The sequence below is a fragment of the Xanthomonas cucurbitae genome, from assembly GCF_002939885.1.
Lineage (GTDB): Bacteria > Pseudomonadota > Gammaproteobacteria > Xanthomonadales > Xanthomonadaceae > Xanthomonas > Xanthomonas cucurbitae.
Window position 1 is genome coordinate 1 of the sequence record NZ_MDED01000031.1, and the last position, 40,522, is coordinate 40,522.

33 protein-coding genes and 4 pseudogenes are annotated in these 40,522 nt (G+C 64.9%); 20 read left to right on the forward strand and 17 right to left on the reverse strand.

Annotated elements, in window-relative coordinates; all coding sequences use genetic code 11:
• Positions 1–717 precede the first annotated feature (717 nt).
• Positions 718–978 (forward strand): annotated as a pseudogene (locus XcuCFBP2542_RS14910) (transposase); the annotation flags it as partial.
• Between the two features lie 173 nt (positions 979–1,151).
• Here XcuCFBP2542_RS14910 and XcuCFBP2542_RS14915 read toward each other — a convergent pair.
• Positions 1,152–1,925, reverse strand: a complete 774-nt coding sequence (locus XcuCFBP2542_RS14915) for a hypothetical protein (protein WP_146090342.1) — start codon at positions 1,923–1,925, stop codon at positions 1,152–1,154.
• Positions 1,926–2,092: 167 nt separating this feature from the next.
• On the opposite strand from XcuCFBP2542_RS14915, the gene XcuCFBP2542_RS14920 reads away from it, so the two are divergent.
• The 4 genes and pseudogenes from XcuCFBP2542_RS14920 to XcuCFBP2542_RS14935 form a co-directional block, all read left to right on the forward strand.
• The gene (locus tag XcuCFBP2542_RS14920; protein ID WP_158251454.1) at positions 2,093–2,341 is read left to right on the forward strand and encodes a helix-turn-helix domain-containing protein; all 249 of its coding nucleotides are present in this window, start codon (positions 2,093–2,095) and stop codon (positions 2,339–2,341) included.
• The gene (locus XcuCFBP2542_RS14925; RefSeq protein WP_104604448.1) at positions 2,338–3,288 is read left to right on the forward strand and encodes a type II toxin-antitoxin system HipA family toxin; all 951 of its coding nucleotides are present in this window, start codon (positions 2,338–2,340) and stop codon (positions 3,286–3,288) included. The genes XcuCFBP2542_RS14920 and XcuCFBP2542_RS14925 overlap by 4 nt, the downstream gene beginning before the upstream one ends.
• 75 nt (positions 3,289–3,363) lie before the next feature.
• Positions 3,364–3,672 (forward strand): hypothetical protein, encoded by a 309-nt coding sequence (locus XcuCFBP2542_RS14930; protein ID WP_146090343.1) that lies wholly within the window; start codon positions 3,364–3,366, stop codon positions 3,670–3,672.
• Between the two features lie 29 nt (positions 3,673–3,701).
• Positions 3,702–3,881 (forward strand): annotated as a pseudogene (locus XcuCFBP2542_RS14935) (IS30 family transposase); the annotation flags it as partial.
• Between the two features lie 532 nt (positions 3,882–4,413).
• On the opposite strand, the gene XcuCFBP2542_RS14940 reads toward XcuCFBP2542_RS14935, so the two are convergent.
• On the reverse strand, positions 4,414–5,823 hold the full coding sequence (locus XcuCFBP2542_RS14940; protein ID WP_372372419.1) for a GGDEF domain-containing protein: 1,410 nt from the start codon (positions 5,821–5,823) through the stop codon (positions 4,414–4,416).
• 480 nt (positions 5,824–6,303) lie between these two features.
• Between XcuCFBP2542_RS14940 and paoA the strand changes: the two genes are divergently transcribed.
• From paoA to XcuCFBP2542_RS14960, 4 genes and pseudogenes are all read left to right on the forward strand, one after another.
• Entirely contained in the window at positions 6,304–6,954 is a 651-nt protein-coding gene (paoA, locus tag XcuCFBP2542_RS14945; RefSeq protein WP_276329817.1) for an aldehyde dehydrogenase iron-sulfur subunit PaoA, read from the forward strand.
• A complete protein-coding gene (locus XcuCFBP2542_RS14950; RefSeq protein ID WP_104604454.1) occupies positions 6,951–7,901 on the forward strand; it encodes an FAD binding domain-containing protein in 951 nt (316 codons plus the stop codon). Before paoA ends, XcuCFBP2542_RS14950 begins: the two co-directional genes overlap by 4 nt.
• Position 7,902: 1 nt before the next feature.
• Positions 7,903–10,115: pseudogene (gene paoC, locus XcuCFBP2542_RS14955) on the forward strand (aldehyde oxidoreductase molybdenum-binding subunit PaoC).
• On the forward strand, positions 10,112–11,113 hold the full coding sequence (locus tag XcuCFBP2542_RS14960; protein WP_104604456.1) for an XdhC family protein: 1,002 nt from the start codon (positions 10,112–10,114) through the stop codon (positions 11,111–11,113). Before paoC ends, XcuCFBP2542_RS14960 begins: the two are co-directional and overlap by 4 nt.
• Positions 11,114–11,367: 254 nt before the next feature.
• On the opposite strand, the gene XcuCFBP2542_RS14965 is transcribed toward XcuCFBP2542_RS14960, so the two are convergent.
• Positions 11,368–11,592: a hypothetical protein gene (locus XcuCFBP2542_RS14965; RefSeq protein ID WP_104604457.1), complete on the reverse strand. Its 225-nt coding sequence runs from the start codon at positions 11,590–11,592 to the stop codon at positions 11,368–11,370.
• Positions 11,593–11,649: 57 nt separating this feature from the next.
• Here XcuCFBP2542_RS14965 and XcuCFBP2542_RS14970 point away from each other — a divergent pair, with 57 nt between their 5' ends.
• From XcuCFBP2542_RS14970 to XcuCFBP2542_RS14980, 3 genes are all read left to right on the forward strand, one after another.
• Positions 11,650–12,258 (forward strand): nucleotidyltransferase family protein, encoded by a 609-nt coding sequence (locus XcuCFBP2542_RS14970; protein WP_104604459.1) that lies wholly within the window; start codon positions 11,650–11,652, stop codon positions 12,256–12,258.
• Positions 12,259–12,788: 530 nt separating this feature from the next.
• A complete protein-coding gene (locus tag XcuCFBP2542_RS14975; protein ID WP_104604461.1) occupies positions 12,789–13,004 on the forward strand; it encodes a hypothetical protein in 216 nt (71 codons plus the stop codon).
• 180 nt (positions 13,005–13,184) lie between these two features.
• The gene (locus XcuCFBP2542_RS14980) at positions 13,185–14,435 is read left to right on the forward strand and encodes a DUF819 family protein (RefSeq protein WP_104604463.1); all 1,251 of its coding nucleotides are present in this window, start codon (positions 13,185–13,187) and stop codon (positions 14,433–14,435) included.
• 194 nt (positions 14,436–14,629) lie between these two features.
• Here the strand turns inward: XcuCFBP2542_RS14980 and XcuCFBP2542_RS14985 are convergent, their stop codons facing one another.
• A complete protein-coding gene (locus tag XcuCFBP2542_RS14985; protein ID WP_104604465.1) occupies positions 14,630–15,823 on the reverse strand; it encodes a Tle-like phospholipase domain-containing protein in 1,194 nt (397 codons plus the stop codon).
• A 36-nt stretch (positions 15,824–15,859) separates the two neighbouring features.
• The gene (locus XcuCFBP2542_RS14990; protein WP_211293016.1) at positions 15,860–16,669 is read right to left on the reverse strand and encodes an ankyrin repeat domain-containing protein; all 810 of its coding nucleotides are present in this window, start codon (positions 16,667–16,669) and stop codon (positions 15,860–15,862) included.
• Between the two features lie 192 nt (positions 16,670–16,861).
• Here XcuCFBP2542_RS14990 and XcuCFBP2542_RS14995 point away from each other — a divergent pair, with 192 nt between their 5' ends.
• Positions 16,862–17,566 (forward strand): HAD-IA family hydrolase, encoded by a 705-nt coding sequence (locus tag XcuCFBP2542_RS14995; RefSeq protein WP_167527010.1) that lies wholly within the window; start codon positions 16,862–16,864, stop codon positions 17,564–17,566.
• 871 nt (positions 17,567–18,437) lie between these two features.
• Here XcuCFBP2542_RS14995 and XcuCFBP2542_RS15005 read toward each other — a convergent pair.
• Together XcuCFBP2542_RS15005 and XcuCFBP2542_RS15010 are read right to left on the reverse strand one after the other, a co-directional pair.
• Positions 18,438–18,662: a YbdD/YjiX family protein gene (locus XcuCFBP2542_RS15005; protein ID WP_104604468.1), complete on the reverse strand. Its 225-nt coding sequence runs from the start codon at positions 18,660–18,662 to the stop codon at positions 18,438–18,440.
• A complete protein-coding gene (locus XcuCFBP2542_RS15010) occupies positions 18,662–20,734 on the reverse strand; it encodes a carbon starvation CstA family protein (RefSeq protein WP_104604470.1) in 2,073 nt (690 codons plus the stop codon). The genes XcuCFBP2542_RS15005 and XcuCFBP2542_RS15010 overlap by 1 nt, the downstream gene beginning before the upstream one ends.
• 231 nt (positions 20,735–20,965) lie before the next feature.
• On the opposite strand from XcuCFBP2542_RS15010, the gene XcuCFBP2542_RS15015 reads away from it, so the two are divergent.
• On the forward strand, positions 20,966–21,820 hold the full coding sequence (locus XcuCFBP2542_RS15015) for a pirin family protein (protein WP_167526911.1): 855 nt from the start codon (positions 20,966–20,968) through the stop codon (positions 21,818–21,820).
• Between the two features lie 81 nt (positions 21,821–21,901).
• On the opposite strand, the gene XcuCFBP2542_RS15020 is transcribed toward XcuCFBP2542_RS15015, so the two are convergent.
• Together XcuCFBP2542_RS15020 and nfi are read right to left on the reverse strand one after the other, a co-directional pair.
• Positions 21,902–22,363 (reverse strand): hypothetical protein, encoded by a 462-nt coding sequence (locus XcuCFBP2542_RS15020; protein ID WP_104604472.1) that lies wholly within the window; start codon positions 22,361–22,363, stop codon positions 21,902–21,904.
• Between the two features lie 363 nt (positions 22,364–22,726).
• Positions 22,727–23,437 carry a deoxyribonuclease V gene (nfi, locus tag XcuCFBP2542_RS15025; RefSeq protein ID WP_104604502.1) on the reverse strand — a complete coding sequence of 237 codons (711 nt, stop codon included), beginning with the start codon at positions 23,435–23,437 and terminating at the stop codon, positions 22,727–22,729.
• A 103-nt stretch (positions 23,438–23,540) separates the two neighbouring features.
• On the opposite strand from nfi, the gene gpmA reads away from it, so the two are divergent.
• From gpmA to XcuCFBP2542_RS15040, 3 genes are all read left to right on the forward strand, one after another.
• Positions 23,541–24,290, forward strand: coding sequence for a 2,3-diphosphoglycerate-dependent phosphoglycerate mutase (gpmA, locus tag XcuCFBP2542_RS15030; RefSeq protein ID WP_104604474.1), 750 nt, complete (start codon positions 23,541–23,543; stop codon positions 24,288–24,290).
• Positions 24,291–24,413: 123 nt separating this feature from the next.
• Complete coding sequence (locus tag XcuCFBP2542_RS15035) at positions 24,414–26,516, forward strand: M13 family metallopeptidase (RefSeq protein WP_104604476.1); 2,103 nt, start codon at positions 24,414–24,416, stop codon at positions 26,514–26,516.
• A 192-nt stretch (positions 26,517–26,708) separates the two neighbouring features.
• Positions 26,709–28,271, forward strand: coding sequence for a phospholipase D family protein (locus XcuCFBP2542_RS15040; protein WP_104604504.1), 1,563 nt, complete (start codon positions 26,709–26,711; stop codon positions 28,269–28,271).
• 50 nt (positions 28,272–28,321) lie between these two features.
• Here the strand turns inward: XcuCFBP2542_RS15040 and XcuCFBP2542_RS15045 are convergent, their stop codons facing one another.
• The 8 genes from XcuCFBP2542_RS15045 to XcuCFBP2542_RS15080 all read right to left on the reverse strand — a co-directional run bounded on the left by XcuCFBP2542_RS15045 (position 28,322) and on the right by XcuCFBP2542_RS15080 (position 37,119).
• The gene (locus XcuCFBP2542_RS15045; protein ID WP_104604478.1) at positions 28,322–28,645 is read right to left on the reverse strand and encodes a hypothetical protein; all 324 of its coding nucleotides are present in this window, start codon (positions 28,643–28,645) and stop codon (positions 28,322–28,324) included.
• A 111-nt stretch (positions 28,646–28,756) separates the two neighbouring features.
• Positions 28,757–29,887 carry a protein-glutamate methylesterase/protein-glutamine glutaminase gene (locus tag XcuCFBP2542_RS15050; RefSeq protein ID WP_167526910.1) on the reverse strand — a complete coding sequence of 377 codons (1,131 nt, stop codon included), beginning with the start codon at positions 29,885–29,887 and terminating at the stop codon, positions 28,757–28,759.
• 15 nt (positions 29,888–29,902) lie between these two features.
• A complete protein-coding gene (locus XcuCFBP2542_RS15055) occupies positions 29,903–30,709 on the reverse strand; it encodes a CheR family methyltransferase (protein WP_104604480.1) in 807 nt (268 codons plus the stop codon).
• 3 nt (positions 30,710–30,712) lie between these two features.
• Complete coding sequence (locus tag XcuCFBP2542_RS15060; protein WP_104604482.1) at positions 30,713–31,999, reverse strand: EAL domain-containing response regulator; 1,287 nt, start codon at positions 31,997–31,999, stop codon at positions 30,713–30,715.
• 25 nt (positions 32,000–32,024) lie between these two features.
• Complete coding sequence (locus tag XcuCFBP2542_RS15065) at positions 32,025–32,537, reverse strand: chemotaxis protein CheW (protein ID WP_104604484.1); 513 nt, start codon at positions 32,535–32,537, stop codon at positions 32,025–32,027.
• A 12-nt stretch (positions 32,538–32,549) separates the two neighbouring features.
• On the reverse strand, positions 32,550–34,703 hold the full coding sequence (locus XcuCFBP2542_RS15070; protein ID WP_104604486.1) for a methyl-accepting chemotaxis protein: 2,154 nt from the start codon (positions 34,701–34,703) through the stop codon (positions 32,550–32,552).
• Between the two features lie 66 nt (positions 34,704–34,769).
• On the reverse strand, positions 34,770–36,770 hold the full coding sequence (locus XcuCFBP2542_RS15075; protein WP_104604488.1) for a chemotaxis protein CheA: 2,001 nt from the start codon (positions 36,768–36,770) through the stop codon (positions 34,770–34,772).
• 19 nt (positions 36,771–36,789) lie between these two features.
• Entirely contained in the window at positions 36,790–37,119 is a 330-nt protein-coding gene (locus XcuCFBP2542_RS15080) for an STAS domain-containing protein (protein WP_104604490.1), read from the reverse strand.
• Positions 37,120–37,667: 548 nt separating this feature from the next.
• Here XcuCFBP2542_RS15080 and XcuCFBP2542_RS15085 point away from each other — a divergent pair.
• From XcuCFBP2542_RS15085 to XcuCFBP2542_RS15105, 3 genes and pseudogenes are all read left to right on the forward strand, one after another.
• The gene (locus tag XcuCFBP2542_RS15085) at positions 37,668–38,267 is read left to right on the forward strand and encodes a hypothetical protein (protein WP_104604492.1); all 600 of its coding nucleotides are present in this window, start codon (positions 37,668–37,670) and stop codon (positions 38,265–38,267) included.
• Positions 38,268–39,451: 1,184 nt separating this feature from the next.
• Positions 39,452–40,099 carry a hypothetical protein gene (locus XcuCFBP2542_RS15100; protein ID WP_167527009.1) on the forward strand — a complete coding sequence of 216 codons (648 nt, stop codon included), beginning with the start codon at positions 39,452–39,454 and terminating at the stop codon, positions 40,097–40,099.
• 31 nt (positions 40,100–40,130) lie between these two features.
• A pseudogene (locus tag XcuCFBP2542_RS15105) lies at positions 40,131–40,433 on the forward strand (type IV secretion system protein); the annotation flags it as partial.
• Between the last annotated feature and the right edge of the window lie 89 nt (positions 40,434–40,522).

Consider the following 40,522-nt stretch of genomic DNA (forward strand, 5'->3'; position numbering starts at 1 on the left):
CTTTGAAGACATCGGGGAGATCCGTTGGGAAGAACGCGATATCCCAACGGGCTGCTGGCTGCTTGTATAGGTGAGGTTGGCGGACGCTTACGAACGTCCCGGCTTGCCGCCGTTGGGCTCGCGGGCTACGCCGCGCGCCACGTGCCGCGTCGCGGCCATCCGGCTTTGATCCCTTACGCCTACAGCCCTGTGGGCCTACGCGCTGCCGCTTGCACTCCAGGGGATAGCCCTAACGGGCTATCCCCGCCGCGCTGCGCTTGGCACCCCTGCAAGCCCGCCGCCCCGACCGCGCCGGCGCGGCAATACCGAAGCCGCAAAAGCCGCTTGTCCACCATCAAACATCAAATATTACGTTTCGGTACTGCCGCCGGCCGCCGATCTTGGCTGGGGTGACAGCCCGAACATGCACCAAGTGGCAAGCGGTCTCCGAAAATGTAAACAACTTCGGCTGGTAGTCAGGGTTGTTTACAAACTTTATTCGCTTTTAATGGCGGGACTTTTGCCTATCAGTGCGTTCCAATGCTTGTTTACATTATTGGTAAACACAACCATTTTAGATCACCAAGTAGTGCCCGTTGTGCGTTTACTAAGGTGGCAGGGAGCTTCGGTTTCCTGCCATTTTTTTCAGAGTTTGCCGGTAGATTTCTATCTAGGGACGCTCTGAACAAAGCAGCCTGGTCTGCGTCAATTGACCGACGACCCAAGCGGGCGATTTCGATGCAACTGAGCTTTGGCGACGCGGAGTACGACGGCAAGCGCAAGCGAACACGGCGGGGGGTGTTCCTGTCCGAGATGGATCAGGTGGTGCCGTGGAAGGCCTTGCTGGCGCTGATCGAACCGCACTATCCCAAGTCGGGCCAGCCTGGGCGACAGCCGTATCGACTGGAGACGATGCTGCGGATTCACTTTTTGCAGTAGTGGTACGCGTTGAGCGACCCTGGGGCAGAAGGGCCGTTGTATGACGCGGTGTCGACCAGAGTTCACTTGCGTAGAAGTAGATTTTGGGCAAGCCCGTGACGTTCGTGCTGATGGGGCAGCTTGGCATCGCCTTTGCGGCAGTTGTGGTGATCAACTTGGTTTTCTGCCCATGAGGGTGTTGCGCTGAGGATGAGTAGCTGTCGCCAAGGCCATGTGTTACCGCTTCAATCCTGTCAGGCTTCTAGCAACTCTTGCGGATCGGCAAATTCGTCCGCGTCGTTGAACAGGCCGAACAGCAGGTTGCACAGCTCGTAGAAATCGATCTGGTGCACCCACAGGCGGCGGTAGTTCAACGTCGGCTTGCTGCGTTCGGCTTGGTAGCTGCTCTTCACTGCGGCGAGCGCGACGCGCAGCTGGTCCTCGGAAGCGGTCGGGACATCGATGTCCAACGAGGACAGCAGGAACCAGCGCCGGTCGGGGCTGTACATCGACGGCAGGGGCCGGTCGCCCAGGTCGGGCGAGAGGCTGCGCACGTTGGCGAAAGACGCCTGCACGACGTACTTGTCCCAGTCGAAGGATTCCCCTTCCTCCGGCGGTGCCGGCGGGGCCTGCTCGTAGACTTCGGCGCGGACGAACAGGCGTCGCGGCTCCGGCGGTACAGCTCGCTGCGTCCCGGTCTTCCGGAAGCCATTGGCCTCCAGGACGGCGCGGACCATCGATCCGATGGCCCGGCGTGCGCGGTCGGCCGTCTTGCCCGCCTCCGGGTCGGTCTCGGCCAGTTCGTCGATCGGCGCCAGGATGGGGGCGAGTAGATGGGTGATGCTGGCCACCGCCGGCAACCCACGCAGGGAGAACGCCGCCATCTGGCGGTACACCGGTTCGGAGTTGATCAACTGCCACAATCTGCCCTGATTCCAGGTCACGAAGTCGCCGAAGTGCGGCGCGCTATTCTGGAAGGACTCAGCGTCGACGGGCCGGAACGAGTTCACGCGGAGGTGTGATTGCATGGATGTTATTCTTATGTGTGTATATAGCACGTAAGTTATTAGCACAAATGGTGCTTGGCAAGGCGCGATCCATAAGCCCGCGCTGGCCGCTTGCAAATTAGGCGTATATCCCTAATAGTCGGGCCGTTCGCCCAGTCGTTAGGTGTATACGGCTAATGCAAACGCTCATGGAACTAGGGTTGGCCGTCGCCCATCGCCGGCGCGCTCTACGCATGACCCAGGCCGATGTGGCCGCGCAAGCGGGGGTGTCGTCGGACACGCTGTCTCGGTTCGAGCTGGGCAGGGTGTCCGAGTTCGGATCCCGAAAGCTGCTTGCTGTCCTGTCCGCCCTGGGCATGGAGCTGGAGTTCAAGGAAGAGGGTGCAGCCGGCAACCTCGATGAGCTCCGGAAAGAGCACATGGCGCCGCGCCGATGAAACTGTCTGTCTATGTGCACGGGCATGAGGTCGCCTCGCTGGAGGATCTGAACAGTTTCACGAGCCGGCTCAGTTACCACGATGATGTGGAGCAAGACGACTTCGTGTCGCTCACCATGCCGGTGCGGCGGGAGCCGTGGGACTGGGACGACCAGCTGCACCCGATCTTCCAGATGAACCTGCCCGAGGGCTACTTGCTGCAGGTGCTGCAGGAGCAATTCGGCCCCCACATCGGCGGCAGCCCAATGAACCTGCTGTCGGTGGTCGGCAGGAACATGATCGGGCGCATCCAGATCGCGCCTCCTGGCGCCGTGCTCAATGAGCCGGCCAAGCCGGTTGACGTGGCCGCACTCCTGCAGGGCGACAACTCCGCCGAAGCCTTCGCAGAACTGGTGCGCGAGCATGCCACCAGCGGTGTTTCTGGCGTTGTCCCCAAGTTCCTGGACACGGAGAAGTTGACCGGTCTGGGCAACCACAAAGAGGAAACGCTTTTCACCCACCGGCACATCATCAAGGGCTCATCCCAGCACCTGCCATTCGTGTCCCTCAACGAGCACCTGTCGATGCAGGTGGCGGCGAAGGTGCTGCCCACGGCCAAGACAGAAATCTCGCGCGATGGCCAGGCGCTGGTCGTGGATCGCTTCGATGTGGACGACGACGGCCAGCCTCTATGGGGCATGGAGGACTTCTGCGCGCTGCTCGGCATGCGGCCGGCGAACAAGTACGAAACCACGTGGGAGCGGATCGCCAGGGCTGTTCGCGACCATGTTCCTGCCGATCGCAGGATGGAGGTGAACCAACATCTTGCCACGGTTGTTCTGTTGACCTATGCGCTCAGGAATGCCGACTGCCATGCGAAGAACGTGGCGCTTCGGTACACATCCCGCCGCGACGTTGAGGCCACGCCTGTCTACGACATGCTCACCAAGGCAGCCTATGGCCAGTAAGCCAAGAACCCGCCAGGCATCAGCTTGGGTGGTCGAAAGACTTGGGATCCGGGCCGGACCCTGCAGCAGTCGATCGTGTCGGTATTCGGGGTGCCCGCGCGCAAGCAAACCCAAATCGTGGAGCAGATTGGCCAGGCAATCTCCGAGGTCGCGCCGGCGGTGCGCGAAGCAGTCAACGAGCATCCGTGCTTCCGCGAGATCGGCAAGCGGATGCTCCTGGCGTGGCAGGAGGGCCTGAGCATGCTGTACAACAAGCGCACCTACAACCTTGGGGAGCTGGACCTTGGCGAGTCTTTCCGTAGACTGTCCGGCCCCGAGCCGGTGAACGCCCAGCGGGTTGTCATTGGCCGATCCGGCCTTGCCGATTCGGATCCGATGGGCTGACCAGTAACGAGGCCGGATTGCCATCGCCTCTGCTGCGCCAGTTCCTACCCAAGGGTGTGGATTTGTACAGCGTCAGTCAGGAGTATCTCAATCACATCGCCTTGCTGATGAACACCCGTCCACGAAAAACGCTGGGCTGGAAAACGCCCAGTGAAGCGATGGAAGAAGAACTCGCAACCTTTAAATCACGTGTTGCACTTGAATCTTGAGGTCGCCGGTTTGGCGACTGTCTTTATGGATGCTGGGTTATTGCTCGGGCTTCTACATTCCATTATGAATTTGGCTCATTTTATCGGTGGTATGGGTTTATGTGAATGTTATGTAATAGTTTATTATTGTTGTGATTGGTGGTGCGCAAATGGAGGTAAATCCCGGCATGTCCCTACTGAGGGCCGGATTTTTTATGCCGACATGAGATGAGTTCAAGAATCTTTGCCGTAGTTTGAGAACGGCATGTGCTTTGGCGGATTGTCTACTGTAGTTGCGCAGGTGAGTGGGGACTTGCACGCACGCTGCTTGGGAAATGTCGGTCCGTTGATGCGTCTTTGAGAGATGCCATCACGGTCGCGGTGTCGGCGCCGGATGCACGCCTGTGTGGCTCGGTGCCTGACTGCTGCCACAGCATCCCGTTCAACGGCGTCTTCTACGCGTAATGCACGCGCGGCAATGGGTCGGCTTCGCCGCGCAAGCGTGGAACCTGCGTGAGCAGTGCAAATGCCGTCGGACTGCGCTGCGCATCCGTCACGCGGATGTCCGGTTCCGGCCAGCCTGCTTGGCGCGGTACAGCGCCACGTCGGCGTCGTGCACGAGTGTCTGCGGTGTCGCCGGTTTCTGCGGCGTATCGCAGCTGGCAGCGCCTACGCTGACGGTGACATGGGGACTGGTAGGGCTGGCCAGATGCATCAGACCCAGGTCGGCGACGGCCGCGCGCAGGCTCTCTGCCACACGCAGGGCGCCCGCCGTATCGGTATGCGGCAGGATCACCGCAAACTCTTCGCCACCGTAGCGGGCAGCCACCTCCTCGCTGCGGCGGGTGCAGCCGGCGATGGCTGCGGCGATCAGGCGTAGGCACGCATCGCCGTTCACATGTCCATAGGTGTCGTTATAGAGCTTGAAGTGGTCGACGTCGATCATCAGCACCGAAACTGGCACCTGCAGATGCACTGAATCCTGCACCGCCTGCGACAGATGTTGATCGAACGCGCGGCGGTTGGCGATGCCGGTCAGCGCGTCCACCCAGGCGTCGGAACTCAGCTGGGTTTCGGCGCGATGCATGCGCCGCACCTGCAGGTCCAGCCAGAAGCCGACACCCAGCAACAGCGTGCAGCCGAGCGCTGCAATCACGATCCGTTGCCGCGCCGCCTGCTGCCAACTGTGCAGCGCATCGTCCACCGAAAAGCCGGTCAATACGGTCAGCGGGTAGGGGCGGGCGGGCGCGAAACTGGAGATGCGTTTCACCCCATCGATCGGTGAGCGGTAGATGGCGGTGCCGTGTCGGCGCGCACGGATGGTGGCGAAGATCGAAGTGCCGGCGACCGACGTGCCGATCACGCCGCGTCGGTCCGGTCGGCGTACCAGCACGACGCCGTTGTTGTCGATCATGCCGATGGTGCCATGCGGGCCCACGTCGAAGGCGCTGTAGTAATTCTGGAAGTAGCGTAGCTGCAGTGTCACCAGAACCACACCCGCGAATTCTCCGCTGGGAGTATTGAGTCGGCGGCTGAGCGTCATCACCCAACTGCCGTCGGAACGGCTTTGTAGCGGCGGGCCGATCAGCGACATGGCATCGCGATGGTCGCGGTGGTACCTGAAATAGGCGCGGTCGGCGTTGTTGTGCGTCCTGGGAGTGCTGTCCAGCGAGGAACTCACCCAGCTGCCGTCGGCGGCATAGATGAAGATGCCATGCAGGCGATCCGAACGGCGTGCCTCGTGGACCAGGAACCGGTGCATCGCCGCGCCGGCACTGGCAGACCCTTGGCCATGTTCGACACGCGATACCAGACCCGACAGCACTGCGTCGGCGATCGACAGACTGTCGCTGGCGTGCTGCGCCAACGAATTGGCCAGGTTCAACGACTGCGCTTCGGCGCTGTGCAGGGCGGTTGCGCGCTCCTCGCGAATGGACCAGTACTCGGAACCCAGCAGCAGCAGGCAGGCGATGCCCAGCACGAAGTGCAACGCGATGCGTTGTGCACGTTGCCTGTACCGTCGTGTGGGTGAGATCACGGTCGCCGTCCGTCTGGATATCGGTCTTGATGCAATCGACGTGCCATCGCGCGCGTGGTCGGGAGGCCGGCCGTGTCCGCTTGCCGGCCGGTGCGTCGTACACGGTGAATGCCGGCCGCGTCCGCTCGCGTAGACAGCGTTGCAGTGCACGGCGTCCTCCATTCGAGCGGGGCGCCGTCCGAACATGTCGCCTGGGTTCAGGTCCTGGCCGGCGGCAACAGCTCGTTGGTAGCGCAAGGCATCCGCGTCATGTGGCAAGGCGAACACAGGTCGGCGCGGCTGTGGAGGTCCAGCCGGAGAGCTGGCGACAGACTCGTGAATCGTTGGTATCACAAAGCGCTCACGCGTTGACGACCGTGCCCGTTGCACATTGTCCACGCCTTGAACAAGCCAGCATTGTTGGAGATGCCAGCCATGAGGAACATCAGGATTACCCGCCGCGAGGTGTTGATCGCCGGGACGGCATCGGCAGCCAGCGTGGCCGCAGCCCAATCGATGCCTGCCGCCGCCGTATCGCAACGGCAAGCCGTGGAACCAGCCAACACGTCCAGCCCGGTCGCCTTCGAGGTCAACGGCAAACCGGTGACGCTGACCCTGGACAACCGCACCACACTGCTGGATGCATTGCGCGAGCATCTACAGCTGACCGGGACCAAGAAGGGCTGCGATCACGGCCAATGCGGTGCATGTACGGTGATCGTGGATGGTCAACGCATGAACGCCTGCTTGTCGCTGGCGGTGATGCATGAAGGTGCCAAGGTGACCACCATTGAGGGATTGGGCGCGCCTGGAAACTTGCATCCGATGCAGGCTGCGTTCGTCAAGCACGATGGGTATCAATGCGGTTATTGCACGCCAGGCCAGATCTGTTCGGCGGTGGCGGTGCTCGATGAGGTCAAGCGTGGCATTCCCAGCCATGTGACCGAGGATCTCACCGCCAGGACGCGGCTCACCACGCTCGAACTGCAGGAGCGCATGAGCGGCAACATCTGTCGCTGCGGCGCTTACTCCAACATCGTCGAGGCGATCAACGAGGTTGCCGGAGCACGCACATGAAGGCTTTCAGCTATGAGCGCGCCAGCTCGCCAGTGGATGCGGCGGCCAAGGCCGCACGGCAGACCGGCGCCAGGTTCATCGCCGGCGGTACCAACCTGCTCGATCTGATGAAACTGCAGATCGAAACGCCGCAACACCTGATCGACGTCAACGGCCTGAACCTGGACACCATCGAGGCGACGGCGGAGGGTGGCCTGCGCGTTGGCGCGCTGGTGCGCAACACCACGTTGGCGGCCGATACGCGGGTACGCCGTGATTATGCGGTGCTCTCTCGCGCATTGCTGGCGGGCGCTTCCGGCCAGCTACGCAACCGTGCAACCACGGCGGGGAATCTGCTGCAGCGCACGCGCTGCCCGTATTTCTACGATACCCACCAGCCGTGCAACAAGCGCTTGCCCGGTAGTGGGTGCGCGGCCATTGGCGGATTCAATCGCCAGTTGGCGGTGATCGGCGCCAGCCAGGAATGCATCGCCACCCACCCCAGCGACATGGCGGTGGCCATGCGCGTGCTCGACGCGGTGGTCGAAACCGTGCGCCCGGATGGCCAGGCCCGCAGCGTGCCGCTGGCCGACTTCTACCGTGCGCCCGGAGCTACGCCGCATCTGGAAACAGTGCTAGAGCGTGGCGAACTCATCACTGCGGTGACGCTGCCGAAACCGCTTGGAGGCACGCATGTCTATCGCAAGGTGCGCGACCGTGCGTCCTATGCGTTCGCCCTGGTATCGGTTGCCGCGGTGGTGCAACGCGACGGCAGTGCACGCGTGGGCCTGGGCGGGGTGGCGCACAAGCCGTGGCGTAGCGAAGCGGCCGAGGCGCAGTCGCGGCAGGGCGCGCGTGCCATCGCCTCGGTGCTGCTGGACGGTGCCCGTCCCACCGAGCACAACGCGTTCAAGCTGCCGCTGGTGAAACGCACCCTGGGCGCGATCCTGACCGAGGCGAGGGGCTGATATGAAATTCGACACGCCTGCGGGCACCAATCCCATCGACCGGCGCAAGGTCGTGGGCAAGCCCGTCGATCGCATCGACGGCCCGCTCAAGACCACGGGCCAGGCCCGCTACGCCTATGAGCATCACGATCTGCCGTGCCGTGCCGTGCGGCCTACGGCCATGTCGTCGGTGCAGGTATCGCCAAGGGCAGCATCCGCAGCATGGATGTGAGCGCGGCGCGCAATGCGCCCGGCGTGCTGGGCGTGGTTACCGCACGCAGCGCCGGCAAGTTGCACAAGGGCAAGCTCAATACCGCCACGCTGCTGGGCGGGCCACAGATCGAGCATTACCACCAGGCCATCGCGGTGGTGGTCGCAGAAACCTTCGAACAGGCACGCGCGGCCGGGCAGTTAATCAAGGTGGATTACGATCGCCATGTCGGCGCGTATGACCTGGAAAAGGCGCGTGGCAGTGCAAAGGTCACCAAGGAGGGCGGGGCGCCTAATAGCGCAGTTGGCGATTTCGCCGCTGCATTTGCCACCGCGCCGGTGCGACTGGACGCCGAATACACCACGCCCGACCATTCGCACGCGATGATGGAGCCGCACGCATCGACCGCGATGTGGGAGGGCGACAGGCTGAGTGTGTGGACGTCCAATCAGATGATCCACTGGGGTGCGCGCGACCTGGCCACCACGCTGGGCATCGCGCGCGAGAACGTACGCATCATGTCGCCGTATGTGGGTGGCGGATTTGGCGGCAAGCTGTTCCTGCGCGCCGACGCGGTGCTGGCCGCGCTGGCCGCGCGCCAGGTCGCACGCCCGGTCAAGGTGATGCTGCCGCGTCCGTTGATCGCCAACAATGCCACGCACCGCCCGGCCACCTTGCAGCGCATTCGCATCGGTGCAGAGCGCGATGGCAGGATCACTGCGATCGCGCACGAAACCTGGTCCGGCGACCTGCCCGGCGGCGCGCCGGAAATCGCCGCAGCGCAAACCCAGTTGCTGTATGCCGGTGCCAACCGCCTGATCGCCACCCGCCTTGCGGTGCTGGACCTGCCCGAAGGCAACGCCATGCGCGCGCCTGGCGAAGCGCCCGGCCTGATGGCGCTGGAAGTGGCGATGGACGAAATGGCCGAGAAACTGCAGATGGACCCGGTGGCATTGCGCATCGTCAACGACACCCAGGTCGATCCGGAGAACCCGCAACGCCGTTTCTCGCAACGTCAGTTGGTTACCTGCCTGGAAGACGGGGCCAGGCGTTTCGGGTGGTCCCGGCGCCAGCCCACGCCCGCCAGCACGCGCGATGGGCGCTGGTGGGTAGGCATGGGCGTGGCGGCTGCCTTTCGCAATGCGCCGGTGATGAGTTCCGGTGCGCGCATGCGCCTGGAGCAAGGTGGCCGGGTGGTAGTGGAGACCGACATGACCGATATCGGCACCGGTTCGTACACCATCATTGCGCAGACTGCCGCCGAAATGCTGGGCGTGCCGTTGGATTGGGTGGACGTGCGGCTGGGCGATTCCGCCTTTCCGGCGTCGGCTGGTTCGGGCGGTCAATGGGGTGCCAATAGCGCCACTGCAGGCGTGTATGCCGCAGCGGTCAAGCTGCGCGAGGCCATCGTGGCGAAGCTGGGGCTGGACCCTGCCGGCGCCGAATTCCTCGATGGGCATGTCCACTCCGGCGGCAAGCGCGTCGCGTTGGGCGATGCGGCGGCCCGCGGCGCAATAGTGGTCGAAGACACGATCGAATTCGGCGATCTCGACAAGACCCATCAGCTGTCCACCTTCGGCGCGCACTTCGTGGAGGTGGGCGTAGACATGGCCACTGCGGAGGTGCGCATCCGCCGCATGCTGGCGGTATGCGCCGCCGGGCGCATCCTCAATCCCAAGACCGCGCGTAGCCAGGTGATCGGCGGCATGACCATGGGAGCGGGTGCGGCGTTGATGGAGGAACTGGCCGTGGATACGCGCCTGGGCTTCTTCGTCAACCACGACCTGGCCGGCTACGAAGTGCCGGTACATGCCGACATCCCGCACCAGGAGGTGGTGTTCCTGGAGGAAAGCGATCCGCTGTCGTCGCCGATGAAGGCCAAAGGCGTGGGCGAACTGGGAATCTGCGGGGTCGCGGCGGCGATCGCCAATGCGGTGTACAACGCCACCGGCGTGCGCGTGCGCAACTATCCAATCACGCTCGACAAGCTGCTGCCGCAGTTGCCCGGAACCGTGCGCGCGTGAGCGCGATGGTTGCCCCTGCCGCACACGCCACACCCGCATGGCCGGCATGGCCTGGCTATGCAGTTCACGAGGACCTATTGCCCATCCTGACTGCCTGGCACCGTGCCGGGCAGCGCGTGGCGATGGCGACACTGGTCGATGTGCAGGGTTCTTCGCCACGACCGGTGGGCAGCGAGATGGCGATCAATTCCCATGGCGAGGTGGTGGGCTATGTCTCGGGCGGGTGCGTGGAAGCGGCGGTGGCGCATGAGGCGCAGGCCGCACTGCGCGATGGCCAACCGCGTTGGCTGGACTACGGCCAGGGAAGCCCCGTGCTGGATATCCAGCTCAGCTGCGGCGGGCGTATCGGCATCCTGGTCTGGCCCGTCCCGGACCTGGGCGAACATCTGGCACGGTGGCGCAACGCGCGCCAGCACCGCCGTGCGTTCCACGTCGCGCTCGATCGCGCCACCGGCACCGTGCGCTACCCGGCCACGGTGCGCGATATCCACCCTGGTGAATTCGCATGCGTGCAGCGTCCGCCACTGCGATTGGTGCTGGTGGGAGCGGACCCTGCGCTGCTGGTACTGGTGGCCCTGGCGCGGCAGATGGGCATCGAGGTGCGCGTCCTGCGCCCGCATGGTCCTGTCGAACCACCCCCCGGGCTGAGCGCGGAGCATTACGACAGGCGTGGCCTGGGCGATGCATTGCGCGATGTCCAACTGGACGCGCACACCGCCCTGTATAGCCTGGCGCACGACGCGCAGATCGATCTGCAGGTAGCCCAGCGCGGCCTGGACTCTGCTGCCGCGTGTATCGGCATCCTGGGGAGCCGCAGCAAGCGCCAGGCGAGGCTACATGCACTGGGTGCGCTCGGCTACGATCAGTGCGCGCTGGCACGTCTGCGTCTGCCCGCCGGTTGGCGCATGGGGCGCTCTTCGCCGCACACCATCGCACTGGGAATCATTGCCGAAGCCACCCAGGCCGTGGCCGACCGGCAGGCGGCCACGGGCGATTGAGTCGGCAGCGGCCGCAGCCCCAGGCAGTGGTCTCGGCACCGCCGCAAGCGCCGGCGACAGACGCAGGACTGATACAGGGCATGTCGCACCCGCACCATTGAACTCCGCCTCGTTGCGCATCACCGCGCTGCGGCAGCCGTGCACTCTTGCTGTGTCCGCGAACCGGGGCGTGCCGAGCACACCGGACGCGGCATCGACTGCATCCGGTTGCTGCTTCGATGCAAACAGCGCGTGCCGCCGTTCGTGGCAAACAGTCACCCACCGCGCACAACGTTGTCTCTACGCTGGAGCAGCTTCCACTGCAGGTTGATGTCGCCATGCGCCTGTTTCCTGTCCGCCTCGATGCAGCAGCCCACCGTCGATACGGCGCTGCGCATACCGCCGTCACCGCGCCCGCACGCCATCGACCCGATGCGAGCCTGCGTGCCGAAGTGCGTGGCGTGGATATGCGTGTCGCCTCTGGCGCGCGCCGTCGGCATGCGGCAATGCACGCGCGGGCGGGGTTGTCTGTGCCGCGCCGCCGCGGATACGGATGCATGAGCCGCGAGCACGCAGCGCTGATACTGGCCGCCGGTGCGAGCACACGGCTGGGACGCTCCAAGCAGTTGTTGTTGCGCCATGGCGAACCCATGCTGCGCCGCGTGGTACGCATCGCACTACAGACCGCGCCGCTGCGTTGCGTGGTGGTGCTGGGGTGCGATGCACAGCGTTTGGGTGGCGTCCTGCAGGGGCTGCCGGTGGAGCTGTTGCCGCATGCCGCGTGGAGCGGCGGCATGGGTTCCAGCCTGGCCGTTCTCCGCAGCCATGTGCAAACCGATCACAGGCTGCATCGCAGCCTGGTCGTTGGCTGCGACCAGCCGGCGCTGGACGCGCAGCACCTGCACGCATTGCTGGCCCAAGCCGATCGCGCCGCATCGGGCTGCGCCACTAGCGGCTACGCAGGCGTGCGCGGCATTCCCGCAGTGGTCGCACACACGGTCTGGGCCGATGCTCCCCTGCATGGCGACAGCGGCCTGCGCGGGCTGTTCGCCAGCCTGGATCCCAGCACGCTCGGCTGCCTCAGTGCGCCCGCGCTGGCGCTGGATGTGGACACGCCCGCCGACCTGGCGGCGCCGCAGCAGCGCGGATGGCTGGATCGCGACTGAGACATTCTGTCGGGTATTGGCTTACGAGGCACGGCAAGTTTGAGCCACGCAGCACGTGGCCCCTCAGGACCACACCGCCAGTGCTTCCCTGATGAGCAGGACATAGCCGACCACCATGGCGGTCTTGACCGGAAACTGGAACTTTCGGAGTAGCAACATGGAAACCCTCCCCGAGGTGCGAATCGTGCATCGATTGCAGCGTCAGGCGCCTACCACGCAATGGCGGATGGTCCCGGTCGCTGCGACGTTGTGTTCACCCTGTGTATAGGAATCTACTGTTGAACGTGATTCGTGTCACGTAGGAATTTTCCTACCTGAGCGCCAGTGTCCACCTGACGGCGTCATGCGCGTTTCCCGTGCATCCTGACACTGCCGAACGCGGGGCCACTGGCTACTCTCCCGCGGCCCCTTAAGTAAGGGCATGTCGGCAATAGGGGGTGACACGGATCGTTCAATCCCGGGTGCACCGCGCGCTGGCGCGGCCTTGCACCGTTAAGTTACGAGCGCTGTACCTAGTGGCTGGAGGCCTGATGGAAGAGTCGCGTTACGTCGTACGTATTCATCCCGAACAAGGCGGTTGGTGGGTGACGCGTCCCCAGTGGTCGCCGCTGCGCTACCTGCGAGAGCAGGGGGCGCTGGAATATGCCGAGTTGACGGCCAAGCTGCACTGCATGACGACCGGCCAGCCCAGCGGCGTGGTGCTCAATACCGCCGAGGGCGAGCGTGTGGTTCGGCGCTATGGCTGACGCGGCCCGGTAGCAGCGCGCAGCGCGTCGCGAGCGGTCGTCGGCTGGACAGGTATCGATAGGCGGGCGATGGGTCGTGCGGCAGCGCTTTGCGCGGGCGGTCGGCTCGGCTAGATTCGGGACATCGGCCGCCGTCGGACCGATCCGCGTCGGCGGCCCCTGCCTGGAATCTGCTTTATCGTGACCGCGTCCGCTCCTGCCCTGATCCAGAACGACATCGTCGTCTTTGGCCTGATCGCCGCCACCCTGGGTGCGGTGTTCTGGACCGCATCACGCGAGCAGGGACTGTGGCGGCGCGTGTATGCCGTGGTGCCTGCCCTGCTGCTGTGCTATCTGTTGCCGGGGATCTACAACACCATCGGCCTGATCGACGGCGGCAATACGCGGCTCTACAACCCGATCGCCCGCGATGTGTTGTTGCCTGCGGCACTGATCCTGCTCACATTGAGCATCGACCTGCGTGCGATCCTCGGACTGGGACCCAAGCTGGTGGCCATGTATCTGGGCGCGTCGCTGAGCATCATGCTGGGCGCGATGGTGGCGTTCCAGCTCATGCGCTGGCTGCATCCGGCCACCGTGGCGGGTGATACCTGGGCAGGCATGGCGGCGTTGGCCGGCAGCTGGATCGGCGGCGGCGCCAACATGCTGGCGATGCGCGAGGTCTTCAATGTGGACGCCACCACCTTTGGCCAGTTCGCCGTGGTCGATGTCGGGGTTGGCTATGTGTGGATGGCGGTGCTGATCTTCATGGCCGGGCGCGCCCGCGCGATCGATGCACGCAGCGGCGCCGATACGCGCGCGCTGGATGCGCTGCAGGAGCGCATGGCGCGCTTGCAGGCCACGCATGCGCGGATTCCCAGCCTGACCGACCTGATGGTGATCGTGGCAGTGGCCTTTGGCGGCGTCGGCCTGGCGCATGCGCTGGCCAGCCCGCTGGCCGCCTGGTGCAAGGCGCACCTGAGCTGGGCCGGCCAGTTCAGCCTGGACGCGCCGTTCGTCTGGGTGGTAGTGCTGGCGACCAGCCTGGGGCTGCTGCTGAGTTTCACTCGCGCACGCAGCCTGGAAGGTGCCGGCGCCTCCCGGATCGGCTCGTTGCTGCTGTATTTCCTGATCGCCTGCATCGGCATGCAGATGGATTTGCTGGCGCTGCTGGACCGGCCCTGGCTGTTCCTGCTCGGGCTGATCTGGATCGCAGTGCATATCGCCCTGCTGTGGGGATTGGGTCGCTGGTTGCGGGTGCCGTTCTTCTATTTCGCGATCGGCTCGCAATCCAACATCGGCGGCCCGGCCTCCGCGCCGGTGGTTGCCGCTGCCTTCCACCCGGCGCTGGCACCGGTTTGGGTGCTGCTGGGCACGCTGGGCTACGCCACCGGCACCTACCTGGCGTATCTGGTCGGGATTACCCTGCGTGCGATGGCTGGCGCCGTTTAGGCATTGCTTGCTGCCGTCCAGCTCTTTTCCATTGCAGGCGTTCGACTCGCCGCCACCTTGCAGCCCGTAGCAAGCCAGCCGGAGGGCTGTGGCGGAAGCGACGCTGCGGCGACGCGGCTTTGTCTTCCGGCCATGAGCGTCGTCCGGCTATGCCGGTCACGCGCCGCGCCCTCCAGTGCCGATGCTGATTAGTGTCAATACTGAATGGGACGCTGCGGCTGTTCCTGTTGGGCGGGCTGGGGTGACTGCTGCTGGTTGTGCTGCTGCAGTTGACTCACATTGCCTTGCGCAGGCGCATTGGCGGCCGAAGCGGTCTGTACCTGGCTACGCAGATGGGCTGGATCGTCCATCCGGCCCTGCACCGCGATCAGGCCGTCGCCGTGGCGATTGGGGAGCAGGTGATCGATCCGCTGCAGGCCGTCGCTGCCGGCGCGTGCGGCCACGCTGGCGGCGGTGTTGAGAAAGGCGGTGTCGTCGCGCAGTCCCAGCCGCTCGCGCTGTCCGTCCAGCCGCACCACCGCATCGTTGAACAACTGGCTGCCGGGCTGCAACGCGGCGGCCTGGGGCGGTTGTGACCACTGCAGGTCCTGCGCCTTGATGACCGCGTGCATACCATGCAGGTCCAGGCGATGCTTGAACATCATGCCGGGCACCAGGCGCTGCGCGAACGACAACGGATCCGGGTCGGGTAATTCGATCTGGTGGCCTGCGGCGTCGGGCATTGCCCATTTGAGCGGAATGCTGTCTTCCTGCAGGTGGGTCAGCAGTTCGTTCTTGACGTGATAGCCACGGATCAACGTGCTGCCGGCATAGTCCTTGGCCGCTGCCGCATCCAGGCCCTGGCGTTCCAGCGTGCGGTCGCTGACGCCGGCCGCGTTGTAGGTCACTGCGGGAATGTCGTTGACCATGGCCGACGCGGCGGCCAGGCCACCGCCCAGGGAATGGCCGGAAATCACCACCTGGTCGCCAAACGCCTGCCTGGCCTGGCTGCCGAGTTGGATGGCAGAGGCATATTGCGCGTCGTCGAATCCCAGGCCCTGGCCGATGTTGTGCTTCCAGTCCTTGCCTTCGTCGGTGCCGCAGAAACCCAGCACCACCTGGCCCTGGTCGTTGCGATAGAACGCGGCATCGAAGCCGCTCTTGCCATCGTGCAGCAGGGCAGGGTCGATGCCGGCCTGGCGCAGCGCGCTATCGTCCATGCGCGACCAGCGATCGGCGAGCGGCGCGAAAGTCTCGGGGGCACCTTCGCGGCGTTGGTTCGCGGTGGCGTAGAGATCCTGCAGCAGGGCCGGAAATTGCCGGTCCTGCGGTTGCGGGTGTTGTCCACGCATCGATTCGGCGAACGAGGTGGAGATGGGATTGGAAGACGATATGTCTGGCGGGCTCATGCGCGGCTCCTTGCGTTCGTCGTACGGAAAGCGCGCTTAGCGGCTGCTTTCCACGGGAATGTTGTGCGCGCTCAACCATGCGCGCACATCCGATCTGAGCTGGCGGCCGCTGGCATTGAGCAGGCGGTCCGGGGTGGTGAAGAAATACGCCTGGAAGGTCTTCTGCTGCGCGTTGCGCAGCGCCGGGTCCACGCCGGCCTCCAGCAGCTGCAGTACCGCCGAATTGGCGGCGCCGCTCTGCGCGGCCAGATGCAGCAGGCTGTTGCCGGTGTGATCGACCCGTCTGGTATCGGCGCCGGCACCCAGCAACAGCGCGACCTGCGCATCGCGCTTGCTCTGTACGGCACGGAACAGCGGTGTCCAGCCGGCGCGCGCGCTGACCACGTCGAGCGGTGCCTTGTGCTGCAACAGGATCTTCAGATAGTGCGGGTCCTGCGCCATTGCGGCCATGTGCACGACCGTTTCCTGGTCCATGCCGGGCAGCGACGGATCTGCGCCCGCATCCAGCAGCGCATCCAGTGCATGCGGCTGTTCGTTCCAGATGGCCCACTCCAGCAGGGTCAAGTTCTGATCGCCGCGTGCGGCAAGATCGACGGTGGGGGCGAGTGTCTTGATCCGTGCAACATCGCCGTGTGCGATGGCGCCGGCAATTTCAGTCAGGCCTGGGTCGCGGAAGGCGACGGTGTGGTCCTGCAGCGTAGCTGACATGGTGGTTTGCTCCTTGGCACCGGGTGAGGCGATGCATGAGACCGCGAAAAACGAGGTCGCAAGAGCGAGCAGGGTGGGGAATCGCGTCTGCATCGAAATCTCCTTGTCCTGATCGCATTCCTGGTGACGCTGCGGCAAGTCCCGCCGCCGCGCGGTCGATCCTACCAGCCGTAACAATCGGGCGCGGTAAGATTTCGTAACCTGGGTCTGCAGCGTCGGTGCACGGCCCGGCCTGCTTGCCGGGCTGTGCAGCCGCCCTGGGGTTGTCCGATGCGTTCAGCGTCGCGCATGCGCCGCGCCACAGCCAACGGTCACAAGGCGGCCGGCATAATGGCGCTTTGCAAGCAGATGGGTGCAATGGGTTACGAGCTACTGATTAGCGACTGCGATGGTGTTCTTGTCGACAGCGAGATATTGGCCGACCGGGTGATGCGCGAGGCGCTCGTGTCTTTCGTGCCGAGCGAGCCGCTGGAACAGTTGCTCGAAACGACGTTCGGGCAGACCACCCGGGAAGTACTGCGGCGTGTGGAAGAACACTTTGCCTTGCAGTTGCCGGACACCTTGCTGGCGCAGATCCAGGCGCGCAGCGAGTCCCTGATCGCCGCGCAAGTGCAGCCCATCCCGGGCGTGCGCGAGGCGCTGGAACAGATTCCGCTGCCGTTGGCGGTGGCCTCCAACAGCCGCCGCCACAATGTGATTGCCTCGGTGGAGCGCGCCGGGCTGGCCGCGCGTGCGGCTGGGCGCATCTTCAGTGCCGACATGGTGGAACGGCCCAAGCCGGCGCCGGATGTGTACCTGCTGGCCGCACGCACCGCCGGCGTGGCGCCCGAGCGTTGCCTGGTGATCGAAGACAGCCCCACCGGTGCCACGGCGGCCGTGGCGGCAGGCATGCAGGTACTGGGGTTTATCGGTGCCAGCCACATTCCGCCTGGCCACGGTGACACCCTGCGCCGCCTCGGTGCGCTTGAGGTGTTCGACGAAATGCGTCATTTGCCTGTGTTGTTCGCGCGGCTGGCGCAAAGGCGCGCTGGTTAAATGAAAGGCTCGGTGAGTAGGCCGCAGGCAACTCGCAGCGCTGCACTCTGCAGTTGACCTGCTGCGTTATCGGAGTCTGCAAAGCAGCCGCGATCCGAGTCGTGGCTCCATCTGGATGCAGCCTAAGCCTGGCGAATCGAGGGTGCCACGCTAGACCGTTGGTTGGTAGGTTTTGGTGAAAAGCAAGACACCGCGTCGCCTGCTTGCCAGTCGCTGTTGAGATCCATGCAGGCCGACCATTTCGACTGGTCCTTGCCCGCTCACCGTCGTGGGACCCTTGGCGGCATGGATGCCGCCACGGAGCTTACATGGACGTACTTGCAGCGTGTCCCGCGATGGTGGGCGGGCAAGGGCCCTTCAGCGAAGGCGCGGCGTCGAGGGCGCGGTGCCCTCACCGCTCGCGGGACACGCCGTGAATCCGTCCGTGGAGGCTCGATGGCGGCATCCATGCCGCCAACGGTCCCGCAATCGGCGAGGACACCACGCCAGACAATCGGCTGATGGTTTTGTTGGAGAGCTAAAGACACCGCTCCAGACAGTTGGCTGGCCGCTGGTTGAGATCCATGCAGACCGACCATCTCCACTGGTCCTCGCCCGCCCACCGTCGCGGGACCCGTGGCGGCATGGATGCCGCTGCGGAGCCTACACGGACGTACTTGCGGCATGTCCCGTGACGGTGGGCGGGCAAGGGCCCTGCAGCGAAGTCGCAGACACACTGCTCTACAACTGATCTATCCGCAGAACCGTCTATCAGCCACTCTACCTTGCGGTATGTCCGGCGATGGTGACCGGGCAAGAATCATGCCGCCATCAACGCAACAGGGCGCGATGCGCATCGCGCCCTGTTGCGTTGTAGCGTGCCGCTGATGACTCAACAGCAGCGGAAGCCGCTCTTGCCGCCGTAGCGCGCGTCCTGGCGCTCGCGGAAAAACGTGGGGTAATCCATCACCGGTCGGTCGGGATGTTTTTCCAGCATGTGGCGCACGTAGTTGTCGTAGTCGGGAATGCCGCAGCACAGCCGCGCGGTCTGGATCAGGCGCCGCCAGATGCGGCGATGCGCCTGGTATTGGCTGGCAAGAACGAGTTGGGTGCCCATTACAGATCTGCCATCTGGTGTGGCTGCAAGGCCACGTACGCGGTTTCACGGTCGCTGCGTTGCGGAGTGCGGCGCGCAATGACGATCGTCTTGATCGCATAGATCAGGATCGATCCCACCACGAACAGAAACAGCACCGTCAGCCCGGTGTTGACGTAGGCATTGGTGACGATCTGCTGCATCTGCGGCACTGTCTTGGCCGGTGCGGTGATGGTATTGCTGGCGATGGCGGCCTGGAACTTGTGCGCCTGCGCCAGGAAGCCCTGCGCCGGGTTGCTGTCGAAGATCTTGATTAGCCCCGCATACGTCGTGCACAGCAACAGCCACAGCGCCGGCACGATGGTGACCCAGGCATAGCGGTCGCGCTTCATCTTGAACAGCACCACCGTGCCCAGCATCAGCGCGATCCCTGCCAGCATCTGGTTGGAGATGCCGAACAACGGCCACAGCGTCTGGATGCCGCCGAACGGATCGATCACGCCGGTGTACAGCAGGTAGCCCCATAACGCCACGCAGCCGGCGGTGGCAATGATGTTGGCCACCCACGACTCGGTCTTCTTCAGCGCCGGGATGAAGTTGCCCAGCAGGTCCTGCAGCATGAAGCGGCCCGCGCGCGTGCCGGCATCGACGGCGGTCAGGATGAACAAGGCTTCGAACAGGATGGCGAAGTGGTACCAGAACGCCATGGTGTCCTTGCCCGGCAACAGCTGGTGCAGGATCTGCGCGATGCCCACCGCCAGGGTGGGCGCACCGCCAGCGCGCGCCAGGATGCTGTGCTCGCCAATGTCCCTGGCGGTGGCTTCCAGCACGTCGGGGGTGATTGCAAAGCCCCATTCGGACACCTTGGCCGCCACCGCGACCGTGTCGGTACCGACCAGCGGGGCGGGGCTGTTCATGGCGAAGTAGATGCCCGGCTCGATGATCGAGGCGGCCACCAGCGCCATGATCGCCACGAACGATTCCATCAGCATGCCGCCATAGCCGATGTAGCGCATGTGGCTTTCGTTGGCGAGCAGCTTGGGCGTGGTGCCGGAGGCGATCAACGCATGGAAACCGGAGACTGCGCCACAGGCAATGGTGATGAACAGGAACGGGAAGATCCCGCCCTTCCACACCGGGCCGTCGCCGGTGGAGGCGAACTGGGTCAGCGCCGGCATTTTCAGGTCGGGCATCACCACCAGGATGCCGATCGCCAGCGCCAGGATGGTGCCGATCTTGAGGAAGGTGGACAGGTAATCGCGCGGCGCCAGCAACAGCCACACCGGCAGCACCGAGGCCACGAAGCCGTAGCCGATCAACATCCAGGTGATCTGCTTGGCGGTGAAGGTGAAGGCCGGGCCCCAGGTCGGGTCGGCAGCGACCTTGCCGCCCAGCCAGATCGCGGCCAGCAGCAGGATCAGCCCCACCACCGAGATCTCGCCGATCTTGCCGACGCGGATGTAGCGCATGTACACGCCCATCATCAGCGCGATGGGCATGGTGGCGATCACCGTGAACATGCCCCATGGGCTTTCGGCCAGTGCCTTGACCACCACCATCGCCAGCACCGCCAGGATGATGACCATGATGAGGAACGCACCGAACAAGGCGATGGTGCCGGGCACCTGGCCCATTTCCTCGCGCACCAGATCGCCCAGCGAGCGGCCGTTGCGGCGGCTGGACAGGAACAGCACCACGAAGTCCTGTACCGCACCGGCGAACACCACGCCCACCACCAGCCACAGCAGGCCGGGCAGGTAGCCCATCTGCGCGGCCAGCACCGGGCCGACCAGCGGGCCGGCGCCGGCGATGGCGGCGAAGTGGTGGCCGAAGAGCACGTGCTTGTTGGTGGGCACGTAGTCAAGGCCGTCGTTGTTGACGACCGCCGGGGTGGCGCGGGTGGGATCGAGCTGCATCACCTTGTCGGCGATGAACAGGCTGTAGAACCGGTAGGCGATCAAGTAGATCGAGACCGCCGCCGTCACGATCCACAGTGCGTTGATGTGCTCGCCACGCCGCAGCGCCACGGTACCCAGGCAGAACGCGGCCAGCAGCGCGAGCGCGCTCCAGGCCAGCTTCGAGAACCCTTTCATGCATGCCCCTCGGAAACGATTCGTCCAAGGGTCTCCCCGTGCCCGCCTGCGGTCAATGGCGGTGGTTCGCTTCAGCGTAAACTTTGGTTGTAGGGTGTTTGCCTGCAAAGTGCGCTAGCGCCATTGCGGCGAGGCCGGCGACTGGAACGGTCGGTTGCAGCCGTCGCGATTGGGTACGGCGCCACGCGCACCCATGATGACGGCACCCACACACGGCACAGGGATATCGCAATGAGCACCACGACCACCCCGGCGCATGTGCTGCGCACCATCGGCGGCATGCCCACCTCCGACGGCGCCGGCGTCAAACTGACGCGCGTGATCGGCACCGCGCAATTGCCTGAGCTGGACCCGTTCCTGATGCTGGATGAGTTCGGCACCGAACAGGCTGAAGACTATATCGGCGGATTTCCCAGCCACCCGCATCGCGGCTTCGAGACGGTGACCTACATGCTCGACGGGCGCATGCGGCACAAGGACAACCATGGCAACGAAGGTCTGCTGACGCCGGGCAGCGTGCAGTGGATGACCGCCGGCCGCGGCCTGATCCACTCGGAAATGCCCGAGCAGGAATCCGGGCGCATGCGCGGGTTCCAGCTGTGGGTGAACCTGCCGGCGCGCGAGAAGATGACCGACCCGAAGTACCAGGAGTACGCGCCCGACCGCATCCCGGTGGCGCAGCCGGCGCCTGGGGTGACGGTGAAGGTGATTGCCGGTGTGGTGGGCGAGGTGGTCGGGCCGATCGTGCAGCCGGCGACCAGCCCGGTGTATCTGGATATCGCCCTGGACGCGCACGCGGCATGGGAGTACTCGCTGCCCGAGGGCCACAACGCCTTTGCGTATGCCTTCGAGGGCGCGGTGGCGGTGGGGCAGGGCGATGCCGCGCGTAGGCTGCCGGCGCAGGAACTAGCGGTGCTGGGCGGTGGCGAGCGGCTGACGCTGCGCGGCGGCGCCGAGGGCGCGCGCCTGATCCTGGTGGCCGGGCGCCCGCTCAACGAGCCGGTGATGCGGCACGGCCCGTTCGTGATGAACACCAGGCAGGAACTGATGCAGGCGTTTGTCGATTTCCAGGAAGGGCGATTCTGAGGTGTCGGCCTCGCGAAGCCGGATCGTGGCGCATGCGCACGGCGCTGTCTCCAGGCGAGGCAGCGCCGTAGGCTCAGTTCATCAGCGCTGCAACGCCAGGCTGGCCGGTTGCAGGTCCATGGCCTGTACCAACGCTTGCATCGAGGTGAGTTCCTCGCTGCTGGCGCCGTCGATCCATAGCTGTGCGTAACGCTTCTTGCCCAGCTCGACCACGGTGACGCGGCGCGATTCCATGCCCGGCACTTCGCGGCCGCCCAGGTCGAGCTTGTACCAGTAGAACTCTTCCTGCTGGATCTGGCCCTTTTCAGCACGGCGGTCGCGCGCCAGCGCCATGGACGGATCGCGGGTGGTCAGCATCACGCCGACCACCTGGCGGCCCTCGGCGTTGACCGCCTTGCAGACCAGATAATCGGCACCGGCCAATTGGGTCCACTGCAGTCCCGAGGCGGGTGGCAGCGGCGGGCAGACCGGCGCGGTCTGGGCGTGGACGGTGGCGGCGGCCAGCAGCAGACTCAGGCCGACAAGGCAGAATGCAGACTTCATCGAAGGTTCCCCGGCATTGGATGACGATGCGGGGGCGACGCCAATCCGTGCCGCTGCAGTGCCTCGAGCTCCCCGCTGCAAGGCTGCCGTCCACATGACGCGCGCTCCGCTCACGTCTGCATCACTACCACACCTGTGCGAGCAAGCTCAAGCCCTGTCGCAACCGGGCGCGGCATGGCTTGTGCAGTACGGCACTTTCACTGCGAGACCTGGTAACGCAGTGCGTGCAGTCAGCTGTGACGCGCACGGTTTCACGAGTAATCAACTGATCTGGGTGCCGGTGTTTTCAGTGATGGTCCGTCTACGACCTTTCGTGCCGCGTCGCTCAAGCCCGCACGCTCTCGCTGTCAAGGTCGCGTATTTCTACAGCAGGTTGGCCTGTGCAGGCAGCGCAATCTCGCCGCGGCGAGACGCCAGGCGGTCTGCAAGACGCGTCGGTTCCGGCAGGCGATAGGCGCGCAGGGTGCGCAGGGTCCACGCGAGCGCGCCTTGCAGCGACACGCGGTGACCGGGCGAGACGATCAACGGATTGCAGCGCGGCTTGCTGCGCAAGGCCCAGCCGATCTGCGCGCCGCCCAGCAGGACTGGACTATGGTCGCCGCGCTCCGGGCCGGGGTCTGCGAACTGGCCGGCCAGCCGCTGCTTGGCCACGCCGATGCTGGGCAACCCGGTTACCACGCCGAAGTGCGCGGCAATGCCGAGCTTGCGCGGATGCGCGATGCCCTGGCCGTCCACGAACGCCAGGTCCGGCGTGTGCGACAGCAGCGCCAGTGCCCGCAGCAAGGCCGGCAATTCGCGAAAGCTGAGCAGGCCGGGCACGTAGGGCATCGAGGTCGCAACGCGTGCCACCTGCATTTCCAGCGGCAACAAGGTCTGTGCATCCAGCAGCACGGCCGCCGCGCGCGTGGTCTGGCCCTCGTCCTCGAAACCGACATCGAAGCCGGCCAGCAGTTGCGGCGTTGCGGTCACCGCATCCTGCAGCACGACCTGGCGTGCCAGTTGCTGCTTCAACTGTCGCGCCTGGGTGACACTGCCGTCCCAACCGGCGAACACGGGATCCAAGGGTGCCTTCATCGCCGCAGCATCGCGCGCGGCCCGTGGCGGCGCCGTGCACGCCAGCGATGCGCTGGCTGCCGCTACAATCGCCGGCTGATCGGCCCCCAATCGGAGAACCGTAGTGACCCGCAAACTCGTACTGCTGCGCCATGGCCAGAGCCAATGGAACCTGGACAACCGCTTCACCGGCTGGGTGGATGTGGACCTCACCGAACAGGGCCGCCAGGAGGCTGCCGCTGCCGGCAAGCTGATGAAGGACGAGGGCCTGCAGTTCGATGTGGCTCACACCTCGGTACTCAAGCGCGCCATCCATACGCTGCAGGGCGCATTGACGGAACTCGACCAGGACTGGCTGCCGGTGTCCAAGAGCTGGCGCCTCAACGAGCGCCATTACGGCGGGCTGCAAGGTCTGGACAAGGCCGAAACTGCCGCCAAGCACGGCGAGGAGCAGGTCAAGATCTGGCGTCGCTCCTACGATATCCCGCCGCCGGCGATGGACGTCAACGACCCGGGCCACCCCTGTCACGACCGCCGCTATGCCACGCTGGATCGCAATGCGTTGCCGGGCACCGAGTCGCTGGCGACCACGCTGGTGCGCGTGCTGCCGTACTGGCACGACGCGATCGCGCCGCAGTTGAAGGCCGGCCAGACCGTGCTGGTGACCGCGCACGGCAACTCGTTGCGCGCGCTGTACAAGTATCTCAATGACGTCTCCAGCGAGCAGATCCTGGAACTCAATATCCCCACCGGCATCCCGCTGTTGTTCGAACTGGACGACAGCCTGCAGGTGCAAAGCTACCGCTATCTCGGCGACCCGGACGCGGCCAAGCGCGCGGCCGATGCCGTTGCCAACCAGGGCAAGGCCAGGTAATCGCAGCGTGGTGAAATGGCGGGCAGTGCGCTGCAATGGAGTGTGGCGCACAGCACGACGGGATTCGGTCATGCGCTTACTGTCCACCGTGCATGGCGCGGTTTTTCGGCCTTGGAGAATTGAATGAAGTTGAGCAGTTTCGCGCCGTTGTCGCTTGCGCTGGCCGTCGCGGTCGCATTGTCGGCCTGTGGCGCCTCCGACGATGCCCCCAAGGCCGCGCCCGCCGCGCCGCAGGCCGCACCGGCCAAGGTGGATGTGTCCAAGCTGGATGCGCCGATCGTGGCGTTCGGCAGCGGCGATCTGGATCCGGCCATCAACGCGTGCCAGGACCTCAATGGTTTCGTCAACGCCAAGTGGCTCAAGGCCAACCCGGTGCCGTCCGATCGCAGCAGCTGGGGGAGCTTCGAAGTACTGGCCGAGCGCTCGTTGACCATCCAGCATGCGCTGGTGGAGCAGTTGGCGCGCGGCAGTCTGTCGCCTGGTTCGGTGGATGCCAAGATCGCCGACCTGTGGCGCACCGGCTCGGACGAGGCGGCCATCGACACCGCCGGCATCACCCCGTTGCAGCCACAGTTGCAGGCCATCGATGCGTTGGCCGATGCGCCAGCCATCGCCGCGTGGTTGCGCGACAGCTATGCCAAGGGCCAGGGCTTCGTGTTCTCGTTCGGGGCCAATGCCGACTACAAGAATTCCGAGCAGATGATTGCCTATGCGGGCCAGGGCGGTCTGGGCCTGCCCGAGAAGGGCTATTACAGCGATCCAGCGCAGGCCAGGATCCGCGAGCAATACGTGGCTTACATTGCGCGCGTGCTGGAATTGTCCGGTCTCCCGGCTGCGCAGGCGGCGACGCAGGCCAAGGCGGTGATGGCATTCGAGACGCGGCTGGCCAACGCCTCGCTGTCGCGGATCGAATTGCGCGACCCGGCCAAGCGCTACAACCCGGTCGATGTAGCCGGCGCCAACGCGGTGACGCCGCATTTCGACTGGCAGGCGTTCTTCAGCGCGCTCAAGGTGCCGGCCGCTACGTTCTCGCTGAGCCAGCCGGGTTATTTCGCCGAGCTCGATGCGATGCTTGCCGACACGCCGGTGGACACCTGGAAAGCTTACTTGCGTTTCCACAGCATCGATGAGGCGGCGCCGTATCTGGCCAAGCCGTTCGAGCAGGCCAACTTCGATTTCTATGCCAAGACCTTGCGTGGGCAGCAGGACATGCTGCCGCGCTGGAAGCGCACCTTGAACGCGGTCAACCAGGCGATGGGCGAAGCGCTGGGACAGCTCTACGTGCAATCCGCGTTTCCTGCCGAGTCCAAGGCGCAGATGCAGCAGCTGGTGCAGAACCTGTCCGCTGCGCTCCAGGCACGGCTGGAACGCCTGGACTGGATGAGTCCGCAGACCAAGCAGCGCGCGCTGGAAAAGTGGGCCAGCTTCACGCCCAAGATCGGGTATCCGGATCAGTGGCGCGACTGGTCGGCACTGGAGACGCGTGGCGACGGATTCCTGGCCAACATGCAGGCCGCCCAGGCATTCAACTACCGCTACATGCTGGACAAGATCGGCAAGCCGGTGGACAAGCGCGAGTGGCATATGACGCCGCAGACGGTCAACGCGTACTACAACGCCACCCGCAACGAGATCGTGTTCCCGGCGGCGATCCTGCAGCCGCCGTTCTTCGATCCCAAGGCCGATCCGGCGCTGAACTACGGCGGCATCGGTGCGGTGATCGGGCACGAGATGATGCATGGCTACGACGACTCCGGCAGCCAGTTCGATGCCAAGGGCAATTTCGACACCTGGTGGACCGACGCAGACCGCAAGCTGTTTACCCAGCGCACCGATCAGTTGGTGGCGCAGTTCGACGGCTACGAGGCCATCCCCGGCGTGCACGTCAAGGGCAAGCTGACCCTGGGCGAAAACATCGGCGACCTGGGTGGCCTGACCGTGGCCTACGACGCCTTGCAGATGGCGTTGAAGGAACAGCCCGATGCCAACACGCAGATCGACGGCTATTCGCAGGATCAGCGCTTCTTCATGAACTGGGCCACGGTGTGGCGCCGCAACTTCACCGACGGCGAATTGCGCGTGCGTTTGAACACCGACACGCATGCACCGGCCAATTTCCGCGCCAATGGCGCGCCATCGAACATGCCGGTGTTCGCGCAGGCATTCCAGTGCAAACCGGGCGATGCGATGGTGCGCAGCGACAAGGAGCGTGTCGTGATCTGGTAAGCGCTGCACCTTGAGCGACCGCACTCGCTTCCTGCGGGCGCGGTGGCTGGCAGGTGCGGCGTGCCGCATCTGCGTTGTAGCCGTCCCCATGCCAGTGATGCCGAGACATCACACCGGCGCGTGCCGGCCTGTGCACATGCAGTTGCAAGGCCAACCTCTACACTGCCGCGCTGGAACGTGTTGGGGCTGGCGGTGCGCAAGCGGAACGTCTTCAAATGGATCGGCATCGGCATGCTGGCGTTCATGCTGGGCAGTGTGCTGTCGCTTTACGGCTACGGCCGTTTTGCCGACCGCCAGCGTGGGCCGGCCAGCCACGTACTGCCCGCCACGGCGATGGTGACGGCCATCGACAAGGCGGTGGCGCCGCTGCAGCAGGCACATCCGGCGCACACCGGGGTGGTGATCGTCGCGGACAACACCGAGGCGTTTGCGGTGCGTGCGCTCACCGCGCGTGCAGCCGGGCGTAGCCTGGATCTGCAGTACTACATCTGGCATGCCGATTTCACTGGCAACCTGCTGCACAACGAACTGCTGCGTGCCGCCGACCGCGGCGTGCGCGTACGTCTGTTGCTGGACGACATGAACGTGCACGGCAGCGATTCGGTGTTGGCGGCGCTCGACAGCCACCCCTTGATCGAGATCCGTCTGTTCAATCCCACCCGCGCACGCGAAGGCACGGTGATGCGTGGGGTGGAGATGGTGCTGCGCATGGTCAGCATCAACCGGCGCATGCACAACAAGGCCTGGATCGCCGATGGACGGATTGCGGTGGTGGGGGGGCGCAATGTGGGCGACGAGTACTTCGATGCCGCGCGCGATACCAACTTCATGGACATGGATGCGGCGGTGGTAGGGCCAGCGGTAGGCCAGGTCGAGCAGGTCTTCGACGCCTACTGGAACAGCCCCAACGCACTGCCGTTGGCCGCGTTGGCCACGGCCAGGCCACAGGCGCTGGACGCGTTGCGCGGCAGCCTGGATGCCGGGCTGGACTCTGCGCGGGCACAACCGTATGTGCAGCGGTTGCGGCGTGCGCCTGGGGTGCAGGCCTTGCTACAGGGCGATCGTCCGGTGCATTGGCTGGACCGCGCGCGCATCGTCTCCGACCCGCCGGAAAAGGCCGATGGCGCGCCGCCGCAGGCGGACTGGATGACACCGGTGCTGATCGGCCAGATGGCCCACGCGCAGCGCGAGTTGAAGGTGATCTCGCCCTATTTCGTACCGGGCGAGCAGGGCATGCGTTGGATCGGGGCTTTGCGCCAACGCAAGGTGCGCGTCAACATCCTGACCAATTCGTTGGCCGCCAACGACGTGGTGGCCGTGCACAGCGGCTATGCCGACTACCGCGTGCCGCTGCTGCAGCAGGGCGTGCGCCTGCACGAGCTCAAGCCGATGGGCAAGCCCGATGGCAGCCTGTTCGGCTCCAGCGGCGCCAGCCTGCACACCAAGGCCTTCGTGGTGGACGACACGCGTGGCTTCATCGGCTCGTTCAACCTGGACCCGCGCTCGATGAACCTCAACACCGAGATGGGGTTGCTGTTCGAGGACCGCGCCGTTACTGCGGAGCTGGAACGCTTGTACACCCACAAGGTGAGTGCAGCGCTCAGTTATCGGGTGACGCTGGCGCAGGGCGAGCTACGCTGGCACGACGATGCCGCGCAGCCGCAGCAGGTGTGGGCACGCGAGCCGACAGCCAGCGTGTGGCGGCGCAGTGCTGCCATGGTACTTGGATGGTTGCCGCTGGATTCGCAGCTATGAGGCCTGCCGGCGCACGTCAGTGGCGTGCGTCGGCAGTGCAGGACACGATGTCAGTGCAGGTGGTTGCGCGGTGAGCTGCCGAGCGGTTCCGGCGCGATGGTTGCATCGCCTTGCCGATGGCCCGCCGCGAGCAAGGCCGCACGCGCCTGCACCCACTCGGGGCGAAGGCCGGGTTGCGATTGCGGGGACTGCACGGCCAGCGCCTGCTGCAGGTGTTGCTGTCGGAGGCGTTCGTCCTCGGTGATGCAGGTTGGCGGCGCTGTCGCGGCAGCGCAGTGGACGTGGGCACCTGCGTCGATGACGGGGTCGACGAATACCGAGTCGACGCTGACCGGATCGATGAACAGGCTGTCGGCGAGAGTGCGTGTGGCCATGCTGCACCTCCTGTCCCGGGACGGCGATTGCCGCCGCATCGGGTGACCCGCGCAATGCTGGGTCTTCAAGAACGATAGCGGCAGCGGGGATGGATCTTTAGGGCCAGGCGATCAAGGATGCAACTGGGTGACGATCTCGCGCGCCATCGCGCCCAGCGGCAGGACGCGGTCGGCGCCGCCGCGCTTGATCGCCTCCTTGGGCATGCCGAACACGATGCTGGTGTGTTCGTCCTGCGCCACCGTGCGCGCGCCGGCCTGGCGCATTTCCAGCAGGCCGGCGGCACCATCGTCGCCCATGCCGGTCATGATGATGCCCAGCGCATTGCTGCCGGCTGCGCGTGCGGCCGAGCGGAACAGCACATCCACCGACGGGCGGTGCCGGTTCACGGGCGGGCCTTCCATCACTTCCACGAAGTACTGCGCGCCACTGCGCCGCAGCAGCAAATGCTTGCCGCCGGGGGCGATCAATGCCCGGCCGGGCATCACCCGGTCGTTGTTGGCGGCCTCTTTCACGGCGATCTGGCACAGGCCGTTGAGGCGCGTGGCAAAGGCCGCAGTGAACTTTTCCGGCATGTGCTGGACGATGACGATGCCCGGGCAGACGCGTGGCAGGGCGGTGAGGACTTCTTCCAGCGCCTGGGTGCCGCCGGTCGAGGTACCGATGGCCACGATGCGTTCGGTGGTCTGTGCCAGCGCACGGCCGCTTTGCGCGGGGAGGATCACGTCGGCGGTGTGCTTGACCTCGGCTTCCAGTGGTGCGGCGGTCACGCGTGCGGCCAGCCGCTTGACGTTGGCGCGTGCGGCGCTGCGCACCGTGGCCACCAGCTCATCGGCCGAATCGGTGAGGAATTGCTTGAGCCCCAGCCGGGGTTTGGTCACCACCGCCACCGCACCGGCAGCCAGCGCATCCATGGTCACGCGCGCGCCTTTTTCGGTGAGCGTGGAGCAGATCACCACCGGGGTGGGGCGCTCGCTCATGATCTTGCGCAGGAAGGTGATGCCATCCATGCGCGGCATTTCCACATCCAGCACGATCACGTCGGGCCACTGCTGGCGCATTTTCTCGATCGCCAGCAACGGGTCGGCGGCGGTGGCGATCACCTCGATGCCCTGCGCATCGTTGAGCACGCCCACCAGCACCTGGCGCACCACCGCCGAATCGTCGACCACCATCGCCTTGATGGTATTCGTGTGGGTGTTGGTGGCGGGCTGGGCGGCGGGGCGGTTGAACGCTGTCGGCACGGCGGATCCTTGGGCTCATGCTTTGCGGAAGATCGAGGGTGCCACCTGGACCAGGTCGATGTCGAGTTCGCTCAGGCTTTCCGAATGGCCGATGCAGAAATATCCGCCCGATTTCAGGTTGGCGAGCACGCGCAGGATCACCTCGCGCTTGGTCTGGCCGTTGAAATAGATCATGACATTGCGCAGGAAGATCGCATCGAAGCTGCCCAGCAGCGGCAGCGCGGTGTTGAGGTTGGCGTGCACGAACTGCACGCGCTCGCGCAGGCGCCGTTCCACCAGCAAGGTGCCGGCGTATTCGCCCTGGCCACGCAGGCAGTAGCGCTTGAGATACGGCTGCGGAATACCGTCGATGCGCTGCAGCGCGTAGTGCCCGGTGCGCGCCTTGGCCAGCACGCGGGTGCTGATGTCGGTACCCACCACCTCGAACGGACGCCCCTGCAGGCTATCGTCCAGCACCATCGCCATGCTGTAGGCCTCTTCACCGCTGGAACTGGCCGCGCTCCAGCAACGGAATGGCAACCCGCCGCGGTGCTCGTCGGACAGCTTGCGCAGCAGGTCGAAATGCTTGGGCTCGCGGAAGAAATAGGTTTCGTTGGTGGTCAGCAGATCGATTGCGGTCTGGATCTCGGTGCGGTCCTGGCGGCTTTCCAGCAGCTGCAGGTACTGGGTGTAGCTGTCGAACTGATGCTCGCGCAGGCGCTTGCCCAGGCGGCCGCACAGCATGGCCTTCTTGCCGGAGGAAATACTGATGCCGGCCGCCTCGAAGATGAAGCGCTGGAAGCGGCCGAACTCCTGTTCGGTGATGGCAGTGGCGGTACTCATGGTTCAGGCCACATCCGCATCGGCAGAGAAGGAGCCTTCGCTCAGGCGCGCGATGCGGACGGCATGTTCGCGCCACCAGTCCGAGAGCATCGGCCCGGGCATCGGCGAGCCCATGAGATAGCCTTGCGCCAGATCGCAGCCCAGCTCGCGCAGCAGGCGCCAGTCATCCGGGGTTTCCACGCCTTCGGCCACGGCGGTCAGTTCCAGCCGGTGGGCCAGTTCCAGCGTGGATTCGAGCACCGTGCGCTGGCTGTGGCTGCGGTGGGCAGCCTGCACGAAGCTGCGGTCCAGCTTGAGTTCGGTGAACGGAATGCTGGCCAGGCGTTGCAGCGACGAGAAGCCGGTGCCGTAGTCATCGATGGACAGCCCGAACCCGTGCAGGCGCAGGCGTGCCAACATGCTCAGCGCGGTGGCCGGCTCCACGATGGCGCTTTCGGTGAGTTCCAGCACCAGATCGGCCGGACTCAGGCCGTTGTCGCTCAGTTTGGCGCACAGCTGCTCGAGAAAGCCTGGTTCGCCCAGCAGCTTGGGCGACAGGTTCAAGGCCAGCGACAAGTGCAGACCCTCGCCGCGCCAGGCCACCAGTTGTGCGATCGCCTTGTCGATCACCTGCTGGGTCAGTGCGTGGATCAGGCCCTCGCGTTCGGCCAGCGGAATGAAACGGTCCGGGCCGATCATGTCGCCCTGCGGGCGGCGCCAGCGCGCCAGCGCTTCCACGCCGCGCAGCCGGCCATCCTTCAGATCGAGCTTGGGTTGGTAGGCCACGCGGATTTCGCCGCGACGCATGGCGCGATCCAGCCGCGAGGCGGCAGCGGCGCCACCTGGGGTCAATGGCGAAATCGCCGCCGACGGCAGCGTGCCGGCCGCCGTAGTGCGTGATGCGGGTTCGCACTCCAGTACGGTGGCAAGGTCCTGCAGATGCAGCGGCTTTTCGATGCCGGCGAGCACGCGCACCCCGGCGCTGCGGCTCAGTTGCATTACCGCATCGATCAGTGCACCACCACGTTGCGAGACCACCACCACCGGCACGGTGTACTGGCCGCGTGCCAGCGCATCGAGCAACTGCACGCCGTCCATGCCGGGCATTTCCAGGTCGATCAGCAGCAGCGATGGGGCGCTGGCGCGGCTCAGCCAGTCCAGCGCGGCGTGCCCATCGGCGGCGCCATCGACCACATCGGCGCCCAGCTGGCGGCAGAGGGCCATGGCGTGTTCGCGCTGGACCGCGCTGTCGTCGACCACCAGGACCGGGCCAGCCAGCGTGCAGTTGCAGGAAAGAAGGGCGGGGCGCATGGGCATCCTGGCGGGCATCCGGAGGTCAGGCCGCCAGTGCGGCGGGAAGCTGGGCCAGTGCATCCTGGCCCAGTACGGCATCGGTATCGAGCAGGATCACGAAACGCTCGCCGATCTTGCCCATGGCATGAACAAGATCGCGCGCCACGCCTGCGCCGAAGCTGGGCGTGGCAACAACATCGCTGGCCGCGATCTCCAGCACTTCGCTCACCGCATCCACCAGCAGGCCGAGGACCTGGTGCCTGTCGCCGTGGGCGATCTCCACGATCACGATGCAGCTGCGCTTGGTGATCGTGCTGGCGGTGCGCCCCACGCGTTGCTGCAGATCCACCACCGGAACCACCGCACCGCGCAGGTTGATGACCCCGCGCAGGGCCGGCGGCATCATCGGCACATCGGTGGGTACACGGTATTCGATGATTTCCTTGATGCCGACAATTCCCAGGCCGAACAGTTCCTTGCCCAACGAAAAGGTCAGGTATTGCTGCGGTGCCGTGGGCGATGGCGTGCCGGTGGTTGCGCTGCTGTGCGGTTGCATCGTCTGCCTCCTTCAGAAACTGGCGAACTGCGATTCGTCGATGGCATCGGCGCTAGCGGCCACCACACCGATCTGGCGCACGTTGGTGCGCCGTGCCGGCGCGTGGGCGGTGGTGGCTTGGCCGACCGCTACCACCCGGCGCGGCCCTGGCTTGCTGGCCTGGACGACGCCACGTCCGCCATTGCCTAGCCGGAAGAAGCCCATCAGTTGCTGCAGTTGTTCGGCCTGTGCGCTCATCTCCTCCGAGGTGGCGGCCAGTTCTTCGGCATTGGCCGCGGCCGACTGCGTGGTCTGGTTCAATTGGCCAACGGCGGTGTTGATCTGGCTGACGCCTGCAGTCTGTTCCTCGGACGCGGCGGCGATTTCCTGCACCAGGTCGGACGTGCGGCGGATCGACGGCACCATCTCACCCAGCACGCGGCCGGCGCTTTCGGCCAGCTCCACGCTGGAACCGGCCACTTCGCCGATTTCCTGCGCGGCGATCTGGCTGCGTTCGGCCAGCTTGCGCACCTCGGCGGCCACCACCGCAAAGCCCTTGCCGTGTTCGCCGGCACGCGCGGCCTCGATGGCGGCGTTGAGGGCGAGAAGGTTGGTCTGGTAGGCGATGTCGTCGATGATGCCGATCTTCTTGGCGATGTCCTTCATCGCCACCACCGTGGCGCGCACGGTGTCGCCGCCGTTGGCCGCTTCGCTGGCGGCCTTGGCGGCCATGCTGTCGGTGACGCGTGCGTTCTCGGTGTTCTGCCCGATGGAGGCGGTCATCTGCTCCAGCGAGGCGCTGGTTTCTTCCACGCCGGCGGCCTGCTCGCTGGCCGCCTGGGCCAGCGCCTGCGCGGTGGCGCTGACTTCTTCCGAGGCGCTGGCCAAATTTTCGGCGTTGCGATTGACTTCGTCCACGATCTCGGTGAGGCGGCTCATGGTGGTGTTGACGTAGCGCTGCATGTCGGCGAACGCGCCTTCGTAGCGGCCTTCCACGGTGTGGGTGAGGTCGCCGTCGGCCATCGCGCCCATCACCTGGATGACCTCGGAGATGCTGCGCAGGTTGCCGCGTGCGCGCTCCACGGTGTCGTTGATGAAGGCTTTCTTTCCGGGAAGCTGGGCCAGCGGTGCGTCGAAATTGCCGCGGCCGAATTCGGCCACCACGCCCATCGCCAGCTTCTTCACTGCGATGTGTGCGCCCACCATCTGGTTGATGCCGGTGGCCATGCTGCGGAAGTCGCCATCGAAGCGGCTGCTGTCGATCACCACGTCGATGTCGCCGGCTTCGTGTTCCACCGACATGTGGTTGATCTCGGCGATCAGTCCGGTGAGATTGCCGCGCACTTGTTCGATGGTGTCGTTGATGAAGCGCTTCTTGCCAGGCAGCAATGGCAGCTGCGCGGTGAAGTTGCCGCGACCGAATTCGCCCACGCAGGCGATGGCCTGCTTCTTGACCGCGATATGGCTGGCCACCATGGCGTTGATGCCTTCGGCCATGCGGCGGAAATCGCCGGCAAAACGCTGGGTGTCGATGACCACATCGATATCGCCGGCATCGTGCTCGCCCGACATGCGGTTGACTTCGGCGACCAGGCCGGTGAGGTTGGCGCGGACCTGGTCGACGATCTCGTTGATGAAGGCCTTCTTGCCAGGCAGGCGTTCCAGTTCTGCGGAGAAGTTACCCCGGCCGAACTCGGCCACGCAGGCCATGGCCTGCTTCTTGACCGCGATGTGGCTGGTCACCATGCGGTTGATGCCATCGCCCATGGCGTGGAAGTCGCCATCGAACCGCGCGGCATCGATGCGCGCATCGATCTCGCCGCCATCGTGTTCGCGCAAGACCCGGTCGATCTCCTGGTGCAGGTGGCGCATGCCATCTTGCAGCGTGTGCAGACTGCGCAGGAGGTCGCTGGCCGGCTCGCCGCGAAGCGGCGGCAGGGTCACGTCGAAATGCCCGCGCGCGAAGGCATCCACGGTGGTGGTGGCTAGCTGTAGCGATGTGCTGGTGCTGCGGATGGACCAGGCCAGCAGCGCTGCCCCGAGCAGCGCGGCGACCGTACTGGCGGCCAGCAGGGCAGTGGACGACAGCGACAATGCAATGCTTGCCACGACAACGAACACGGGGACGGCAACGACCACGGCGGTGCTGAGCCAGAGCTGGGTAGCGGGCGGGAGACGATGTGACATGGCGGTGGTTTCCGAGTGTCAGGTGACGACGAAACGATGCGGTGACAGCAGAGCAACGGCGAGCGCTCAGGCGGCCAGCGCGTCCTGGGTGGGATGCAATTGCTGGATCAGACTGGGCACATCCAGGATCAGTGCGACATCGCCGCTGCCCAGGATGCTGGAGCCGCTGATGCCCTTGACCTGCGCAAAGACCTTCGAGAGCGGCTTGATGACCGTCTGCCATTCGCCCAGCAAGGTGTCCACCACCAGGCCGAAGCGCTGCGTGCCCTGACGGATCACCACGATGCTTTCGCGTGCAGGTTGTTTGCTGCCAAGCGCGAACAGCTCGCGCAGGCGCACGTACGGCAGCACGCTGCCGCGCAGGTCGATGTAGTCGCTGGCGTAGTCCGGTGCGAATTCCACGCACTCTTCCACCACGTCCAGTGGCACCACGAATACCGACTTGCCCACGCCGACCTGGAAGCCATTGATGATGGCCAGGGTCAGCGGCAGGCGGACCGAAATGGTGGTTCCCAGGCCGGCGGCGCTGTCGATGTCCACCGTGCCGCGCAGCGCGGTGATGTTGCGCTTGACCACATCCATGCCAACGCCGCGGCCGGACAGGTTGGTGACCTTTTCGGCGGTGGAAAAACCCGGCTCGAAGATCATCGCGAAGACGTCGCGGTCGCTGAGCTGGCGGCCGGGTTCGACCAGACCACGTTCCAGCGCCTTGGCCAGGATCCTGTCGCGATTCAGGCCGCCACCGTCGTCGGTGATCTGGATGACGATGCTGCCGGAGTCGTGATACGCGTTCAGGCCCACCGTGCCGCGCGCCGGTTTGCCGCGCGCCACGCGCACGTCAGCCGGTTCGATGCCGTGGTCCATTGCATTGCGCACCAGGTGGGTGAGCGGGTCGCCGATCTTTTCCACCACCGACTTGTCCAGTTCGGTGTCTTCGCCGGCCACCACCAGCGCGATGTCCTTGCCCAGTTCGCGCGCCACATCGTGTACTACGCGCTGGAAGCGACTGAAGGTGCCACCGATCTTGACCATGCGCAACTGCAGCGCGCTTTCGCGTACTTCTTCCACCAGCCCGGCCAGGATCGAAGCCGATTCCAGCAGTTGTGCATCGCCGCTGCGCTGCGCGTTGGCGTTGGTGCTGGACACGGCAATGATGAGTTCGCCCACCAGGTCGATCATGCGATCGAGCTTGTCGGCATCCACCCGGATCGAGCGCGCTTCGGCTCCGCCGCGCGTGCCGGTCTCCGCTGCTGCTCGTGGTGGGGCCGATGCGGTTGCCGGTGTGCTGGCCGGCACCGTCATCGCCGCCGGCGCAACGGTGACCAACGCGGTCGCATCGGTCGGTGCAGCTACTGCGGCGATCTCCAGCTCGCAGTCTTCGCGTACGAATTCGAACACGTCCTCGATGGCGGCGCGATCGGCATCGCTGCGCAGCAGGATCCGGAAGCCGAGATAGTTGGCCTCCGGGTCGAGCGCTTCGAGGCTCGGCAATTGGCTGTAGTCGGTGCTGATCGATTCCACCGAGCCCAGGCTGCGCAGGTTGCGGATCAGCTTGAGCGGTGAATTGCCGAAGCGCAGCGCATCGGCGAACAGCTTCAGGCTGATGCGCCAGTAACCGCTCTGTTTTTCGGGCGCGCCGTGTTGCGCAACTGCGGCGGTGACGCCGCAGGCGCTACCCTGCAGATAGGTCTGCAACTGCGCCAGCAGCGGTTCGGCTTCGGCGGCCAATGCGGCCGCATCGGCGTGGCCGGGATCGGCCGCAGTCTCCACCAAGGCGTGGATGTGGTCGCAGCACACCAGCAGCAGCGCGATCAGTTCAGAGCTCAGTGTCAGCGCTTCGTCGCGTACCAGGTCCAGCACGCTTTCCACCACATGGGTGAAGCCCACCAGCTGCGGCAGGTCGAACAGGCCGCCCGAGCCCTTGATGGTATGCGCGGCGCGGAAGATCGCGTTGACCGCATCGGGCGAGGACTCGCCGCGCTCGGCTTCGAGCAGGTGGCGTTCCATGTCTTCGAGCAGGTCCCGGCTTTCGGCCAGGAAGGTTTGCATCAGCTGGTGCATGTCCATGCGCGCGTCACCCGGTCCGTTAGTGAATTCGTGCGTCGAGGCTTGCGACCGCGTGCGGATACAAGGCTTCGAGCAGGCCGAGCAGTTCGATCACATCGACTACGGCGCGGCTGGAATCGGTGAGCGAAAACGGTCGTCCGTCGGCCTGGATCGCCTGCTTGGTGGCCAGCAGCAACTGCAGGCCGGTGGTGTCGATCTCGCTGACCGCGCCCAGATCCAGATGCAGCCCGCCCGGATGCTCCAGCGCCGGCAGCAGCAACGGCTTGAGCTCGGCGGCGCGGCGGATGGTCATCTCGCCTTCCAGGGCAAGCGTCAACGGCGCAGGCAAATCGGGCGATAGGGTGCTCATGGGTGCCTCGGGCGGTACGGTGGCGCGGGGAGTTCGCTGCGACACGGGCAACATGCGCTCCACGCATGCCGCAAGGTGCCGGTCCAAGGAGGTATCGGCTCCTTGCAGGAATATTTAGTCGAAATTCAGCGCGATTGTGGAACTGCGAAGCCGGTCACTCCATGGAGGTTAATGGCTCAGGTTCGTCGCAAGCGAGCTCAAAGGCAGCGATTGGCGATCGGTCCGGAGCGGCGGCGGTTGGCGGTAGGGGGGGGCGCAGGGCGGCCAGACTGGCGAACATGCGCTCGGCTTGCCGCTGTGCCGGAGAGGCGGCTGCTCCTGCTGGGCTTGCCTGCCGGTGGCGGATGCCGCCTGGCGACTGGCGTGCAAGATCGATCGACCAGCATCCTTGGATAATCGATTCACGCGCAGGAGATCCTGGAGTGCCCCCGTGGCGTATGCTCCACTACGGCCTGCCGGGAACTGCTGGACGTGGTGGGGATGGTGGAGGTCGCGGTGGCGGGTAATCCACGTAACGCGCATTGCATCCAAACGTTGGGAGAACGACGATGAAGAGCCAGAATGTCCCCGAACTGCTGCAAGCCAACGCCATTCTGGGGGCGTCCAGACAGCAGTTGCAGGAGGCCGTCAAGGCCATGGCCATACTGCTCGCGACCATGAGGCAACGCGACGAGCGCCTGCAGGAGCTGGTACAGCAGCAGATGCAGACGCTGCAGTATGCAATCGACGACGCCGATCAGCGGATCGACCAGGTAGTGGAAAGTGCGCTGCCGCAGCTGGTGCAAGCGAGCCAGCAGGGGCTGGATCCGGCACTGGACCAGTTCGACAAGACGCTGGCCGAGGCCGAAACCAGTCTGCAGCAGACCACACAGCGTTTCCTGCAAGCGCAGCGGTCCTTCGAGACCGCCGCCGCGCGGCGCCTGTGGCTTGCGTCCACCGCCATGCTGGTGGCAGGCGCCATCGGTATCGCGATGGCCGGCTACGTGGTGTACACCGCCATGTCACTGGCGACCGAGACGGCGCACGACCGGGCAGAATTCGTCGTTCCGGAACGGGTCGAGCGCACGGAGCTGGTGCCCTGCGGCAATGACCGGCCGTGCGCCGCTGGCGAGGCGAATGCCGCGCTCCAAGAGCAGAAAGGCGAGTAGCGGGACGTTGCGCTGCAGCAATTGCTGAGCGGCTAGCCAGCGGTGCCTGATCCCCACGCCGCGTGCGCCGGTTCCAATGATAATTTCGCGTGCATCGGTTCCAATGATAATTTGAGGGCTGCCATTCTGGCGAAGACGGAAAGTTAGGCGCCCCAGTCTGGGCCGTGGAAACCGGTGGCTAGACTGTCTCGCTGAGCCATGCTTATCGCAAATCGTCCAGAGACAAGCATGTCACTTCAACTACTACCAGGGAGGTATTCATCATGAAGCGATGCACCATGGCCACCACGCTTGCACTGGCTGCGGCGTTAGGTCTTGGCGTGAGCGCCCCAGTTCGCGCCCAGGCGGTAGATCCGTGTTCGGTCTTTCTTTGCATGGCCGGCGTGTCCGGCCCTGACGCTGGCGCTCCCGGTCCCGAATGTACGGCGTCGATCGCAGCCTTCCATGCCATCCAGGTATGGAGCCCGGCCTTCAACCCGCCGGCCACGGCGACTGCACGCCGGACCTACCTGATGACGTGTCCAGGCGTTGTCCCAGTGAATCAAGCGACCCTGGAATTGATCATCTCGAAGTGGGGCTACACGCCTTGACGGAGATCGCCCACTGACCCGGAATCGGCCACCTGTCGTGACATGGGGGGGGCACGCGCACGTCTCCAGTAGCTGCCTAGGGTGAGGCAACCCCGCGATCGGATGTCAGATTTTTCCTACTCGGGCAACGTTGCTCCTGAGGTGGCGGACGCTAGACGATGGAATGACGGTCTGGAGCGCTGGCAAATAGTGGCAATTTGTCTTGACCTATGCCAGTGTTGCTAACGACCTGCCTCAACCTTACATAGGATAATGGCCCAGCGGGCGCTCATCTCCGCACCCCCGGCGACGTCTTTCACGTCGCTGCGCCTGTGTCTGAACAGAGCTCTGGCACTTCAGGATTGCGTGACGCGCTTGACTCCCGGCCACTTGCCTGGGCTATGTATTGCCTTCCTGCCTGTGCCCTCGTTATCCCTCGTTTGCTGCCCCGCCCTCCATCTGCACCCAACAAGATCGACGAGTCCCGCCATGAATGACCGCTCACGCCGCTCACGCCCTTCGCTCTCACGCCTCGCCGCAGGCTTGTTACTTGCTGCCGGTCTTGGCGCTGGGCCCGCGAATGCGGTGGGTGTGATTGTCAATGACCCAACGTCGATGGGGAAGGCTTTGCAGGAGTACGCAGAGCAGGCCAAGCGATGGACCGACACTCTCAAGCAGTATCAGCAGCAGCTGGATCATTATCAGCAGCAGCTCATCAAGCTTCAGCGGTTGAACCTGGGGACTTCCACCATGGCCGACAACTTTGCCGAACGTCCTGAAGACTATGGCCTGCAAGACGACTGCCCGGGTTCCTCGCCAGCCGGCCTCTCAGGAATGCTGCAGCAATTCAAATCTCTCGCACCGAACATGAGTGGCAAGATGGTGGAGGAGCAAATGAAGGTATGCACACGCATGGTGCTGGCGAAAAATGCCAAGTACAACGAGTCAGTACGCATGATCAAGCGCCTCATAGAGCGCAACAATCAGTTCAAAACGGTGGAGGCGCAGCGCGACAAAGGTGGTACCAGCCAAGGAGCGCTTGCTGCCAACGATAACGAAGTGCAGCGTTTCATCGCACAGAACGCCATGGACCTGGATTACTGGCAGGCGCAGATGACAGCGTATGACAGCTATATCGTTGGGCTCAAGGAAGACCAGTCGCGATTGGCCAGGAAAGCGCTGGATGGCGACAAGAACAGCTGGCTCAAACCGTTGGGGCAGGTCGTGCAGGCCGCAACGCTGAAAGCAGCCTTGTCCAATTGACCGTTCCATCACGACAGGCAGGCAGAAGATAATGGACGCAGTTCTCCACGGAGCGATGAACGGGTTGCAGCCCTTGGCGGATATCGGCCTCGGCGACTTCGTGTTCTTCAAACTGGTCAACGACTACTTCAGCAACGAGATTCAGGCGTTCGGCCTGCAGCTGATGAGCCGTACCATGAGGTGGGTCAGTACGATCGCATTGACGGTCACCACGCTGTGGGTCTTGCTTCTGGGTTATCGCATCGCCACCGGGCAATCGCGTGAAAACGCAATGGCGGCAATGATCAAGGCGGCGAAGGTCGCGATCATCATCAGCCTTGCTTCAGCTGTCGGGGGTGGATTCGCCCGCGAAGTGCAACAGTCCTATAACGTAGCGGGCCAGGTGTCGTAGCCTGAGCCCCTACACGACCAAGTGGAGTTGCA

What these genes read in the sequence shown, in the direction of transcription:
- XcuCFBP2542_RS15045 (WP_104604478.1), bottom strand. Translation starts at nt 28,645, where the DNA reads ATGGCCACACGCACTCTCGCCGACAGCCTGTTCATCGATCCGGTCAGC.
- XcuCFBP2542_RS14965 (WP_104604457.1), bottom strand. Translation starts at nt 11,592, where the DNA reads ATGCCGACGGCGCGCGCCAGAGGCGACACGCATATCCACGCCACGCAC.
- XcuCFBP2542_RS14975 (WP_104604461.1), top strand. Translation starts at nt 12,789, where the DNA reads ATGGAAGAGTCGCGTTACGTCGTACGTATTCATCCCGAACAAGGCGGT.
- XcuCFBP2542_RS15070 (WP_104604486.1), bottom strand. Translation starts at nt 34,703, where the DNA reads ATGTCACATCGTCTCCCGCCCGCTACCCAGCTCTGGCTCAGCACCGCC.
- XcuCFBP2542_RS15020 (WP_104604472.1), bottom strand. Translation starts at nt 22,363, where the DNA reads ATGAAGTCTGCATTCTGCCTTGTCGGCCTGAGTCTGCTGCTGGCCGCC.
- XcuCFBP2542_RS15010 (WP_104604470.1), bottom strand. Translation starts at nt 20,734, where the DNA reads ATGAAAGGGTTCTCGAAGCTGGCCTGGAGCGCGCTCGCGCTGCTGGCC.
- XcuCFBP2542_RS15035 (WP_104604476.1), top strand. Translation starts at nt 24,414, where the DNA reads ATGAAGTTGAGCAGTTTCGCGCCGTTGTCGCTTGCGCTGGCCGTCGCG.
- XcuCFBP2542_RS15055 (WP_104604480.1), bottom strand. Translation starts at nt 30,709, where the DNA reads ATGAGTACCGCCACTGCCATCACCGAACAGGAGTTCGGCCGCTTCCAG.
- nfi (WP_104604502.1), bottom strand. Translation starts at nt 23,437, where the DNA reads ATGAAGGCACCCTTGGATCCCGTGTTCGCCGGTTGGGACGGCAGTGTC.
- XcuCFBP2542_RS14970 (WP_104604459.1), top strand. Translation starts at nt 11,650, where the DNA reads ATGAGCCGCGAGCACGCAGCGCTGATACTGGCCGCCGGTGCGAGCACA.
- XcuCFBP2542_RS15085 (WP_104604492.1), top strand. Translation starts at nt 37,668, where the DNA reads ATGAAGAGCCAGAATGTCCCCGAACTGCTGCAAGCCAACGCCATTCTG.
- XcuCFBP2542_RS15080 (WP_104604490.1), bottom strand. Translation starts at nt 37,119, where the DNA reads ATGAGCACCCTATCGCCCGATTTGCCTGCGCCGTTGACGCTTGCCCTG.
- XcuCFBP2542_RS14995 (WP_167527010.1), top strand. Translation starts at nt 16,862, where the DNA reads ATGGCGCTTTGCAAGCAGATGGGTGCAATGGGTTACGAGCTACTGATT.
- XcuCFBP2542_RS14950 (WP_104604454.1), top strand. Translation starts at nt 6,951, where the DNA reads ATGAAGGCTTTCAGCTATGAGCGCGCCAGCTCGCCAGTGGATGCGGCG.
- XcuCFBP2542_RS15060 (WP_104604482.1), bottom strand. Translation starts at nt 31,999, where the DNA reads ATGCGCCCCGCCCTTCTTTCCTGCAACTGCACGCTGGCTGGCCCGGTC.
- XcuCFBP2542_RS14985 (WP_104604465.1), bottom strand. Translation starts at nt 15,823, where the DNA reads ATGAGCCCGCCAGACATATCGTCTTCCAATCCCATCTCCACCTCGTTC.
- XcuCFBP2542_RS15065 (WP_104604484.1), bottom strand. Translation starts at nt 32,537, where the DNA reads ATGCAACCGCACAGCAGCGCAACCACCGGCACGCCATCGCCCACGGCA.
- XcuCFBP2542_RS15075 (WP_104604488.1), bottom strand. Translation starts at nt 36,770, where the DNA reads ATGGACATGCACCAGCTGATGCAAACCTTCCTGGCCGAAAGCCGGGAC.
- XcuCFBP2542_RS15015 (WP_167526911.1), top strand. Translation starts at nt 20,966, where the DNA reads ATGAGCACCACGACCACCCCGGCGCATGTGCTGCGCACCATCGGCGGC.
- XcuCFBP2542_RS15005 (WP_104604468.1), bottom strand. Translation starts at nt 18,662, where the DNA reads ATGGGCACCCAACTCGTTCTTGCCAGCCAATACCAGGCGCATCGCCGC.
- XcuCFBP2542_RS15100 (WP_167527009.1), top strand. Translation starts at nt 39,452, where the DNA reads ATGGGGAAGGCTTTGCAGGAGTACGCAGAGCAGGCCAAGCGATGGACC.
- XcuCFBP2542_RS14920 (WP_158251454.1), top strand. Translation starts at nt 2,093, where the DNA reads ATGGAACTAGGGTTGGCCGTCGCCCATCGCCGGCGCGCTCTACGCATG.
- XcuCFBP2542_RS14915 (WP_146090342.1), bottom strand. Translation starts at nt 1,925, where the DNA reads ATGCAATCACACCTCCGCGTGAACTCGTTCCGGCCCGTCGACGCTGAG.
- XcuCFBP2542_RS14925 (WP_104604448.1), top strand. Translation starts at nt 2,338, where the DNA reads ATGAAACTGTCTGTCTATGTGCACGGGCATGAGGTCGCCTCGCTGGAG.
- paoA (WP_276329817.1), top strand. Translation starts at nt 6,304, where the DNA reads ATGCCAGCCATGAGGAACATCAGGATTACCCGCCGCGAGGTGTTGATC.